Below are 56,506 nucleotides of genomic sequence, written 5' to 3'. Positions count from 1 at the left end.
AAAGGTAAAAGAGAATCCAAAGCGAGTAGTCGTATTAGAGTTAGGCTTTATTGATGCATTGTTAGATGCTGGTATCAAACCTGTAGGAGTAGCTGATGATGATAAAGCAGAACAGCTTATTGATAAAGATGTACTAAAAGAAATCAAAGGATACAAATCAGTTGGCACGCGAGCGCAGCCAAGCTTGGAATCGATTAAACTGCTGAAGCCCGATTTGATTATCGCCGATTCAGAACGTCATAAAAATGTATACAAAGAGTTATCGAAAATTGCGCCAACTATTGAGTTAAAAAACTTAAATGCTAATTACGATGATTTACTAAATACAGAGTTAAAAGTAGGAGAAGCAGTTGGCAAGAAAGCAAAAGTTGAAAAAGTGGTAGAAGAGCATAAGCAAAAAATGAAGGATTTAAAAGCAAAAGCACCAAAAAATCCGGGCAACGTACTTGTTATCGCTGATGCAAATGGTAATATTAATGCTAGAACTTCAAATTTCTTTACAACGGGTGTTCTTGAGCAATTAGGCTTCAAAAATGCATTAACAGATCCTACAAAAGAGTACAGTGTAAAAATGACAATGGAACAGCTTGTAAAAGCAGATCCGGACAAACTCATTGTTATGCGAAATAAAAAAGGTCATACGCCTTTAGCAAAACAGCCATTATGGAAAGAGCTAAAAGCGGTTAAAAATAATCAAGTGTATGAAGTTGATGTATTTAAATGGTCTCTTCGCCGAAGTGTACAAGGTGCAAATGGTATTGCAGATGAAGCAGAAAAGTTATTATTTGAAGGCAAATAATAACGAAGAAAAGAACAATCCAGCGGGATTGTTTTTTTTCTTTTTAATGAACTTTCAAATGGAAGGAGGCGCATTCTACTATGAAAGCTGTTCACGGCTTATCCAAAAGAAACAAATCTCCGCTTCGTATAATAGCTATTTTTTTTGCGGTTATTATTCTTTTACTGATTTCAATGTTTTTATCTATTTCCATCGGTTCTATACATATTTCTTTTGGAACGATTAAGCAAGCTATACTAAATTTTGACGGATCAAAAGAACAGTCTATTATTCAAACTGTCCGTCTGCCTCGCTTACTGGTAACGGCATTTGTTGGCGCTAATTTGGCTGTCGCTGGAGCGTTGATGCAAGCATTAACTAGAAATCCATTAGCTTCTCCTGGTATTTTTGGTATTAATGCCGGCGCATCAGCGGCAATGGTATTTTTAACGGTTTTAGTGCCTAGTGTAAGCATGATTGGCGGGGTATTTGGTGCATTTTTAGGAGGCGCATTTGCTGCTGTTATTGTTTATGTCATGAGTTCGTTGATTAAAGGAGGCGACAGTGATGTAAAGCTTGCTTTAACAGGTGTTGCTATACAAGGTATGCTTATGTCTCTCACGCAAACGCTGCTGATTTTTAATGAAAGCAAAACAGAAGGCGTTATGTTCTGGCTCACTGGTTCAGTTATTGGGCGAGATTGGGGACATGTTCATGTATTGGTTCCTTTTAGCATCGCGGGCCTGCTTATTGCGTTTGGTCTGGGAAGAGCGTCTTCTTTATTGTCTTTAGGAGATGACGTAGCTAGAGGACTGGGGCAGCGAGTCTTTGCCATTAGAGCGTTCACTGCAGTTGTTGTGATTGTATTAGCAGGTGTTTCGGTGGCAATTGCGGGTCCCATTGGCTTTGTAGGGCTTGTTGTTCCTCATATGGTACGCTATTTAATAGGTGTAGATTACCGGTTCGTTTTGCCAATGAGCGCGCTGCTTGGTGCATCTTTATTGCTGCTAGCAGACGTATTATCACGATTTATTACATACCCGTATGAGACTCCTGTAGGTGCAGTAACAGCGTTGCTCGGAACGCCGTACTTTATTTACTTAGCGAGACGCAAAAAAACAGAAAGGAAGGCATGAGTTATATGCAGACTGTCAATAAAACAAAAAAGCAGCCATCTCGATTCAAGTCTGTCGGCCTGTTTATCATTCTTTCTGTCTTAATTATAGCGCTGAGTGTGATAAGCCTTAGCTTAGGAGACATTAACATACCTCCTCTAGACATTATTACGTCTTTTATTGGTATTGGCGATCCTGACTTGACGTCCATTTTAGTAGAATTTCGTCTGCCTCGTATTTTGCTGGCTATTTTAACAGGAGTCGGCCTAGCTGTGTCCGGAGTCGTCGTACAGTCCATTATGAGAAATCCGCTCGCTAGTCCAGATACATTAGGTCTATCAAGCGGATCAGGATTAGCAGCTGTTGCAGTCACTATTTTACTGCCTTTAGCAAGCCCATCTGTTTTATCTGTCGCTGCGTTTGCAGGAGGCTCGCTTGTCTTTGTAATCGTCTATTTGCTTGCTTATAAAAAAGGAGTAGAACCTATTCGATTTGCATTAATAGGTGTAGCAGTCAGCGCTTTTTGTTCATCCGGTATTCACTTGTTAATTTCAAAAGCAAATCCAAACGTAAATGCGGCACTGATTTGGCTGAGCGGCAGCTTATGGGGAAGAACATGGGATCAATTAATTGGTTTACTTCCCTGGGTCGTTATATTAGTACCGTTGATTTGGCTGTTAGCTGCTCGGTTAGATTTAATTCATTTAGGTGATGAAGTGGCTCGAGGACTAGGGGCTAGAGTAGAGTTAATTCGTCTAGTATTGCTGGCAAGCGCAGTGGCAATGACGGCTGCGGTTGTATCGGTGGTTGGCACAATTGGCTTTGTAGGGCTTATTATTCCTCATGTGGCCAAACGGTTAGTGGGACCGAGACACAAAAAATTGATTCCTACAGCCGCTTTGCTTGGCGCTTTGTTTGTATTAGCAGCAGATTTAATTGGGAGAGGAATTGCTCCTCCGATTGAAATTCCCGCTGGATTAATCATTGGCATTATCGGCGCTCCGTATTTTCTTTATTTACTGTGGAGAGAATCTAAAAAATGAGGCTGTGACAAAAGTAGTGTAGTTAAAGTTAAACACGAACTATTCATCAAAAATGGATGAATAGTTCGTGTTTTTTTGTAATCATGGTGAACGTAGGTTTCATATATGCAGGTGCTTCTAGCTGTTGTTTGTAGAGCAAGGCGAAGACTCCTGCGGGAAAAGCGCAACAGGTGAGACCCCGCAGGAGCGCAAGCGACGAGGAGGCTCAGCGGGCGCCCGCGGAAAGCGAAGCCTTTCACGGAAATCAACAGCGGTGTCACAAGCAGTCCAACTCATTGCTCGTCTTTAGATTGGGTTCATTTCGTTATGTCCCAATCTCATTTTTATTCCAAATGAATTTTTGGGAATGGAATATGCGGAGGCTCTTCTAGCCATCCTTGTTCAATGCTTATTCTTGATACTTCTTTGGCGTATTCCAAAATTTCATTCGTGAAGTTTGTATAGTTTAAAGCGAGATCTAAACGCGGGCTCGTTGACATCGCCAGCCCGTATCCACGTACATTTTCAGTAATCATCGCAGCCAGGTGAAACATCATGAGTTTTTCTGAAAATGGAGGAACGGAAGACTTTTCTACTCCGTAATCCCACTTCATTGTGACCGGTATGTTTTCTACCATTAGCGGTTGTGACAGGGATTCAATGTGCTGCTGTACCTGCTCTCTACCTTTTAACAAAAAAGCTTGAATTTCCTGAGAAGGAGCTGTTTGAGCAAACCCTAAAATTAAATCCTTTGCAATTAAGTTCGTCTGTATGCTTGACACGATATGAGAAATTTCAATGACCGTTAACGGCCGCTTTTCATCAAAATAGCTTCCTAAGAAGAGTTCTTTATCGTTCATATCAGACGCATCTGCAATAGGAATAGGAGGAAGCTCTATAAAAATTTGTTTTTCTAACAGCAAATCTGTAATCGTTTGATTAAGCTTTTCTGCTTTTAATAGCAAGCTGCGAAAAAAAGATCGTACATCACTTCTTGCGGCAACATCGACGCCCGTAGTTGCTGATAGCAGAAGGACATTTGAAATATGCTTCAAATAAAGCAAATAAAAAGAATCCGAAAATAATTTTGGAGCTTCAATATTAAGGTCTTCTTCGCCGAAACCTAGCGGGATTGGCATATTTTCTTTTAAAAAGATAGCAGTGAGCGCATCACTGTTTTTTGTTGTGATATGCAGTGTACCTTGAATCGCTTTTTGAATATCTAAATCGTCTACATGACACAGAAAATGTTTAAGCATACAAGAAATTGCTTTATCGTTCATATATTGCTTCCAAATAACAGCCATCTCGGCGGCTGATAGTGGAGAAAATGATTGATTGTTCATAATAAACTCCTCATATATAGATAAATAACAAGTTTCTAAAAGGTTATCAACTAGTATAAGTCAAAGGAAGTAAGATAAACACTATAGAAAGTAAAAAAGGTATCAACATTTTACTATAAGAGTAACCGTCATGCATAATTTAAAGGTTCTTTTAGGAAAAGAAGAGTTCAACCGCTTCTTTCTTGCAAAGCAGAAATAAAACCGAAATAATAAATGAAGAAAGTTAGGCAAGAAAGGAGTTTCATTATATGCCAGAAGGTCCAGAAATTAGACGAGCAGCCGATGAAGTGGAAAAAGCGATTATTAGTCTTCCCGTTAGAGAGATATGGTTTGCTTTTCCATCTTTACAGCATTACGAAGAAGTATTAACGGGTGCTCGTATTAAAAGGGTAGATACAAAAGGGAAGGCTATGCTTATTCGTTTTGACAATGGCTATACCATTTATTCACATAATCAGCTTTATGGAAAATGGTATGTACGTTCATCTTACAATTATCCATCTACAAACAGACAGCTGCGTCTTGCTATTCATAATGAAAAAAAATCAGCGCTGCTCTATAGCGCTTCTGATATTGAAGTATTGCGTGATGAAGAAGTTTCTGCTCATCCTTTTGTATCAAGAGTAGGTCCGGATATTTTAAGTGAAGAAGTAACGGCAGAAGAGCTTTTAGATCGCTTTTACTCTAAGTCATTTTACCGCAGAAAATGGGCGTCACTGCTGCTAGACCAAAGCTTTATAGCGGGGATTGGAAATTATTTGCGCAGTGAAATCTTATTTGTAGCGGGAATTAATCCTGCAGCTCGTCCGGTAGACTGCACGGAAGAACAGCTTAAAAAGGCAGCTGAAGCAACCATTTCTCTTGTCAAACGGTCCTATGAAACAGGTGGCATTACAAATGATGTAAAGCTTGCTGAAACGTTAAAAAAGAAAGGCCAAAAGCGCTCTGAATACCGCCACTGGGTTTTTAACCGTGAAGGAGAAGCTTGCCGAATTGACGGCACGCCTATCTTAAAAGTGCAAGCTGCTTCTAGAAGGCTTTATTACTGTCCTACTTGTCAAAAATAGCAGGATATATTTATTCTGCTATTTTTTTGATGTAGGAATGAATGACTGTTCATTTTTTGTGATATAGTTAAAAAGTAAAGTCATAATCTTAAGGGGAGGGATAAGATGGAATGTAAAACAGGAGATACATTTACGTGGCAAAGAACGTTTCAAGAGGAAGAAATCATGCAGTTTGCGGAGATGACTGGAGACCGGGGCAAACATCATATAGAACGTGACGAAAAAGGGCGGATAATGGTGCATGGACTTATGACTGCTAGTATTGGAACAAAAATAGGAGGAGACTTAAACTACATTGCAAGAGAAATGGTGAGTGAATTTCTTCGTCCAGTTTTTGCAGGAGATACAGTTACCTGTGAATGCATATTAACTGAAGTAGAAAAAGCAGATGGTTTTAAAAAAGTGAAAATCAAATCAGTGTATCGAAATCAACAAGGTAAAGAAGTACTGATAGGGACAAGTAATGGAGTTATTAGAGATTAAAATGAAAACGCTAACAAAAAATAAGTTATGAATGTTGTTAGAAAAGTCACGGATTCGTGACTTTTTTATTATGCAATTTCCTTCTTTTGTTGGTTACCATTTAAATGTAAATATGGTAATTTAGTAAAGTTGAGTTTCGCAAATGGTAAAAATGTGTATTTACTAAGTACATAGATTCTTATTTTTGGAAAAATATTTAAAAAAGGAGTTTCTTATATGAAAAAAATAATGAATACAGGCTTAGCACTATCATTCGCTCTATTGCTTTCGGCATGTGGGATGCCGTCTTCAGAGGAATTAACGGGTGACGTGAAAGAAGCACAAGAAAAGGTGAAAAATGTTCAAGTGAAAGTCACTGGAAAAGCAGAAGGATCCTCTGATTACCAAGTAAACGGAGTACAAGAGTTTGATTTTAAAAGTAAAGCAGGTTACATTAACACAAAAATGAACGGCGAAGAATTGAAGATGTATCATGATGGTGATGAAACGCTAGCTGTGGCTGGAGAAGAAAGCACAAAAGTACAGGGAGAAGAAAAAAAGTACGTTGCGGCTTTAATTAATAACGCTATGGAGCTTCAACAAAATCCAATACGCTACTATCAAAAATATGATAAAAATCTTCCAAATGAATTTGGCGTCACCGAAAAAGACAAAGAGTATGTATTAACATTTAACGGAGACAAAGACAAAAAGCAAAAAATTGTAGCAGGTGATGCTAAAGCTTATTATAAAATAACAAATCAAGGCAGCGATACCGCTGTAGACCTTGACCAAATTAAGGGAAAAGATTTTTCGCTTGTTGTGACAATTGATAAAGAAACGAAGCAAATAAAGAAAGTAGTAAAAAATCAGTCGTATTCAGTTAAAGTAGACGGGAAAACAGAAAACTCAAAGTCTAAGCAAACGTATACGTATACATATAACCAATTAGACAATGTAACAAAACCAAAAGTGGAAGCAAAAGCCGCTGCTGCTTCTAAAGATAGCAGCACCGAAACGCCAAGTAAGGAAAAGCAAGCTGCCTATGCCAAGGAAGCAGGACAATACGTGGATGCTTTAATTCAAGCAACTGTTTATCAAAATACAGATCAATTTGTTGCTAAACATCCGAATCAGCAAGATAAGAAACAGGTGAAAGAAAAAGGGGAGTTCCAAAAGAGTTCGTTTGTAGAGTTTTTTGAAACGAATTTTAAAGGTGCTTTATCATCATTGAGCTCAAATATAACCGACGAGCAGTTAAACGAAGTAAGCAGCGCTTTTCTAAAAGCTCTTTCATCTACAAAATATAAAATTAAAGATGCAGCGTATAGTGATGAAGATGATGCGTACGTCGTACAAGTCGAAATTCAAGGATTTAACGATGCAAGTGTATTAGCGGAAGTCATGACACCACTTGCAGAAAAATATCAGGCGGGTGAGCTGAGTAACGAGCAGTTAGTAAACGAACTTATTAACGGAGTGGCAAAACGCTATCGTGAGCCAGTTGAATTACTTCCTGCAAAAACAGTCCCTGTACACGTCGTAAGAAATGGTGAACAAGATTACGAAGTTTTAATGCAAGATGAGTATCTGTTAACATTTGCTCAACAATCATAAATAGACATAAAAAAAGATTTTAGCTATATGCCTGAAGTCTTTTTTTGTGTTTTTTAAAATATAATTTTAAAAAATAAAATAAATTATTGAAATTATATTTCAAACGAATTATAATAGCCATAACTTCACTATATGATGAAAAAGGAGCCCAAAAGATGAATGAACAGCTTACGTTATTAACAACAGAGTCCCAAAACGAACACACAATGAAGATAGATACAGCTAGTACAAAGGAAATTTTAAACATAATGAATAATGAAGATCAAAAAGTGGCGCTGGCTGTACAAAAAGTACTTCCAGACGTAGAGGTGGCAGTTGAATTTGTAAGTGAATCGTTTCAAAAGGAAGGCCGGCTTATTTATGCCGGAGCAGGAACAAGCGGGAGGCTGGGAGTATTGGATGCTGTTGAATGCCCGCCTACTTTCAGTACCAATCCCAATCAGGTACAGGGATTGATGGCTGGAGGAGAAAAAGCATTTGTTAAAGCAGTTGAAGGTGCTGAAGATAACGAAGAATTGGGAGCAGCAGATTTACAAAAAATTCATTTGAATGAACGAGACACAGTCATTGGAATTGCTGCAAGCGGACGCACTCCTTATGTGATTGGTGCATTAAGATATGCAAAATCTGTAAAAGCTAAAACGGTGGCGCTGTCTTGCAATGGTAATTCTCTTATTGGAAAAGAAGCGGACCATAGTATTGAGGTGATAGTAGGTCCGGAAGTGCTAACAGGTTCCACAAGGTTAAAAGCAGCAAGCGCTCATAAAATGATTCTCAACATGATTTCTACAGCGGCTATGATCAAAGTAGGAAAAGCGTATGAAAACTTAATGATAGATGTTCATGTGAGTAATGAAAAGCTTAAAGAACGAGCAATAGGTATTATTTGTAAAATTACGGGTGTTTCTTATGAGCAAGCAAGTCGAACGCTTGAAGAAGCAAATAATGAGGTAAAAACAGCAGTGGTTATGATCAAAACAAATGAAAATTATGACACCGCGAAGATGTTACTGAATAATGCGGACGGTTATGTGAGAAAAGCGATTGAACATTACGTATAAAGGAGAGAAACGATGTCAACAGGCGGATTAACAATGATTAAAAACACGGTGGCTAAGCTTCCTGATTCGGAGAGGAAAATTGCTGAATATATTTTAAACAACCCGCATACTGTGGTAAACAGTACGGCTGGGGAACTAGGTAGACTAGCGAATGCGAGCAGTGCTGCTGTTATTCGTTTGTGTAAATCTATCGGGGTTAGCGGGTTTCAAGAATTAAAGGTAAGAGTAGCCGGTGATTTAGCTAGAGATACGGAGCAAGGATACCGCGATATTGAAACAAATGAAACGATTCAATCTATTGTCAAAAAAACGGCAAGCAACAGCATTCAAAGTCTAAGTGATACGGCCGAGCTTGTGAATTACAAAGAAGCAGAGCGGGCTGTTTTGGCGCTGATTGAAGCTAAAAACATTCATTTTTTTGGAATCGGTGCTTCACATATTATTGCTATGGATGCGCAGCAAAAATTTCTTCGAATTAATAAAAATGCGACTGCTTTTGCAGATAGCCATCTAGCAGCTACACTTATCGCAAATGCAAGTAAAGACGATGTAGTTGTGGGCATCTCTTTTTCAGGGGAGACTCCTGAAGTAAGCAATGTCTTATCTTTAGCTAAAAATCGCGGAGTAAAGACGATTAGCTTAACCAAGTACGGACAGTCTACCGTTTCGTCTTTAGCTGATATTTGTTTGTATACGTCTTATTCTCAAGAAGCGCCGTTTCGAAGCGCAGCTACATCGTCTCGTTTAGCCCAGCTTTATGTGATTGATGTGTTATTTTTAAGTATTGCAGCGCAGCAGTATGACCAGACGATTGAGTATATTGATAAAACAAGGGATGCCATTCAGTTTTTGAAAACTAAGAAATAAAAAAAGAAAACGATTACAAAAGAGGGTTTTGTGGTCTGTTTCCTCAGTACCGTGTCCATCTAAGAGGAAAATACAAAGGGGGATTAACATGTCTGTAGATAATCATCAATTAGCAAAGGTTATTTTGGAGATGCTTGGGGGAGCATCAAATATTGAAGCGTATACGCATTGTATGACTCGGCTGCGCGTGACTGTAAAAGATGATTCAATTGTAAAAAAGGCAGATATACGAAAGCTTGAAGGCGTACTTGGATTAGTTGAAGAAGAAACGCTGCAAATCATTATTGGTCCTGGAAAAGTAAACAAAGTAACAGAGGAATTTGGAAAGTTAATTGATGAATCTGGCGGTATTAATTTAGAAAATCGTGCGGCTCAGCGGAAATCGGAGCTGAAAGAAAAAAATGCAACGCCGTTTAAGCTCTTGCTTCGCCGAATTGCGAGTATTTTTATTCCGTTAATACCTGCTCTTGTAGCATCTGGACTTATCACCGGAGTGACAAAAGCAGCTGTTCAAGCGAAGTGGCTTCCGGCAGATTCACAGATTGCTATTCTTTTAACCGTTATCGGAAGCGGCTTATTTGCTTATCTTGGTATTTTAGTAGGTATTAATGCGGCAAAAGAATTTGGTGGTTCGCCGGCTCTAGGAGGCTTAGCCGGTATTTTAGTCATTAATCCTACCGTAGCTGATATTAAACTTTTTGGTGAAGCACTTTTGCCGGGACGGGGCGGCTTAATAGGCGTATTGCTTGCAGCAATCTTTATGGCCGTAGTGGAAAAACGAGTGCGTAAATTTGTCCCTCAGTCACTGGATATTATTATTACACCGACCGTTACGGTGTTAATTACAGGCATTATTACGTATGTAGTGTTCATGCCAATCGGAGGTTTGATTTCAGATGGAATCACAAAAGGCCTTTTAGGAGTTTTAGAGGTTGGAGGAGTTGTAGCAGGCTTTGTTTTAGGAGCAACGTTCTTGCCGCTTGTCATTACAGGACTGCATCAAGGTCTTACTCCTGTTCATTTAGAGCTTATCAATTCAATTGGAGATGATCCGCTTCTTCCTATACTAGCAATGGGCGGAGCCGGTCAGGTAGGTGCTGCTTTTGCTATTTATATCAAAACGAAGAAAAAACGTTTAAAGCGAGCAATTGGAGGCGCTCTTCCTTCAGGGCTGCTTGGAATCGGAGAGCCGCTTATTTTTGGAGTCACACTTCCTTTAGGGCGTCCATTCTTAACCGCTTGTCTCGGAGCTGGAATCGGCGGAGCGTTTCAGGCGCACTTTCATATTGCAACTGTAGCGGTGGGGGTATCAGGTTTACCGCTTACGTTTTTAGTTCATGCGCATCAAATTCTTCTTTATTTACTTGGATTAGTTGTTGCTTATGCAGCAGGCTTTGTTTGTACCTATTTCTTTGGATTTAACGATGAAATGGCGAGGGAGTTTGAATGATCGGTATTTCGTTTTATTTAAATGATAGTGATGCCCCCGAAAAATTAATAGAAGCGAGTGAGTGCGGGGTTACACGTGCATTCACTTCGCTTCACATTCCAGAAGAAAAAGGGGATTTGGCTGAACGGGCAAAAGAATTGCTTCATGTGGCTAGAGATTGTGGAATAAGCGTGTATGCAGACGTATCTAAGCATACGCCAGTTCATTTAGGTATTGAAAGCCTTATGTCGCTATCTTCACTTGGCGTATCTGGTATTAGACTAGACGATGGCTTTAGCGCAGAAGAAACTCTTTCGCTTGCGAATGAATTTTATATTGCTGTTAATGCAAGTACGTTATCCAAACAAGAAATTGAAGCACTCTTATCTGCAGGTCTTCATCATCATCAGCTACTTGCATGGCATAATTTTTATCCGCGGCCTGAAACAGGGCTTGAAGAAACGTTTTTTCAACAGCAGACAGATTTATTTAATGAACTTCGTATTCCAATCTGCGCTTATATTCCTGGAGAAGACGAAAAAAGAGGCCCTATTTATCAAGGTCTTCCTACTAGAGAAAAAGACCGTAATAGATGTCCTTTTACCTCTGCAGTAGATTTATACGGATGCGGAGTAGCAGAGGTTTATATTGGAGATCCATGCGCCGGTTCAAGTTTATTAAAGCGTTTGGTTCAATATCAAGAAAGCCGTATTATTCCGCTGCGCATTCGTTCACCTCATATAGAGGGAACGTACAGCGTGCGTCCGGATGTATCAAAAGACGTTCTGCGTTTAGTTGATACTCGATCTGTAAAACCAGTACCGCCATTTCATACAGTAGAGCGCAGAATGGGAGCAATTACAATGGACAATGATGGCTACGGACGTTACAGAGGAGAGGTTCAAATAGCTAAAACGAATTTGCCTGCAAATGCTAATGTGAATGTGATTGGGTATGTAATAGAAGAAGATCATGAGCTGCTTTCGTTAGTGAGACCGGGGCAAAAACTTGAGCTTATTCCTGTCTAAATAGATGAATATAGGATAAAAATATTTTAGTTGAAGTTAAATGCGAGCTATTAATTGGTAGTTCGTATTTTTTATGGTAAACATAGATTTCATGTGTTTAGTTCCTTCTAGCTGTTGATTGGAGAGAGAGGCGAAGACTCCTGCGGTAAAAGCGGAAGAGATAAGACACCGCAGAAGCGCAAGCGACGAGGAGGCTCATCGACCTCCTGCGGAAAGCGAAGTTTTGCACGGAAATCAATAGCAGTGTAAGAAGCAGTCCAACTCATTAATCCCCTTTGTTCGCCTTTAGCCTAGATTGGTTGCGTTATGTCCCAGCCTCTTTTATGTAAGATGAAAATAAAAAAAGAATTGTCAAACTAAAATGAAAGCGTTATACTGAGTTTAGTAAAACGTTAAACTAAAAATGGAGATGGTCATCTGGTTACCATTAAAGATATTGCAAAAGCAGCAGATGTTTCAATTACGACTGCCTCCCTCATTTTAAATAACAAGCCGGGAGCAAGCAGAATTTCTGAAGCTACTAAACTGCGTGTAATTGCAGCTTCGAAAAAATTAGGCTATATTCCCAACATGTCTGCGCGTAACTTACGTGGACAAGACAAATCAGCGCAGCTAACAATTGCTCTTATTTGGCCAATTGATACGCGCGTCTCGTTAGTGGGACGTATTCTTACAGGTATTCAAAGCTACATAGCTTCATTAAAAAGCGGTCCTACTATTAAATTATTAGTCGAAACGTTTCAAAATGAAGAAGGTATTTCCTCTGTAAAAGGTCTTCAAACATCTTCATATTTTAACGGGGCGATCATTGCAAATACAACGGAAGTTGATGAGGCGTATATTCACCGATCAAAACCTGGTGTTCCGATTGTTTTATTTAATCGTGTATCATCTATATACTCTGTTATACAATCCAAAAATTATGAAGCAGGTCAAGCAGTAGCAGATCATTTTATTCATAATCATCATCAGCACATTAGTATTTTAGTTCCAGACGTGTCTTCACAGGCTTTAGAAGCAGGAGTAAAAGGTGTGACAGATAGAATTGAACAGACTGATGTTACGTATTGTCACCATTACTGTTCATACACAGAACAAGGTGGCTATGACAGCATCAAACAGCTTATTGAACAAGGACAAGTTCCAACCGCTGTGATTTGTTTGAGTGACCATGTTGCATTAGGAGCTCTTTCTGCTCTTAATGACTACGGCATCTCTGTACCAGCTGATTGTGAAGTGATGGGATTTGATAACCAAGAGTTCTCTAAATTTACTAACCCAAAACTTTCGACTGTCAATTTGCCGGTAGAGAAAATGGCTTATTGTGCAGGGGAGCTTTTAGTTAAAACAATTTCTGATCCATATGGGGATGTGGACCAACAGATATTTGATCTGGAAATTATTCACCGTAATACCACGAGAATCAAATAAAAAGCAATGCCATTCACAAGGTCTCTTTAAAAAGAGACCGATTTAGAAAAATATAAGAGCAAGCTTTTTATTTTTTTATTAGTAAAACGTTGTACTAAAACGTTTTACTAACTATAGAGTAATTCACTACTAACAAAGGGGAGAAGAAAATGAAACATTTATACGGAGTTACAACAGCAATGGTTACACCGTTTGCTAAAACGGGTGAAGTAGATTTAGAGAAAGTAGTAAGTTTAACAGAGTTTTTAATTTCAAAAGGAGTGCACTGCCTGTATCCGCTTGGTACAACAGGAGAGATGCTTCGTCTATCTGTCAAAGAAAGAAAGCAAGTGGCAGAAACAGTAGTGAAACAAGCGGCTAATCGTGTAACCGTATTCATACACGTGGGAGCTATGAACGAAGAAGATACCATTGAGCTTGCAAGACATGCCTATGAAGTTGGCGCCGACGGTATCGGAGTGGTTACGCCTATGTTTTTTGGGGCCAATGATAATGAGCTAGAAACGTATTTTACGAAAGTAGCACATAGTGTCCCAGAGGATTTCCCCGTATATTTATATAATATACCTCAGTGTTCAAGCAATGATTTGACGGCAGAGGTAGCTCAAAAAGTAGCAGAGACATGTAAAAATGTAATTGGTATTAAATATAGCTATCCTGACTATTTACGCGTAAATGATTATTTAAATATTAACGATGGAAACTTCTCCGTTCTTCCCGGAACCGATCGTTTATTTTTAGCGGCTCTGGCCATGGGATGTGAAGGAGTTGTATCCGGTGTATCCGGTGTTTATCCCGAACCGTTTGTAGAGACTTATAATGCATTTAAAGCGAATGATTTAGAAAAGGCGAGAAAGATGCAAAAAGTCGCTATTCAATATTGTGAAGCTCTTTTGAACGGAAGCAACATGTCTTATTTTAAAGAAGCATTAAAATTAAGAGGCATTGACGTTGGTGGCATGAGATCTCCTCAAATAGATTTAACAGAAGAAGAAGTCAAAAAATTAGATAATAAACTAAATAGCATTCGTCCAAAGAGCAGTGTTTAATCATTGATTCATGTTCTAAATAAGCTCACGCAATTCTAGTGAATAGGGCTGTTTGAGTACAAGCACGCAGCTCGTTCACTCTAACTATTAAAGTTATGGAGGGATATTCTATGGCGATTACATCTAAAATAAATGAAAGCGTTAACAATAATTTCGATCCTGTAAAAAAGGATGTAAAAAAGACGAATATACGCTGGTGGCTCATTACTGTATTGTTAATCGGAGCAGTTGTTAACTATTTGGACCGCTCCAATTTAAGTATTGCTAATACTACAATTGCCAAAGAGTTTGGGCTGTCTTCTACACAAATGGGTCTTTTGCTTTCAGCTTTTCTATGGCCATACGCCTTAGCAAATCTACCTGCCGGCTGGTTGGTTGATAAATATGGACCCAAAAAAATGTTTGCATGGGCATCCGGACTATGGTCTGTGGCAACGGTAGCAAGTGCCTTTACTAACACGTATTCAGCTCTTTATGCTATGAGAATGCTTCTAGGTGTATCGGAATCTCCTTTTTTTACATCGGGAATTAAAGTGACGGAAAGGTGGTTTAAAAAAGAAGAGCGCGGCTTGCCTACGTCTATTATTAACACAGGGTCTCAAATTGCTAATGCAATTGCTCCGCCGCTGTTAACAGTATTGCTTTTAACAATGAGTTGGAGAGGAATGTTTATTGTTATAGGAGCAGCCGGCTTTATTGTGATGTTTGTTTGGCTAAAGATCTATCGTGATCCAGATCATATCGCCAATAAAGTGAAAACTGCCCCTAAAGAAGAAACGGAAATCAGTCCTATCTCACAAGCAAAATGGTCACAGCTTTTTAAATATAAAAGCACATGGTTTATGATTATCGGGAATTTCGGAATTATGTTTACGATTTGGGTTTATTTAACTTGGCTTCCAAGCTATTTAGAAACAGAGCGCGGTTTTAGCCTAAAACAAACGGGCTGGATTGCTGCTATTCCGTTTCTAGCTGGAATTATAGGAGTTTTACTTGGCGGTGCAATTTCTGATCGATTTATTCGAAAAGGAGTTCCTGCAGTAACAGCAAGAAAAATTCCAATTGTAGGCGGGGCGATCTTAGCAGCAGCATCGGTGGCACCCGTTCCTTTCATTGATAATGCAGCTTTGAGTATTGTCTTATTATCCATTGGCTACTTCGCGTCACAGCTGCCATCAGGTGTCATTTGGACTCTAGCGGCGGATGTTGCACCGAAGGAACAAGTTGCTTCACTCGGCGCTATTCAGAACTTTGGAGGGTTTTTAGGAGCAGCAATGGCTCCTATCGTAACGGGATTTATATTAGATGCAACCGGAACTTTTACAGCGGTGTTCCTATTAGGCGCAGGACTGCTTTTAATTGGCGCTATTAGTTACGGTGTATTTTTAAAGAAGCCGATAGCTAACTAGTAAGCTTATAAAAGTAAAGAGCACACACTGCTTAAAAAAGGTGTGTGCTTTTTATTTTACTAAAAAGGAAACTATTTTCATTGCTGAATCATGAACCTTTCTATTGAATAAAACGCTTTACTATGATAAAACTATTACAGGTAAACATATGATAATCGTTTAATTTTATAGAGATACAACGCCACTAGGGGTGCTTTCTAAGCTGAGAGAGACGAGAAGTCTTAACCCTTATAACCTGAACTAGGTAATACTAGCGTAGGAAAGAGGTATTGTAATGGATGTTTTGTATGGTATTTCCTTACGAACTCGTTATAATAATTTTTTGTATATAAACAAAAACACTTCTTTCCTGCGAAAGAAGTGTTTTTTTATGCGTAAAGGAAGGTGTCATACATGGAAGAAACAATTGATTTGATTGTCAAACAGGTAGAGGAGCGCAAAGGGGAGCTAATCCAGTTAGTAAAAACGCTTGTTTCATATAAAACGCCGGCGCCTCCTGCACGAAATTCTCATGAAGCGCAGCGTTACGTAGCAGATTTCCTTAAAAACTGCGGTTTTTCCATCGATATGTGGGATTTATATTGCAACGATCCTATTGTAGTGGGCACGTTAAAAGGGAAAAAATCAGCTGACTATCAAAGCTTAATTATTAACGGGCATATGGATGTAGCTGAGGTACAAGAAAATGAAAAGTGGGAGACAAATCCGTTTGAAGCTGTGGTAAAAGACAACATGATAATCGGACGCGGAGTTGCTGATATGAAAGGCGGCTTGGCAGGAGCATTATTTGCAGTCCAGCTTTTAACAGAAGCAGGAATCGAACTGCCGGGAGACTTGATTTTTGAATCCGTTGTAGGAGAAGAAGTGGGAGAGGCAGGTACGCTGCAATGCTGTCAGAAAGGATATACAGCTGACTTTGCGCTTGTTGCTGATACGAGTGATTTACATATTCAAGGTCAAGGCGGAGTGATCACGGGATGGATTACGATAAAAAGCAGTAAAACCTATCATGACGGTACACGCCGAAGTATGATTCATGCTGGAGGAGGTCTGTTAGCTGCGAGTGCTATTGAGAAGATGGCAAAAGTGATCGGAGGGCTGCAAGAATTGGAGCGCCACTGGGCTGTTACAAAAAGCTATCCAGGATTTTTGCCGGGAACAAATACGATTAATCCAGCAGTAATCGAAGGGGGAAGGCATGCTGCGTTTATTGCAGATGAATGCAGGCTGTGGATCACCGTTCACTATTATCCCAATGAATCATACGACCAAGTATCAAAAGAAGTGGAAGAATACATTTTAGCTATTGCAAAAGCAGATCCATGGTTAAAAGATAACCTGCCAACCTTTGAATGGGGAGGCACATCAATGATTGAAGACAGAGGAGAAATCTTCCCGTCATTAGAAATTGATGAAAATCACGCTGGAGTACAGCTGCTTGCAAATACTCATGAACAAATTGAAGGGAAAAAGCCCCCAATCGATGTGTCAACTAGCGTAACAGATGGCGGTTGGCTAGCTGATGCGGGAATTCCGGCAGCTATTTATGGTCCGGGAAATTTAGCAAATGCACATGCTGTGAATGAACAATTAGATATGAATCAGCTTATTCAATATACAAAAGTGATGGTGCAGTTCATTTATACGTGGCTGCATACGCATAAGGAGTGATCATCATGAAATTTAGTGAACGATTATACGAAAAGCTGCAGCCTATTTGGCGTCAAAATCATAATCATCCCTTTGTACAGGGAATGGGAGACGGAACGCTTGAAAAGGAGAAGTTTCGCTTTTACATGATTCAAGATTACCTTTACCTAATTGATTATGCTAAATTATTTGCGATTGGAGCCATGAAAGCTACCGATGTTCAAACGATGGGGAAATTTGCTGCACTTTTGGATTCTACATTAAACGAAGAAATGAGCCTGCACCGTGAGTATGCCAAGAAATTTGAAATCAGCGAAAAAGAATTAGAAAAAGCGCAGCCATCTCCTACAACGCTTGCATACACACACTATATGCTGCACGTTGGTCAAAGCGGAACATTAGCTGAATTAGTGGCGGCTCTTTTGCCTTGTATGTGGAGCTATTGGGAAATAGGAAAAGAACTCAGTGAAAAGCCTGGAGCTAACAATGAGTTTTATCGTGAGTGGATTGAAATGTATAGCTCAGAAGAATTTGGAGAACTAGCGACATGGTGTATTAATTTATTCGACTCACTTACTGAAGACAAATCAGAAGCGGAGTTAGAAAAGCTCGAAGAAATTTTCTTAAATACAACGCGTTTTGAGTATATGTTCTGGGATATGGCTTATAACGAAGCGATGTGGCCAATTCATGAATAAGTCTGTGTTATCTTTTCAAAACGTCAGTTTTACGTACAAAAATGGTGATCAACCGATTTTAACATCATTAAACTTAGACGTGAAAGAAGGCGAGTTTGTCAGTATAGTTGGAGCGAGCGGTTCTGGGAAAAGTACGTTGTTTCGTCTCATTACAGGTCTTGAACAGCAGAGTGAAGGCGATATCGTGATTAACGGACAGTCTTATGAAAAGCGGCTTGGAAAAGTAGGCTACATGCCGCAGCAAGATTTGCTTCTTCCGTGGCGCACGATTTTAGACAATGCAGCGCTGCCGCTTGAGCTTCACAATGTGTCAAAAGCAAGTGCTCATAGGCAAGTATCTCAGCTGCTCGAAGAGTTTGGTTTAAAAGGGTATGAAAATCGTTTTCCAAGTGATTTATCTGGAGGGATGAAGCAGCGTGTTTCTTTTCTGCGAACTGTATTAAGCGGTTCTAACGTACTGCTTTTAGATGAGCCTTTCAGTGCGCTTGATGCCATTACGCGTTTGTCGATGCAAGAATGGCTGCTTGAACAATGGCAAAAGCGTAAGCACACCATCTTATTTATCACTCATGACGTAAACGAAGCGCTTTTTTTATCAGATCGTATTTTTATCTTTTCAGACAAGCCGGTAAGTCATCTTGAAGAGATTCAAGTGCCGCTTAGCAGACCTCGAACGCAAAAAGATTTGAATCAACAGCGTGTGCTTGACGTAAAAGATTATTTAATTGAACAGCTTAGATCGAAGGTGAACACATGAAAAAGTACGGAGCTTCAGTGATATTAGTAGTCATTTTACTGGTTGCTTGGGAAATTGGAGCACGCATTGTAAACTATCCGTTTATTTTACCAACGCCCACCGGTATTTTAACGAAGCTTTGGGATTTGCGAATGGATTTATTGTTTAAGCATTTACCAGCTACGTTATCTATTGTCGTAATTGGGCTGGTTATATCCGTTGTGCTAGGGGTTCTGCTGGCCGTGTGGATGAATTGGAGCTCGCTTATTGAGCGTGCTTTCTATCCGCTTATTATTGCGTCACAAATGATTCCGACCATTGCCATTGCTCCTGTATTTGTTCTCTGGTTTGGCTACTCCATTTGGAGCAAAGTGATTGTGACCGTATTAATTACGTTTTTTCCCATTACCGTTAGCACGTTTGACGGGCTTCGTTCCACAAACAAAGAGTTAAAAGAACTCATGTTAACGATGGGAGCAACAAAAAAAGATATTTTCTTTAAGTTGAACATTCCTTCTGCACTGCCTCATTTTTATTCAGGGCTCAAAGTAGCGGTTACCTTTAGTATAATAGGTGCTGCCATTGGCGAATGGTTAGGTGCACAAGCAGGCTTAGGATATTTCAGTCGTCGTATGATGACACAGTTTGATGCAGCTGGTGTATTTGCACCAATTGTAATTTTATCTGCGCTTGGTATTTTATTCTTTATTATTGTAGTAGGTTTTGAAAAACGTTCATTAAAGTGGAGGAAAACAGAATGAAAAAATGGTTTGTAATTGGCTTAAGCCTGATGCTTGTTTTGATGCTCGCTGCTTGTGGTCAGAACAAGGAAAATAAAGCTGGTGACAGTAAAAAATTAAAAGACGTTACAATTATGCTTGATTGGTATCCAAATGCAGTGCACAGCTTCATTTACGCTGCACAAGAAAAAGGATATTTCAAAAAAGAAGGGCTGAATGTAAAAGTACAGTTTCCTGCTAATCCAACAGACTCGCTTAATTTAGCAGCTGCGGGGAAAGTTACGCTCGGCCTTTATTATCAGCCTGATGTAGCAATGGCACGAGCAAATGAAGATGTGCCGGTAAAGTCGGTAGGAGCAATCGTAAGGTCTCCGTTGAACCGAGTTGTGGCGCTGAAAGATAGCGGTATTAAGCGTCCTAAAGATTTAGAAGGAAAAGTAGTAGGCTACAGCGGAACACCATTAAGTGAATCTGTTCTAAAGAAAATGGTGAAAAGCGATGGAGGAGATCCGAATAAAGTCAAACTAGTAGACGTAGGATTTGAGTTAAATTCATCGCTGATTAGTAAAAAAGTAGATGCCGTAATAGGGGCATATATTAATCATGAAGTACCATTGCTTCACAAAAAAGGATACAAAACGGTTGACATTGATCCTTCGGATTACGGCGTACCATCTTACTATGAGCTAGTGGCAGTTACTGGGGATCAAACATGGGCAAAAGATTCTGATACGATTAAAGCGTTTTGGCGTGCTGCGACAAAAGGATATGAGTACACAGAGAAGCATCCAAAAGAATCACTTCAAATTCTATTAGATAACCAAGATAAATCAAACTTCCCTCTTGAAAAAGACGTGGAAACAAAAAGTTTAAATATTTTACTTCCGAAAATGAAGTCTGAACACGGATTTGGCAGTCAAACGAAAGAATCATGGCAGTCAAATGTGGACTGGTTAAAAGAGTCAGGATTAATTAAGAAAAAGCCAAATGTAGATGAAATGTTTGAGAATATCGGAGAATCTAAGTAAATAATTTAAGACGAATTTAAAAAAACCTTCTTATACTGAACGTAACTTTCTGAAAGAGAAAGTGAAAAGGTAAAGGAGGTTTTTTTATGGCTTTTACGATGGTAGATAAGGAAACATGTATTGCTTGCGGAGCATGTGGAGGGAGCGCACCAGATCTTTATGATTATGATTCAGAAGGTCTTGCTTATGCGGTGTTAGATAACAACGAAGGAATAAAAGAGGTTCCTGAACATCAGCAAGATGAGATGATGGAAGCGTACGAAGGATGCCCAACAGACTCGATTAAGGTTGCAGAGCAGCCCTTTTATGGAGATGCAACAAAATTCGAATAGGGTTTTTGAAAAAAGTTAACGATAAAGTACATTTAGTTATGCGATAAATAAATATTTGGTGAAATAGAAAGTTTCAAAACAAAAAAGGTCTTGCCTAGAGCAAGACCTTTTTTTATTCTAAATTTGCATGCTTTCCGTACATTGTATGGGTATCAAGTTCTTTCTTCTCCATGAAGCGAAGAATCAGCGCATCGTAAAAGAGAAGAAGCGTTTGTTCAAACAATGATGCCATAGGCTGTACTGTTTGATAACTGCTTTGTTCTTGATCCTTAGGAGCACCAGGCAGCTTCACGATAAAGTCAGCCAGCTTGCCAAGCGTGGAGTCGGGAGAAATTGTGACTACTCCAACTTTTCCTCCAAGTTCTTTTGCTTTTTGAGCGATAGGAATCAAGCTCTTCGTCTCCCCAGAACCTGATCCGATGATTAATAAATCATCCTGCGTGAAAGTGGACGTCACGGTTTCTCCAATGACATAAGCATCAATGCCCATATGCATCATACGCATAGCAAACGACTTGCCCATAAGACCTGAACGGCCTGCTCCAGTGACAAACACTTTTTTAGATGAGATGATGCCATTTACAAGCTGCTCAGCTTCATCATCAGCGATTAGAGCTGTTGTTTGTAAAAGCTCATTCATAACTGTTTTTAAATGTTCGCTCGTCTGCATAGAAAACTCCTTAATTTGTAATAAGCTCTTTCATTTGAGAAGCAACTGATTTTTTATCGTCTTGGCTCGTGATTCCTCCGCCAACGATAACAAGATCAGGCTGTGCTTTTACTACTTCAGGTAAAGATTCTAATTTAATTCCGCCAGCAACGGCTGTTTTTGCATTTTTTACAACGCTTTTAATTGTTACTAAATCTTCAAAAGAGTTTTGACCAACAGCTTGAAGATCGTATCCTGTGTGTACACAGATATAGTCAACGCCAAATTCGTCTAGCTCTTTTGCGCGTCCTTTAATATCTTTTACCCCAATCATATCGACAAGAATTTTTTTACCTTGTTTTTTGGCTTCTTCAACTGCACCTTTGATTGACATATCTTCAGCAACACCTAAGATGGTAATGATGTCTGCTCCAGCTTGAGAAGCTTGCTGTACTTCATAGCCAGCTGCATCCATAATTTTTAGGTCAGCTAATACTTTTAAATTAGGAAATGCTTCTTTAATTTCTTTAACGGCGCGAAGCCCTTCATTGATTACAACGGGCGTACCGATTTCCACGATATCAATATGTTCTTCAACTTCTTTTACTACCTCTTTTGCTTGAGAGATATTAACAAGATCTAATGCTAATTGTAATTCCATTCTACTCCACTCCTTACAGAAATGTATAAATACCTTTTGTGCTTTTTTATATATAAAGCAGCTGGTGTAGTTATTGTACCCCCAGTTTGAGGTTCTTAAAAGTACGCACTTTTCCCACAAATAGTGTGGGGAATGATAGTATACAGAAGTATACTAATGGACATATCAGTCTTGTAACCGCTTAATCTTCATTAAAAATGCGGATGATGTTGAGTAACATCATCCGCATAAAAAAATAAAAACTATGGAATAGAAGGAGTAGTTTCCATCATTTAATCAACGTTTCCGCCTTTTGTTCTTGATTGATCAGCACTGTATCACGGTAATTTTTACCCCAATCATACATGGCTGTCAAAATGGGCATTAAACTTTCTCCTTCTTTTGTAAGTGAGTATTCGACTTTAGGTGGTACGACAGGATAAACTTTACGGTTAACAATTAGATCTTCTTCCAGTTCCCGCAGTTGGTTAACCAGCATACGCGGCGTAATATCAGGAATAAGCGATTTTAGTTCCCCGAACCGTTTTGTTCCTTCACGTCCTAAGTGCCATAGTATCAGCATCTTCCATTTCCCACCGATAATAGCAAGCGTTAATTCTTTTTCACAGTTAAATTCCTTATTAAGCTGGCTCAATTGCTTCACCCCTATGACCAATAGTATAAAATTTATTTTAAAGTACTTCTTATTATACCGGTGCTGACAATCCTTTTACAAAAATCCGGCTTGCGCTTTTCCGTTAAAAAAGGGGAGCTTTTTTAATACATAGTTATTCTTGACTAGTGGGAGCAAAAAGGTGGCCTTTAGTCATGTTTTTTGTGTTCAATTGTTTAAATATAAAAAAAGATGGGAAATCACTCAATAACAATGCTAAAGGAGGCAGTAAAAATGGAAAGAAGCCGATCTGAATTACAAAACCCTGCTTTAAGCAACAGCGCAGGCATTAATAACGACGTAGGAATCAATAACAATCCACAGACAGCTAATAGCACTACTGCTGTTAGCACTGGAAAAAGCTGCAGCAGCAAGCTAGTAAAAGGTGTTGTTGTCGGGGCAGTTGTGGGTGGATGTATAACATTACTTGATAATAAAACTCGCTCATCTGTTAAAAGAAGAGCCGTTACATTAAAGGACTCTTCTGCAAACATGATTAATCAAGTAAAAGAGAACCCTCAAGAAACAAAAGAAAAAATGGTGCAGCAAATGAAAAACGCATCGAATCTTTTAAAAGATGCAATTAATGATGCTAAACATTTGTACGAGCGTGTAAATGAAGATTTCTTTAAGCAAGCAGAAGATGTGAAAAGCGTTACGCATGATGCAAAATCGACGGTAGAAGATGCTAAAAGTGATTTACAGCAAATTGGTGAAAAAGTGAAAGATGCAACTTCTGAAATAAGTAAGGAAAAGATGACGCCAGACGAAAAACCAGAAGCTGAGCGTGAAAGAACATACCAGTCTATTCACTAAAAGGGAGATGTTAACTGTGAGTCAAATGAATGAAGGAACTACAAAAGACATGAATAAAATTGAAGAAACGGCAGATAATTTAGGGACGGAGAAAAAAGAAGCAATTTTGCAGAACTTTGATACGTTTACCGATTATTTAAGTCAAAAAGTTCATGTCGGTAAAAAGCTCGGGTTAAGTGAGGAACAATTAACGGCCGCTACAAAAAAAGTGGCTAGCTATTTAGCCAAAAATGAGGAGCCTCGAAACCGAGAAGAAAAAGTCCTTCATGAGTTATGGAAAGTCAGCAGTGAAGAGGAAAAGGAAGTCCTTTCTCATCTCATTTTAAAACTAGTTGCGTAACATTAAAAAAGCATCCCATCTATCAGGATGCTTTTTTAATGTATTAAGATGATTGATTTTGAGCCTCTTGAATCGTTTTATCCCAGTCAATACCGCAATCATCCGTTGCACAAGAAGATTGCTGTGCGCAGCTTGCACATTTTCCCTGAGTACTCTTGCGGAAGAATTTTGTCATATGATAAAGAGCATATCCAAATATCAAAACCCCAATTAAAATGTTAATAATCAATGTTATTCACTCCTTTTAAGAAAAACCAAGTACTTTTCCAATAGTGTGTACAAGCAAAGCTACGAGATAAGCGACAACCAAAGGGTAGGCCACAGCAAATGCTGTCCATTTCAATGAGCCGGTTTCTCGTCGAATAACAGCGACGGTTGCTAGACACGGAACATAAAGAAGAACAAACACCATAAACGTATAGGCTGTTAGCGGTGTAAAGAATGTCTTCATTGTGTCGCCAAGCTGTCCTTCTTGTACTTTATAAATGATGCTCATAGTCGAAACAACCACTTCTTTTGCTAGGAAGCCTGTAATCAGTGATGCTACAGCTTGCCATGTCGCAAAACCTAAAGGGATAAATAGCGGAGCGATAGCACCTCCAATAATAGCCATAAAGCTATTTTCCATATCTACTCCAAAACCGCCAGGGCCAGCGTAAGATGATAGCCAGATAAATACAGAGCCAGCTAAAATAACCGTACCTGCTTTTCGGACGAAATTTCGGCCTTTTTCCCACGTGCTTCTCCAAAGAGTCTTGGCTTGAGGTACGCGGTAAGGAGGAAGTTCAACAATAAAAGTTGATTGTTCGTCTTTAAGAAGCGTTACTGATAAAATTTTCGTTACAACAAGTGCTAAAATAATGCCAAGCAAGTACATAGAAAACACCACAGCTGCTCCGTTTTGTACAAAAAACGCACCTACAAACAAAGCGTATACAGGAAGGCGTGCTGAGCAGCTCATAAATGGATTTACTAAAATGGTCATAAGGCGCTCTTTTCGCTGTTCAATTGTACGCGCGGCCATGATCCCTGGTACGTTACATCCAAAGCTAATAATCATCGGAATAAATGCTTTTCCGTTCAAACCGAAAAATTCCATGATACGATCCATTACTACAGCAATTCGAGCCATGTATCCTGAATCTTCAAGCAGTGAAATGAAAAAGAACAGGACAAAAATTTGTGGTACAAATACTAGTACGCCGCCTACGCCTGCGATGATGCCGTCCACAATTAAATCATGAATAAATGGAGCGGCACCAGCTGCAGTTAGAAGAGAATCAGCGCCTTTACTAAGCGTTCCGCCAAAAAAACCGTCCAGTTTATCAGAAAGAGGAACGCCAATCCAAGTAAACGTAATATTAAAAATCAAATACATTAAGCCAAGAAAAATAGGGAGACCAAGCCACTTATGCGTCACAATTCGATCGATTCGATCTGTGAAGGTTAGAGGTGTTTCGCTGCCCTTTATGATACACTCGCTGGAAATGCGTTCAATAAATGCTGTACGCACGTCGAAGAAATGCTCGCTAAGCGGCTTGGTTAATTTTTGTGCAGCCGCTTTTCGAAGCTCAAGCAGCTCTGAGTAACTCGTTTTTTCTTTTAATGTTGATTCGATTACGCTATTTTCCGCTAAAAATTGAATGGCAATCCATCTGCTGACATCCGCTTTTGTTTGAATCATATGAATTGCTTGTTCAGCGGTTTCCCCGTAATTTAATTGAAATGAAGGGGCTTTTAAATCTTGCTTCAAAGTGGAGAGAAGCTCATTAATTCCTTTTCCATTGCGGGCAATAATTGCAGAAACCGGAATATGTAATGATTTGCTAAGCTTTTCCAAATGAAAAGTTAATCCACGTTTTTCCGCTACATCAATCATATTTAAGCCGATTACTAATGGCTTTCCATATTCCAATGCTTGAATAGTGAGGTGCATGCTTCTTTCAAACTGAGAAGCGTCTACAATATTCAGCATACTGTTAAATTCTCCGGTTAACAAAAAGTTAGTTACCACTGCTTCATCTGAAGAAAGAGGAGTAAAATCATACACACCCGGCAAATCAACCAGCTGGCTGTTTTGCTTTTTAATAGACCCAACTTTCTTTTCAACGGTTACACCGCTCCAATTTCCTACGTATTCATAGGAATCTGTTAATATATTGAATAAAGAAGTTTTTCCTGTGTTTGGATTTCCTAAAAGTGCAATTGTACTCATGCTGTCTCAACCTCAATTTTAGCCGCATCGCGTTTTCGGATGCTAATCATTTGACCTTGACATTCAATAATACAAGGTCCCCCTAAGATGGTTTTTTGCTTCATGCATAGTTCGCAGCCTTTTTTTACTCCAAAAGAAAGAAGGCGGCGTTCTAATGATCTATCTAAAAATTCAATGTTTTTAACTTTTACTTTGTCGCCAATACTCACGGTAGTTAAATTCATCATTCAGCACTCCTGTTAATGATAATCATTTTCAATTTGTATCTATCTCGATTATACATAAGGTTCTAAAATCAATCAATGCTTCTAGAGCGTTACAATTAAAAATATATATTTATAACTATATTTTTCAGGTGAAATTATGTACGATTTTAGCAGCAAATTGTCAGGAGGGATGTGAGTGGAGGTAATCATTCGCAAAATGAGAAAAGAAGATATTACGTCTGTTCAATACGTCGCAAAGATGAGCTGGTATGATACATATGAAGGGATTATTCCTAGAAGCGTTCAGAATCGGTTTCTTTCAGAAGCATACTCCAATAAAAGGCTGCTGTGGCGCTTGCGCAATTCGTTCATTTATGTAGCAACTATTGATGAGAAAATCGTAGGGTACGCTAACTTTTTCCGACTACAAAACAGAGGGGAAATAGAACTAGGATCTATCTATATACTTCCTGCTTATCAAGGAAAAGGAATCGGTTCGCAATTGTTAGAAAAAGGAATGAAGCGCTCGAAGGAATTAAAAATCGTTTACATTAACGTAGAAAGGGAAAACGGAATAGGCCGTGCTTTTTATCAATCAAAAGGTTTCCAGCTCGTGGATGAATTTGATGATGAATTTGAAGGGCACTTGTTAAAAACGATGCGGATGAAGTTAATGATTTAAGCCTATAGCATGAACGTTATCTTAAAAAAGCTGATTTTAAACTTTCTGCTAAAATCAGCTTTTAATTACAGAATAACGATTGACCTTATTCTTGTGAATATGGTAACATTAATCAGAACTTAATGACCGAAAATGTTTTTCGGTCAAACAGTCAGGCGGAAGTAAGGATTATTGGAGGCTAAAAAACATGAATATGATTAAAGGAGAATGGAAAAAAATCTTTTCCAAACCAATGACTATTGTTGTGATTTGCGGATTGTTATTTGTTCCATTACTTTATAATGTCATCTTTTTATCTGCTTACTGGGATCCATATGGAAAAACAGATCAAATTCCAGTTGCAGTGGTAAATGAAGATAAAGGTGCTACGTTAGATGGAAAGAAATTGAATGTCGGTCGTGATTTTGTTGATGATTTAAAGAAAAATGATAAATTTGACTGGAAATTTACGAACAAAGAAAAAGCGTTAGAAGGCCTAAAAAATGAGGACTACTATTTAGTTTTAGAAATTCCAAAGAATTTCTCCAAAAATGCAACAACATTAATGGATAAAGATCCTAAAAAAATGAAATTTATCTATCATACAAATGCCGGAAAGAACTATTCAGGCGCTCAAATTAGCTCAAATGCAGTGGCTAAAATCAATGATCAGATTAAAGAAGCAGTCACAAAGCAGTATGCTGAAACGGTATTTGACAGCTTTAAGCAAGTAGCGGACGGTCTTCAAAAAGCAAGTGACGGTGCAGGAGAGCTCGAAAATGGTTCAAAAACGCTGCGGGATAACATGAAGAAATTAGCAGACAGCACGGTTACATTCGAAGACGGTACAGCTAAATTGGCAAGTGGGTTAACGGATGCACGAAAAGGAGCGACAGATTTAAATGCAGGTGCAGCTAAGCTCCTAAACGGTGCGGATAAGATTAATGAAAACTTAGGCAGTCTAAACAGCGGTTTAGGAAAGTTAGAAAGTGGGAGCGGACAGCTTTATGCGGCTTCTAAAGAACTTGAAACAGGTGCGGGGAAGCTTAGTAATGGATTAGGACAACTACAAGACGGAACTGCAAAACTGCAAGGAGCAACACAGCAGCTCAATGAAGGAACAAAGACACTTCAAGGGAAACTACCACAGTTTACAAGCGGCTTAAATCAAGTGGACGCTGAAGTGAGCAGCGTTACGCAGCAAATTAATCAAGCGGAACAGGAAATTACACAGATTAAACAGCAGGTTGATTCAAAAAAAGCAGAGTTTGAACAGCAGCAGCAAGCCCTCATTGACAGCATTAACAGCAACGAGTCCATTCCTGATGAGCAAAAACAAACGCTGATTGCAGGAATTAAAAAACTCACGTCTCAGCAGTTTATGGATGAACAGCAGCAAAAAGCAGAGCAGCTAAAAGCAAAAGTAGATAAAGTGCAAGAGTTATCAGCAGCGCTTCAAAAGCTCTCTAAAGGCGGAGAAGATATTCAAAGCGCTATTAATAAAATTGCTGATGGACAAAGTCAGCTGTACAATGGCCAGACAAAATTATATAATGCCCAAACTCAATTATACAACGGTGCTGTTAAACTAGCAGACGGAGAAAAGCAGTTCAACAGCAAATTTGCAGAATTAAACAGCGGTATTACTGACGCTCATACAGGAGCTGGAAAGCTTGCTGACGGGCAGCAGCAAATTGTGGATGGACTTAAGAAGTCTGAACAAGGAAGCGCAGCGCTAGCAAATGGTTTAACACAGCTAGAAAACGGGGCAACCAAATTAGCAAATGGTTCTAAAGAGTTAACAAATGGTTCGTCCAAACTATATGATGGTTCATCTAAATTATCAGATGGAACAAGCGAGCTTCATTCATCTTTAGCAGATGGTGCAAAAGATGCAAAAGATGTTAAAGCGGATGATAAAACATATAGCATGTTTTCAAATCCAACGGATTTAAAATCAGATAAACAAAACAACGTAGATAAGTACGGTGTCGGATTAGCTCCATACATCTTATGTATTGGCTTGTTTGCGGGAACGTTAATGTTCTCAGCGGTATATCCAATGAAAGAGCCATCAATTCGACCGACATCAGGCATTTCGTGGTTCTTAAGTAAGTTTAGTGTCATCACTATTGTAGGTATGCTGCAGGCAGCGATTGCTGTTACAGCTCTTCTATGGGGCTTGCATTTAAACGTAACAAGCATTTGGCACTTCTATATCTTTACCATGATTACAGGTGTGACGTTCTTTACACTTATCTTGTTCTTAACAACAGGGTTAGGAAAAGTAGGGCAGTATTTAGCCTTCATTATTTTGCTGCTTCAAATTGGCGGCAGTGCAGGTACATTCCCTAAAGCACTTGTGCCGGAATTCTTCCAGGCAATTAATCCGTACTTGCCTATGACCTATGCAATTCGCGGTTTCCGTGAAATCATCTCAATTGGTGATGATTTCGGCTATGTATGGCATCAGGCTGGCGTACTTGGAATCTTTGCAGCAATCTTCATCACTCTTTCATTGATAATGTTTTATATCAATGCCAGAAAAGAGAAGCATCACACAGAGGAAGAGGCAGCAGCATAATTTAACTAATATAAAAAGAGAGTTCCAGTTTAAAAAGGAACTCTCTTTTTCTTTATGATAGTATAGGTTTACGTATAAAAGAGGGGAACGTGAATGCATGCAGCTTACAAAATTTTCGGTATATGAAAGTGATCGTGTAAAAAAGTGGCAGGAAGGGCTGAAAGAATGGGACGGTTCAATATCGGAACGGATGATAAACGACCGAGCTGAAGATGAATTTTGGCAGCAGTATTTAGAGAAAATGTCTTTTAATTCAGTAAATGACCCTGTAGTAAAACAGCTTCAACAAGAACTTCTTGCTTTTTTGAATCCAAATGACTCTGTTATGGAAATTGGCCCTGGCTGGGGAAATTATACGTTTTCGATTGCTGATTATGTAAAAGAACTTACGTGTATGGATTGTTCGCCAAGCATTATTCGCTACTTACAAACGCAATCAGATGCCCGCTCTAATCTAAAGTTCATAGAAGGTAAATGGGAGTATGAGCGTCTAACAGATAACTACGATGCCGTAGTAGGAATAAACTGTTTTTACCGTATGCATAATATTGTCGATGGTCTCTTAAATATGAACGATTCGGCTAATCGTTTGGCGGTTATAGGCATGTCAACGGGTCCAGAAAAGCCTCACTACGTAGAGTTACATAGAAAGCTTGGGTACGAGATTAAATGGCGCCGTAAGGAATATATTGACTTACTAAATATTTTATATGAACTGGGTATTTACGCAGATTGTAAGCTGGTTCCTATAACCAAAACGGTAACTTATGAGACGTACGAAGATCTCATCAAGAAGAACTCGACAAAGGTGCTTTCTAAAGATATTGACAAGTTAGAAACTGAGAAGATTATTTTACAGCATGTAAAGAAAATAAATGGCACATATGAATATACGTATCAATATCATATGGCTTTTATTTATTGGAAACCGATAAAAAGAACCCGTTGAGTAAAATCAACGGGTTCTTTTTAGTAGGGATAAAGCTGTAATTTAGAATAAGCAATATTAAAATCGTCGCCGCTTAGAAGAACTTTCAATTCCTGCTTCTTCACGGTATTTAGCTACTGTTCTTCTTGAAATCTGAATTCCTTCGCTGGAAAGAAGAGACATGAGCTTTTGATCTGAAAGAGGTTTTAATTTATTTTCTTCGGCAATTAATGTTTTGATTTTTTCTTTTATAAAGGCAGTAGAATTGCTTTGTTCGCCATCAGTTCGCTCTAAGGAATTGGTGAAAAAGTATTTTAACTCAAACAGCCCGCGTGGCGTTTGAATATACTTTCCGTTAGTCGCACGACTTACCGTTGATTCGTGACAGTCTATTTTTTGAGCAATATCTTTTAAGTTAAGCGGCTTTAGCCCCGAAATACCCATTTCAAAAAAATCTTGCTGATGTTCCACAATGGCTTTGGACACGTTGTAAATCGTCGCATTACGCTGCTCAATACTATTGATTAGCCAAGTAGCTTCATGAATTTTTTCCTGTACGTATCGATCGGTTGTTACGCATGCAGAGCGATGAACCAGCTTTTGATAGGTGCCGTTAATTTCGATGGGCGGAAGCAGCTCGCTATGAAGAATAACATGATAGCGGCCGTCAACTTTTTGTACCGTTACATCAGGCGAGATGTACTTTGTAAGCGGGACGTGGAAATCTCCTGCTGGACGAGGATTTAATGTCCGCAAGCAGTCAACAATTTCTTGTACTTCACGCATCGAAATAGAGTATTTTTTTGAAATGTTCCGATATTTTTTGTTAGCAATATCTTCAATATCGTGTTTTACCACGTCGTATAAAAGAGGAGGCTTTGACTTTTTGGCCTTAATTTGAATAAGCAGTGAATCGACAAAATTTTGAGCGCCCACGCCAATCGGATCAAAGCTTTGCAAAACGTGAATCATATCGTTGACTTCGTTAATTGAAACATTCAGCAGTTCGGCTGCCAATTTTGGCTCAATTGCTAAAAAGCCGTTTTTATTTAAGTTTCCAATTAGAAATTGAACGATGTGTTTTTGGTGTGAGTGTAAATGATTTAGCATAGACAGCTGCTCTAATAAATGACTCTCTAAAGTCACAGTTTGATCAGATATATAATTAAACGGATTATAATCGTCATCGGTATAACCTTTTGAATATGAACGCTGTTCTCGAGTATCAAATGAATCTTTTTGCTGAGAGTCGCCAGCAGACAGTTTAATTACAGGATTTTCATTGACTTGCTGATGAAGATAATGAACTAAATCGGCCGTAGAATAATTTAAAATGTTGATAGACTGACGTAATTCAGGTGTCATGGCCAATTTTAATAGTTGTTTTTGGGATAAATCTAAACCTAATTGCATCATTGAATCACCTATCATTCTTGAGTTTTATTTCGACAATTCTGGCTGCATCGTTCGACATCATCATAGCTGAAAATGCGAAAGAATTCTATAGTGTTGTCAGATGTTCTTACACAGGGGCTAATCGCAAGAAAGAGTAGGAGAATAGATAAAACAAAAACGAATAGCTCCTGGCAATAGCTATTCGTTTGTTTTAACAAAGCCGCTAGGAGAACTTAGCTGCAATTTGGGGTGTTTCCCATTCTTCTATCTCCCCATGCGCACATCATATTTAAAATTTCTCGTAAGGTTTCGCCTTCTTCACTGAGTGAGTACTCTACTTTAGGAGGAACTTCATTGTATACTTTTCTATTAACCACACCGTCTTTTTCTAATTCTTTTAGCTGTTGAGACAGCATTTTTTTGGTAATAGCAGGCATAGCTCGCTGAAGTTCACTAAAACGTTTTTCACCTTCTTTTAATAGGCATAAAATAACGACTTTCCATTTCCCGCCGATTACTTCAAGCGTTGCTTCAACAGGTACATTATAGTGGGGTGCTTTCACCGTTAATCCTCCATTCATAAACAGATATGAAATATGGATATAATAATTTAATATCCATAGACCTAGGTTACCGGGAAGGTACCTGGTTACATGAAAGTGCCGTCTTTTGTAAACAACATGTATTTATTATACTGAAAAAGAACTTTTAATTGAAGGAAGAAATGTAAAAGGGGAGATCTTGATGAAAGCTTTACTGCTAGAAGGCAAAGGGAAAGTAAGTGAGATGAAAGTCGGAAATATCCAAAAGCCACATCCAGCTAAAGGTGAAATTTTAGTTAAAATTAAAGCTACTGCTTTGAACCCTGTAGATTATAAAACAGGAAACGGCGGTAATCCTAGTTGGACATATCCTCACGTATTAGGACTTGATTCAGCGGGCGTTGTCGAGGAAGTGGGAGAAGAAGTCACAGCTGTCAAAGTCGGAGACCGCGTTGTATATCATAGCGATTTATCAAAAAAAGGCGGGTTTGCACAATACGGAGTGACAACAGCCCACACAGTTTCTCTTATTCCGCAAGGGGTTTCATTCGAAGACGCTGCGGCTATTCCATGTGCGGGATATACAGCATATCAAGCATTGTTTCACAAAATGAACGCTTCAAAAGGACAAACGATTTTAATTCACGCAGGTGCTGGAGGGGTTGGAGGATTTGCCATTCAGCTTGCCCAAAATGCAGGTCTTACAGTGCTCACAACCGCATCTTCTGCCAATCATGAGTTTGTAAAAAGTTTAGGTGCTGATTATGTAATCGACTACCGTAAAGAAGACTTTGTGAAAAAAGTGCTGGAGCTTACCGATGGAATCGGTGTAGATTTAGTCTTGGATACCGTTGGACGAGACAATGCAGACGAGTCGGTAAAGGCTCTTGCTTTTAATGGTCAAATTGCATTCATCGCAGGACCGCCTAATGTAAACGATGCGATTTCGTTTGCGCACCCACTATCGTTTCATCAAGTTGCATTAGGGAGTGTACATCAGTCTAATAACGTAAAAGAACAGCAAAAACTTGCTGAGATGGGAAATAAAATGCTTTTGCTTTTACAAGAAAATACGCTAAGTGCACTCGTGGAAAAAGTCATTTCACTAGAAGAAGTGCCAGCAGCATTAGATGAACTGGCGACTCGTCGAGTAAAAGGGAAAATTGTAGCTGTAATAGATAAATGATAGAACGAAAAAGAGATTGAGACATAACTACATCAATTCAATCTAAAGACAAACAAATGGAATAAAGGAGCTCGTATCGACCATTTATTACACCGCTGTTGATTTCCGTGCAAGGCTTCGCTTTCCGCGGCCGGCTGATGAGCCTCCTCGTTGCTTGCGCTCCTGGGGGTCTCATCCCTTCCGCTGTTCCCGCAAGAGTCTTCGCTTTGCCCTCCAATCAACAGCTAGAAGTAGCTAACTGGATGAACCCTACGTTTACCAGCACAATGAAAAGGTCCGAACGATTACTCGTTCGGACCTTCTTTAAACTAACATACTTTTTATTTTACCTCTTTTAAATTGTAAACTGCTGCGTATAGAGTTGGTGATAAAACCCTTGTTTTTCTAGCAGCTCGCGATGATTTCCTTCTTCAATAATTTGTCCGTCTTTTAAGACAAGAATTTGATCTGCATTTTCAATCGTTTTAAGGCGGTGGGCAATGACAAAGCTTGTTTTTCCTTTTAATAGATTACTCATTCCTCGTTGAATATCAATTTCTGTTTTTGTATCAATGTTGGAAGTAGCTTCGTCTAAAATTAAAATATCACAGTCAGAAAGCATGGCTCGAGCAATCGATAAAAGCTGCTTTTGACCTTCACTTAAATTTCCTCCGCCAGCTGAAATCGCGGTATTGTATTGCTGCGGCAAATGTTTGATAAACGAATGAGCATTGGCCATTTTAGCTGCGCTTTTCACTTCTTCATCGCTGGCATCTAACCGGCCAAATCGAATGTTATCCGCAATCGTACCGGAAAATAAATAGGTATCTTGAAGAACAATGCCGATTCGGTTTCGTAAATCATGGATGTTATAGTCACTGATGGAACGTCCGTCAATTTTAATGTCTCCGTTTGAGATGTCATAAAATCGTGTGAGCAAGTTAATGATGGTTGTTTTACCAGAACCTGTGGGACCGACCAAGGCAACTATTTCACCTTTTTTTGCTGTCAGTGTAACATTTTTTAAAATCATTTTTTCATCGTTATAGCCAAATGATACGTTCTCAAAAGCAACGTCTCCTGCAAATTTTGTAACAGAAAGAGCGTTTGGCTTGTTTGTGACGTCCGGCTGCTCATCCATAATCGCAAACACGCGCTCTGCGCCGGCAATAGCCGAAAGAATGGTGTTTACTAAGTTTGCCATTTGACTGATTGGGCGAGAGAACTGACGTGAGTAGTTAACAAATGAAGCGATCATCCCAACTGTAACGCTACCTTGAACAGCCATAAATGCTCCCGCTCCGATCACTAGTGCTAAGCCTAAGTTGTTAATAAAGTTTGTGACAGGACCTAAAAAGCCTGAAAATGTTTCCGCTTTTGTTGCTGAACTTCTCAGCTGTTCATTTCGTTCATTAAAAACAGTTAAAAAGTCTTTTTCCTTACTAAAAAGCGTAACAACTTCTCCTCCAGAGATTGCTTCTTCTACAAAGCCGTTTAGCTCACCTAAGTCTTTTTGACGTTTGACAAAATTTTCACTGCTGCGTTTTAATATTTGTCGAACGATTATAACCATCAAGGGAATAACAATCAGCGTGATAATGGCAAGAATCCAGTTGAGCGAGAACATCGCAATGGTAATGCCGACTAAAGACAAAATAGAGGACAGAGCCTGAATAACGCTTTGACTCAGAGCGCTGTTTAGATTATCAATATCATTTGTGACTCTGCTCATTAACTCTCCGTGAGCTCGTTTGTCAAAAAAGCGAAGGGAGAGAGTCTGAAGCTTTGCAAATAAATCTTGTCGAAGCATTCCAATAGTCGTAAACGAAACGTTCACCATTAAATAGGTTTGCAGCCATGTTAACAAAGATGTCGTAATATAAATTCCTGCAAGAATAAGGGACATTCGTATCGTTCCGCTGATATCTTTAGGAATAATATGCTCATCAATAATAACTCCAATTAAATAAGGGCCTAATAAATTAAGCAGGGAAGTCACAATAACTAAGATTATCGCAGCCGCAAGCGGAGGTTTTCGTTTCCCCATATATGACCAGATTCTGTACAGTGTTTTTTTCGCATTTTTTGGCTTAACTACAGGGCCTTTCATCATTCCTCTAGGGCCGCGAATAGAGCTCATTTGATTTTTACCTTGGTTATTCACTAGGCAACACCTCTTTTCCGCCTTGTGCAAGGTAAATGTCGTAATAAAGAGAGCGATAACGAAGCAATTCTTCATGAGTCCCTTGTTCAGCAATTTTGCCTTCATCCATGACGATAATATGATCAGCGTGGAGAAGAGACGAAATTTTAGAAGCAATAATGATAACGGTCGCATCAGCAAACTCTTCTTTTAAATGTTTTAGTACCTGCGCTTCTGAGACAGCGTCTAATGCCGAAGTTGCATCATCGATGACCAGGATAGCGGGCTTTCTAACAAATGCACGCGCAATTGAAAGACGCTGCTTTTGCCCTCCTGATAAATTGGTTGCTCCTCGCGTTAAAGGATACTCATATCTTTCTGGAAGTTTTTCAATAAACTCCGTTGCGCATGCAAAATCCGCAGCATCTTCAATTTCTGAGGAAGAAGCCTGATCTTTTCCCATTCGAATATTCATATCAATCGTGCCGGTAAACAGCGTAGCTTTTTGAGGAATAAATCCAATGGATGAGCGAAGCACTTTTACGTCATAGTTCGTAAGGTTTTTTCCATCTACGAAGATTTCGCCATCATCAGGATCATATAAGCGGGAAATAAGTTTTGCAAGCGTCGACTTCCCGCTTCCAGTAGAGCCGATAATGCCAATGGTTTCCCCGTGTCTAGCAGTGAACGAAATATCTTTTAATACGTTTTCGCCATTTTTACTATAGCTGTATGTAACGTTTTGAAACGATAGATCACCTTTAAGTCTGTTGATTTGAGCAGCAGAGTTTGGTGGAGGGATGTCTATTTTTGTTTTTAAAACAGAATCGATTCGTTCAGCTGAAGGGAATGCGCGTGTAATTTGCATCAGCACCATGCTGCTTGACATAAGTCCGTTTAAAATAATCGTTAAGTAATTAATAAAAGCTAAAATCACACCTGCTTCAATTTTTCCTGCTTCGACTTGAAGTCCTCCCAGCCATAGAGTAGCTACCATTCCGATATTTACGACAAATAAAATAACGGGCATTAAAAGCGAAATAAGCTGAACAGCACTCATATTAGCTCGCGTCAAGGAACTGTTTGCTTCTTTAAACTGATTGATTTCATACGATTCTCTTACATAAGCTTTTACTACACGCATCCCTGATAAATTTTCTTGGACTTTTGTATTTACACGATCAACGCTTTGCTGAACTTTTTTAAAAAGTTTTCCAGCTTTCGTGATCACAAACCAAATGCATAAAAATAAAATAGGGACGACCACAACGATAATAGGAAACAAAGAACGAGCGGTTAATAACACGATCACAATACTTCCTGCAAAAAGTAAAGGACCTCTAACTAATACTTTTAGCGTCATATTCAATGCGTTTTGAACACTCGTTACATCATTTGTTATGACGGTAATTAAGTGACCAGTCCCTAGTTTGTCTCTGTTGCTGTTTGAGAGGTTTTCAATTTTTTTAAAAAGCGATTTCCGAATATCGGTAGAAAAATTTACTGCCGCTTTTGTGCTAAGGATGGCGCAGACGATACCGGCAGCTAAGCCAATGACTGCTAACATAAGCATAAGGATACTTCGAGTGATAACATATGTTTGATCGTTGTTTGCAATGCCATAATCAATGATATGCTGCATAATAGTAGGCTGAAGAAGGTCAGCTAACACTTCAATTACCATCAATAGCGGGGCAAACAGCGCGAGCCATTTGTAAGGTTTTAAGTAAGGGTACAAAGATTTAATTGTATTCACACATTGTGGCACTCCTTTCTGTAAAAAATATGGTAACATAGAATAAGTTTAGAAGTTTGTTTCAAGCACCATTTATTATACGCCAATGCAAGCAGAAATCCACTTTTTGAGAGGGTCAGGTATGCAATGAATCAAACATTACGAGTACATCATCCGCTTTTTGGATCTTTGTTATATGACTCGGCCTGGGTTGGAGAAAAACAGGTCACTTTCTTTGGACAAAAACAACAGGTGTTGCTGACAATTGATGGAGATAAAGAGAAGCCATTTCAAAAACGACAAGAAGAGGCCTTTCAAGCATTTTGGCTTCAAGGTGAATTATTGTTAAAGAGGACGGAAAAAGCTCTTTTTGATTATTATCAACAGGTGCGAGATGAATACAGAACTCAAGTTGAAAAAGACGTGGTAGACTTATTAGTTCCGAATGTAAAAAAGCGAAAAGACATCGGGTTTTTAGTTGAGTGTATTCAAATCTTTGTTCCTGAAGCACCTCATGATACAAGAGAACTTGGTTTGTTTTTTGAATGTACGTGGGAAGAAGAGCATATGTTAGCTGTAAAGTTTAGAAATGAACAAATTTCCGCTATTGGTTTACAAGAAGATTTATTCTAGTAAAAAGCCTTGAAGCAACCTGCTTCAAGGCTTTTTTGGCATTAATGCTTGACGGGCTCTTCGATTCCCATACCTGTATTTGCTTTTACTAAAATCTCATCAAATTTCTTTTCGTCTGCTTTTTTAGACGAAAGAAGTGTTCCTATAAAAGCAGCTAAGAAGCCTAGAGGAATAGAGATAATACCAGGGTTTGTTAGCGTAATGAGCGGTTCACCTACAAAGATAGCAGCTCCCGGCTCAGGTGCCCATACGTTAGGACTAATGGCAACTAAAAACAGGGAGCTGAACAGTCCAACCAGCATGCCAGTGACTGCTCCTGCTGTATTAAAACGTTTCCAAAAAATAGTGAGAAGAATAATTGGCAAGTTAGCGCTCGCTGCTACCGCAAACGCAAGTGCCACTAAAAATGCCACGTTCATGTTTTGAGCAAATAATGCAAGAATAATAGATAAAATGGATACCCCAATAGAAGCCCATCGTGCAGCCACTACCTGTTCTTTTTCAGTAGCAGCTCCTTTACGCAGAATATGACTATAGAAGTCGTGCGCGAATGCTGAAGCTGCTGAGAGCACCAGTCCAGCTACAACAGCTAAAATTGTAGCAAATGCTACAGCTGAAACGAACGCAAAAAGAAAGTCTCCGCCAAGAACTTGAGCGAGCAGAGGAGCCGCCATATTTCCTGCTGCATTTGCTTTGATAATATCATCATATCCTACAAAAGCAGCAGCACCGAATCCTAAAAAGATTGTCATAATGTAAAAAACGCCAATGATCCACGTTGCATAAATAACAGACTTTCTTGCGGTGATGGCATCTTTTACTGTGAAGAAACGAATAAGGATATGAGGCAGGCCTGCTGTACCAAGAACAAGAGCTAAATTCAACGAAATCATGTCCAGCGGATTTTTGAATTTATTTCCTGGATTTAAAAAGCCGTCACCAAGAGGAGTTGCAGTTTTCATCTCGGAAAACATTTTAGCTAAGCTAAAATCAAATTTTGAAAATACGATAATGGAAATAATGAACGTACCAATCATCAGAAGCAAGGCTTTGACAATCTGCACCCAGCTAGTCGCTGTCATTCCTCCAAATACAACGTAAACCGTCATCAAGACGCCGACAATCAAGACAGAGTACACGTAATCTAGACCAAGTAATAAATGAATTAATGCTCCTGCTCCAACAAGCTGCGCAATCATATAAAAAATGGAAATGGTGATCGTGTTTAACGCAGCAACTCCCCGCACTTTCTTTTCGTTAAAACGAGCTGCTATCATATCTGCCATCGTGTACTTTCCTAAGTTGCGAAGGGGTTCAGCTACAATGTATAACACAACCAGGTAGGCAACTAAAAAGCCGATGCTGTAAAAAAAACCGTCAAATCCAGAAAGCGCTACCATCCCAGCTATGCCTAAAAATGATGCAGCAGACATATAATCTCCGGCAATTGCCATACCGTTTTGCCAGCCGGTTAAACTTCCATCTGCTGTATAAAAGTCACTGGTCGTTTTTGTCCGCTTGGATGCCGCATACGTAATGATTAGCGTAAGACCTACAATGGCTAAAAAAAGTGAAAAAGCTAGTACGTTCATTCATTTAACCCCCTATTTAATTTGCAGCTTCTTTTTTAATCGTGTCAACAAGTTCATCGAATTTCGAGGCTCTTTTTGTGTATAGAATGCATAGGGTCCAGGTCATCACAAACTGTGAAAAAGCAAATACCCACGCCCAGGTCATAGAAGCAAAAGCTGGTTTGTTTAGGACGGTTGTGTAAGCCGTTAAGATAGGCAAGGTAAAATAAAAAGCAAGAAAAAACAGAGAGAGCGGTAAAATAAAATTGCGTTTTTGTTTCAAAAGCTTTTGAAATGAAGCAGACTGTACAATTTCTGTGTAATCAGGAGAGGAAGAAGCATTGTTTACCTTCTTTAAAGAATTTTCATTCATCGCCAAGCGGAATTCCCCCTTTGATAATAAATAGATGAAGCGAAAAGCTTCATATCACTTGAATTATATTATTTTCGGAATAAAAAGTAAATTCTGTCTTTTTGTGAGAATGGTAACTGTGTAGGTTTTTTAATATACTGAAGGTTCGTAATAAATGCATACTGACATAATAAAAAAAGAACAACATTTAATACAAAGGAAAAATCATTCGCAAAAGAAATGTTGAAATTAATCCTTAGTTTCTTATATATATAAGGCTTTTCTTTATTATTTAAACGTTATTTGTTTGTTTGATCTTTTGAAAAATAAGAGAAGATGATGATAGAATCATAAGCACACGATAATGCTTAGAGAGGAAACAGGTTGAGAAAATAAGCTATTATTTAGAGATGGTTATAAGTAGACAAGATATTATGAAAGATTTCTATATGAATGATATTTTTTCTTTATAGCAAACAAATAATGTGACTACTTATATAAAAGAGAAAAGGTGAAAGAATGGCATTTGGAATTAAACGCCCGGAACTAAACGCATGGAAAGCAGCTGTTAAGCGAGGAGAGATCGCGTTTTTAACTCATTATTGGCTTGATGAGCGTTTTCCACATGCAACTACCGTAACAAAAGTAGGTTGCAGTGACTTAAATAAGCTGATTAAGTGGGGAAAAAAGTACGGTATTCCCGCTAAGTATATTGATAATCGATCAGGCTATCCTCATTTCGATTTACTAGGTGAGCGTCAGAAAGAAATTATGAAAAAGGAAAATCAGCTGGAGCAGCTGAAGCGATTTGAAGAAGTTAACGAGTGAAAAGCAAAACTAATTTCAAAAAATGTAAAAAAATTCTATTGTTAAGACTTTTTTTATGTTTAAATAGAAAAAACAGTGGAATAGATTAAGAAGAACAATTACGTTATGTATTCTCTTATATAGGGAAAATAATTTAGTGCAGTTTCCTTATTTGATACGATAAAGAGCTTTGTTTTATAATAAAATTGTTGTTCGGATAAAAGGAGGAAGAAGGGCATGTCCGAGGTTGGAACTTTAAAAAAAGGATTAGATATCTTCTCTTTGCTTTTAAACCGTCCGAATATGACTATTCCAGAAATGATGGAAGCGCTCGGTTTTAATAAGAGTACGATGTATCGTCTTGTGAGCACGCTTGAGCAAAACGGATTTATTGTAAGAAACCCGTCTAACCGCTATACGGTTTCACCGCAACTGGTGCTGGCACTCGTGCAAAATACGATGCATACGAACTATGAAATGAATTGGCTCTCTGTTCCTGCTATGCAGAAGCTGAGTGAAGAGACCAAAGAGACCATTTATGCGGGAATTCTCCATCATAAACAAATGGTTACAACTCAGGTGGTTAACGGGCAATATAGCACTCGTACGCATTCTGAAGTAGGAAATAAAAAGCCGCTTCATGCAAATGCTATTGGAAAGTGTATTCTTGCTTATCAAGAGGACAGCGTACAAAAATCTATTCTTCATGAACTTTCGCTTGAAGCTTATACAGATCGAACGATCACCGAGCTGGACAAGCTTGAAGCTGATTTAGCTTTAAGTAAGGAAAGAGGATATGCTGTCGACGATGAAGAACGGGAGCCGGGCGTTCGCTGTATTGCAGCCCCTATTTTCAGAAAAGGAAAAATAATGGCGGCTATTGCTTTATCAGGTCCATCCTTTCGTATTTCACAAGAGAAAGACGAAGAACATGCTGCACTTGTTAAACAGTGCGCAGAACAAATTTCACAAGCAATTACTCTTTACGAATAATTTAATAGTAAAAAAGGGGATGAACAGCAACATGGAAAACTTACAGTCAACGACGACCTTAGCAAACGGCGTTAAAATGCCTTGGTTAGGTTTAGGTGTTTATAAAGTAGAAGATGGTCAAGAAGTTGTAGATTCAGTTAAATATGCAATCAAAGCTGGATATAAAAGCATTGATACGGCTAAAATTTATGAAAATGAAGAAGGCGTGGGACAAGCGATCAAAGAATCAGGTGTTTCTCGCGAAGAACTGTTTGTTACATCAAAAGTGTGGAATGCAGATCAAGGATATGACACAACTATTCAAGCGTTTGAAACAAGCTTAAACAAGCTAGGTCTTGAATATTTAGATTTATACTTAATTCACTGGCCAGTTGAAGGTAAGTATAAAGATACGTGGAAAGCACTTGAAAAGCTTTATAAAGACGGGAAAATTCGTGCAATCGGCGTATCGAATTTCCAAGTACATCATTTAGAAGACTTGATTGCAGATGCAGAAGTCAAGCCGATGGTAAACCAAATCGAATTTCATCCACTTTTAACACAAACAGAAGTGCGTGAATACTGCAAAAAACAAGGAATCCAAGTGGAAGCATGGTCACCGCTTGCACAAGGTGAGCTGCTTGATAACGAAGTGTTAACTCAAATTGCTGAAAAGCATGGAAAATCAACTGCTCAAGTTATCTTACGTTGGGACTTGCAAAACGAAGTAGTAACTATTCCTAAGTCAACAAAAGAACATCGTATTATCCAAAATGCAGACGTATTTGATTTTGAATTAAATGCAGATGAAGTTGAAAAAATTAACGCATTAAATCAAAATCATCGCGTAGGTCCCGATCCGGATAACTTTGACTTTTAATTTTAAAGCAAGACTAAAACGTCTTTTAAGATAAATAATAAACAAAGCGCTATTGTCATTCATGCAGTAGCGCTTTGTTTATTAAAGAGTAAATGCGATGGTTGAACGAGGAGGAAAAGTAATGAAGATGTCAGAAAACACTATTTTAATTACGGGCGGAGCATCAGGAATTGGGTTGGCGCTTGCAGAACGGTTTTTAAATGAAGGAAATGAAGTTATTATTTGTGGAAGAAGGGAGTCAAAGCTGCAAGAAGCAAAAGAAAGATTCCCTTCATTACATACAAAAGTGTGCGATGTATCAATAGAAGAAAGCAGAGTAGAGCTAGTAAAATGGGCGACTGAAAGATTCCCGAAATTAAATGTTATTGTGAATAATGCAGGCATTCAGCAGCGCGTAAATCTTTTACACATGCACAAAGAGTGGCAGTATTACGAAAAAGAACTAATGAGTAATGTAAGTGCTCCTATTCATTTAACGTCGTTATTGATTCCTCATTTCGTTCAACAAGAACGTGCTGCGGTTATTAACGTTACTTCCGGGCTGTCTTTAACACCTGGAGCATGGGTGCCAATCTACAGCGCAACAAAAGCGGCATTAAGGTCGTTTACGATTAGTCTAAGACATCAATTAGAAGAAACAAATACCGAAGTGATAGAAATTCTTCCTCCAGCCGTGAACACGGATTTAGGAGGACCGGGACTTCATACATTTGGAGCACCGCTTGATGACTTTGCCGATTCGATATTTGAAGAATTGAAAAAAGGTAAAATCGAAATTGGCTATGGAGACAGCGCTAAGAGGCTTCATGCTTCCAAAGAAGAAATTGAGAAAGCTACAGCACAGGCTTGGAGTGGATTTTTGAAAAATAATCCTGAATTTTAAAGACAGCAAACAAAAAGCTTCCTAAACTCGTCAATAGTAGCGGGTCATAAAAAGCGTGTGTCCATAAAATAAATGAACACACGCTTTTTAGCATTAACGATCTACAGTTTGTCTAATTCGTTTTTCCATTTTTTCAAGCATGCGGAGGTACTCATCCTGTTCTTCAGGAGTTAGAGCAAAAAGCATGTCTTGCCAAAATAAATTCCGCTGCTCAATTACATAGTTCACTAATGTTTCGCCAGCCTCTGTTAAGGATATCCATACAATTCGGCGGTCTTTTTGGTCACGTACGCGCTTAATGAGTGCATCAGCTTCTAATTGATTTAATAAAATGGTAGTAGCCCCGGAGGTTAGCTTTAGATTTGAAGAAATTTCGGCTACCATACGTTTAGAGCTGACTCCAATGAATTTTAGAATTAAAAATTTCGTAATGGTCAAATTATAGGGCTGCTCACTGATTTTATCTTCCAAGAGCTTTCGCTTGAGTTCAAATAATGAGGTTTTAACTTGGTCAAGTTTTTCTAGTTTATCTATTAACTGCTGATCCATTATAATCACCTTTTCTTTATCATTATAGGTGTTAAACAATTGCTGCTAGTTACCTATTGTGGTTTATGTATATAGGGAGTTTGTTCCAAAAAAAGAAGCTGTTTTTGTGTATAACCCTATGCTTATATATCTAACTTTAAAGTAAAGTAAAGTACTTGTAAAGAAACCAAAACTTTTAAGTTGTATTTCAGTTAAAGATGTAGTAAAGTATTCAGTCGGGAAAACTTTATGAAACATAAATGTTTAGTTTCAAAAATAAATTAAAATCAAAGTTATTTACAACTAAATATCTTTGTGATAAAGTTATATAGCGTAATACTTAACTGAATGAAATATTAAGGAGGTAAAATAAATGTCAAGAGGGCGTTTAATTTTAATGAACTTTATCGGAATTATTGTAGTATTAGCTTTAATTATTGGTGGGGGATACTATTATATTCAAAAATCTAATTATGTATCCACAGACAATGCAAAAGTGTCCGGCGACCTTTATACAGTAGTAGCGCCAGCGGCAGGTAAAGTAGCAAGCTGGAACGTTGAAGAAGGTAAAGATGTTTCAAAAGATGATGAGGTAGCTAAAATCCAATCAGAAGATGGAGAAAAAACAGTTACAGTACCAGAAGACGGTAAAATCATCAAAACACAGGTAAAAGAAAATCAAATGGTTCAAGCTGGTCAACAAATTGCTAGCGAAGTAGATATGAATAACTTATTCATCATTGCAAACATTAAAGAAGACAAATTAAAAGATATTGAAGCTGGCGATGACGTTGATGTAACAGTTGACGGAGATACTAAAACAACAATCGATGGAAAAGTAGAAGAAATCGGTTATGCAACAAACTCAATTTTCTCATTAATGCCAAGTTCTAATTCAGACGGCAACTATACGAAAGTATCACAAACAGTTCCTGTTAAAATCTCTATTTCTAACTACTCTGAAAACGTACTTCCAGGTATGAACGCAGAAGTTAAAATCTCTAAAAACTAAGAACGTACATGATTAAGAAGAGAAGAAAGGAGGAAGGAACTGATGTCAGCAAACACGATACAACCAGAGGAAAGCTCAGTTAAAAAGCATATTCCGCTGCTAGTCGTACTTATGCTTGGATTGTTCTTAGCAATTTTAAACCAAACGCTGCTAAATGTTGCGATCCCGCATCTGATTACAGAGTTTGGAGTTACGGCTAATACGGCACAGTGGTTGCTTACAGGATATATGCTTGTAAATGGTGCACTTATTCCATTATCAGCCTATTTAATTGAACGTTTTGGAGTTCGTCGCTTATTTTTATTTGCAATGGCCTGCTTTACAATAGGGGCACTTGTCTGCGGAATTGCGCCGACTTTCTCGATTATGCTAATCGGACGTCTGGTTCAAGCAGTCGGAGGCGGAGTGCTAGCACCTCTAGTTATGACCATTATCGTATTTATTTTCCCTCCTCATATGCGCGGAAAAGGAATGGGTATCTTTGGTTTAGCCATGATGTTCGCTCCGGCAATTGGACCGACGCTTTCAGGATGGGTTATTCAAAACTATGACTGGCACATTTTATTTACGGGAATGGTGCCACTAGGTGCGCTCGTACTTATTATTGCAGCTTTTAAATTAAAAGATATTAAACCACCTCAAAATGTAAAAGTAGATCTAATCTCTGTGTTTACATCTCTTGCAGGTATGGCTTTACTTCTATACGGCTTCAGTGAAGCTGGAAACGATGGCTGGACGGATTCAGTTGTATTGTCAACGATGATTGGCGGTATTGTCTTATTAATCATCTTTGTCATGCAGCAGCTTCGACTTAAGAGTCCATTACTTGATGTGAGAGTATTTAAATACAGTATTTTCTCATTATCTAATATCATTAGTATTGCCATCACAATTAGCATGTATGCTGGTATGTTCTTATTGCCAATTTACTTGCAAAACATTCGTGGCTATTCAGCATTTGATTCAGGTTTATTAATCTTGCCTGGTGCACTTGTTATGTTAGTTATGTCACCAATTTCTGGTACGCTGTTTGATAAATTAGGACCGCGTCCACTAGGGATTGTCGGAATGTTGATTACGGTTGTGACAACATTTGAATTTACAAAATTAACGCTTGAAACACCGTTTAGTCATATTGTTATTATTTATATGATCCGTGCATTCGGTATGTCATTATTGATGATGCCAATTATGACGGCTGGTTTAAATCAGCTGCCGGCAAAATTAAGCAGCCATGGTACATCAATGGCGAACACGCTTCGTCAGGTGAGTGGTTCAATCGGTATCAGTTTAATGACTACAATCTTTACAAATCGCACAACATATCATGTGAATGAAATGAGCAGTTCAATGACTACATCCGATCCATTCTTTATGAATAACTTCCAGGCATTTGTGCAAAAGATTGCTCAAACGCTTCACCTTTCTCAAACAGAGGCGCAAAAACAAGCTTTAACAACATTAGCTGGAAAAGTTCAAGCGCAAGCAACTGTACAAGGAATTAACGACGCGTTTTATTGGACAGTTATTATTGCCATTATTGGATTGATTTTAAGTTTCTTCCTACGTGATGTTCGTAAAGATGCAGTAGTAGAAGTAGAAGAGACAGAAAAAGAAACAACAGACGATATTCGTATGTTACCGGCACCAAAAGATATGAACTCATAAGCAACGGAGGGATAAAGGATGAAAATTTGTATCGTATATGATAGTGAAGGCGGACATACAGAGGCATTAGCAAAAGCGATTGCTTCTGGCGCCGAGCTGTCTGGAGAAGCAACTGTATATGTAAAGCATGTAGAAGAAGCAGATGTACGTGAACTGCCTGAAATGGATGCTATTATTTGGGGCTGCCCAGGGCATTTTGGAACAATCAGTTCAGGGTTAAAAACGTGGATTGATAAATTAGGTTATTTATGGGCAGAAGGTAAATTAATTGATAAAGTAGGTGCGGTGTTCTGTACAACAGCTACAACGCACGGTGGCTTAGAAGCAACGCTTTTAAATTTAATTACACCTATGCTTCATCAAGGAATGGTTATCGCTGGCTTACCAGGTAACATTCCAGAAAATGCGCTGTACGGTACTTATTACGGTGTGGGAATTACTTGTCCAATCGAAGGTGACGAATTATTAACAGAGAACGACCAAGCGCTAGGTAAAGCGTTAGGAGAACGTGTTGTTCAAGTGACTAAACGAATGACACAAGGACAGTAGGTGACAGTATGTTAGGTATTTTACTGATCGTTGTAGCTGTGATTCTGGTTGTACTAATTATTACAATGAATGCTAAAGCATCATCTTCTAAGCGCCAGCGTACAGTTCCACCTAAAAAAGAAGCGGCTGCTTCAAATGCTCCTAAAGAGCCAAAAGTAGAAGAGAAAAAAGTGGCAGAAAAAAAACCTGCAGCACCAAAAGAAGAGCCAAAAGAGCCGCAGGCCAAGACGGAAACAAGAACATCTAGATATAAGAAAGAAAAAGATGTCATGAACGATGATATGTATCGTCAAGTGCTGCAAAAGTTTAGAGAAGGCGAAAAAGACAACACGGTTTTTACAAAAGAAGAACGTGACGTTATGAATGATGACGCTTTTCGTAAGGCTTTAAGATCGTTTAAGAAAAACGATAGTGAATGAGTTTCTTCTATTATAATAGTACGGAATAAAATAGATAGAAAATAGGTTATAAGCATTCTGCGAAACCAGCCGCTCTCCCCAGGCTAGGTTTCGCTTGGAGTGCAGCAGGGGGCTGACATGTTAACATCGACTCCCTGATTATAAGAAAGGGGACGTCAAAACATGGAACAGCTCACATTTATTGAAGAGGTCCAGAGAATTTCGATATCCCTTAACAAAAAGGTAATGACAGAGATAAAAGAAAGGTTACTTTCACAAGGGATTACACCTTTTCAATATCATATCTTATTAATTATCGGTAAGTGCAGTCACATTGGGGTAACCAAGCTGGCAGAAGAGATGCGCGTCAAGCCTAGTGCGATTACTCCTGTTATTAATCGTTTAATAGACTTAGAGTTAGTTTCACGTTATCACTCTAAAGAGGATCGCCGCAAAGTAAACATTGAGTTAACAGCTAAAGGTGAACAAGTGATTGAAGAAGCAAATGAAATTGTGCAAAAGATGATTGCTCATTTCTTTTCTTGCTATGAACCGAAAGATCAAGAGCAATTTTTGAAATTATTTAAGAAACTAGACGCTAATATCTAATGAAAGAAAAATCACTTCTTAATGAAGTGATTTTTTTTAATAAAAAGATTGTCAACTTCACTTTTCCATGTTATCATTTGTGTAAACGGTTACATATATGAAGGGAGGGAAATAAAGTGGTAACAATTCGTGATGTAGCAAAAGAAGCAGGCGTGTCCGTTGCGACCGTTTCGCGCGTTTTAAACAGTACAGGATATGTAAAAGAAGACACGCGTGTGCGAGTAATGAATACAATTCAAAAATTAAACTACAGCCCTAACGAGGTAGCCCGTTCGCTTTATACACGTGAATCTCGTTTGATTGGTCTCTTGCTTCCAGACATTACAAACCCTTTTTTCCCTCAGCTTGCACGAGGAATAGAAGATGAAGTACATAGCCATGGATTTCGTTTAATTCTTGGCAATAGTGATGAGCAGTTAGAGAAAGAATTAACCTATCTCCAAACGTTTACGCAAAACCATGTAGTAGGGATGATCACGGCAACAACAAGTCTAGCTCAGAAACTATATGAAGGTCTTACATTTCCCGTCGTGTTTTTAGATAGAAGTTCTGAACAGTATCCATCCGTTTATGCTGATGGTTTTGAGGGTGGAAAACTTGCTGCAGAAGAAATAATCAAAAGAGGAAGTAAAAGAATTACACTTATCAAAGGTCCAGTAAATGTAAAGCCTGCCCAGGAACGCTTTCAAGGCTCTCTGTCTGTTTTGAGTCAGTCTGATGTAGACTTTTACGTATTAAATACAAATTCTCTAGCGTTTGACGATGCGCAGAAATGGGCAAAGGAAATCTTTCAAAAGTACCCTGAAACGGACGGGATTATTGCAAGTAATGACATTGTAGCCACAGCCGTTTTACACGAGGCGTTTCGATTAGAAAAAAGCGTGCCTGATGATCTACAAGTAATTGGTTTTGATGATATTCCGCAAAGCCGCTTTTCGTTTCCAGCGCTGTCTACAATTCGTCAGCCTGCTTATGAAATGGGCAAGCAAGCAGCAGGTCTGTTAATAAAATGCATTAAGAAAGAACCTTTAATTCAAAAGCAAGTACAACTACCCGTTACGTTTATTGAACGAAATACGACACGAAAGGTTGAGGAACATGGCTAAAGTAACTGTGATTGGAAGTTCATCAATGGATTTAGTAGTAACATCAAATATTCGTCCTGGAGCTGGAGAAACAGTGTTAGGAGAATCATTCAAAACTGTTCCCGGAGGAAAAGGAGCGAACCAAGCTGTTGCAGCAGCCCGTCTTGGAGCTGATGTGAGTATGATTGGGTGTGTGGGCGAAGATCATTACGGAAAAGCAATTCTGGAGAATTTCAAATCAAACGGTGTATCCGTGAAAAATGTGAAACCGGTTACAGATTCAGATAGCGGAACAGCGCACATTATACTCGCTGAAGGAGATAACAGCATTGTAGTTGTCAAAGGAGCAAATGATTATATTACTCCAGACTACGTGGAAAAAGCAAAAGAAAAAATTAAAGAAGCGGATATCGTACTTATTCAGCAAGAGATTCCAGAAGAAACGGTTGAATATGTTGCTGAGCTTTGTCAGGAACTTAAAGTACCGCTTTTGTTAAATCCGGCGCCTGCAAGACCATTAAAAGCAGAAGTGATTGAACAAGTTTCTTACATCACTCCAAATGAACATGAAGCAGAGCTTTTATTTGAAGGAAAAGAAAAAGAAGAAGTATTAAAACAGTATCCAAATAAATTGTTTATTACAGAAGGAAAACAAGGTGTGCGCTATTTTAACGGCAAGAAAGAAGTATTGGTTCCTTCTTATCAAGTAGAAACGATTGATACAACAGGAGCAGGAGATACATTTAACGCAGCGCTTGCTGTGGCACTTGCCGAAGGAATGGGTTTTGAAAAAGGAATTCAGTTTGCTAATCGCGCAGCTTCGCTATCCGTCACTAAATTTGGTGCGCAAGGCGGTATGCCGACTCGCAAAGAAGTGGAGGAGAGTCTGTAAATGAAACGTCACGGAATGATTAACAGTCATATTACGAAAATACTAACAGATCTAGGTCATACAGACACTATTGTCATTGCAGATGCAGGGTTACCTGTTCCGAGTGACGTGCCTAAAATTGATTTATCTTTAAAGCTAGGGGTGCCTAGCTTTAAAGATGTAGTAGTAGCTGTGTTAGAAGATATGGCTACAGAAAAAATAGTGATTGCTTCTGAAATGAAAGAAAGAAATCAAAAGGCTTACGAGTTGATGGAGAAGCAAAACATCTTAGTAGAAGAAGTATCGCATGAACAATTAAAAATGCTGACAAGCAAAGCGAAAGTTGTGATTCGTACAGGAGAAGCAACTCCTTATGCAAACTGCATTTTACAAGCGGGAGTTATTTTTTAAAAGAGGTGAACAGCATGCATATTGCAATGAGAGGGATTCATAAAGCCTTTGGAGCAAACCGTGTACTAAGGGGCGTGGATTTTGAATTACATGAAGGTGAAGTTCACGCACTAATGGGGGAAAATGGAGCGGGGAAATCTACGCTGATGAATATTTTAACCGGCCTTCATAAAAAAGATGAAGGGCAGATTCTGATTGATGGCAAAGAGACGTATTTTCAAAACCCAAAAGAAGCAGAACAAAACGGAGTTACCTTTATTCATCAAGAGCTGAACGTTTGGCCTGAAATGACGGTGCTTGAGAACTTATTTATCGGCAAAGAATTAAAAACGCCTTTAGGTTTTTTAAAAACAAAAGAAATGAAAGCGTTAGCAAAGAAGCAGTTTGAAAAATTAGCTGTGACCATTCCTCTTGATCAAGAAGCGGGACTTTGTTCTGTCGGACAGCAGCAAATGATTGAGATAGCCAAAGCGCTGATGACGAATGCAAAGGTCATTATCATGGATGAGCCAACCGCAGCGCTTACTGAAAGAGAAATTCAAAAGTTATTTGACGTAATTAATGCGCTGCGAAAACAAGGTGTATCGATTGTCTATATTTCACATCGTATGGAAGAGATTTTCGCTATTTGTGATTCCATTACGGTCATGCGTGACGGACAGACGGTAGACAAAAAGCCGATTCCAGAAACCAGCTTCGATGATGTTGTTCGCAAAATGGTAGGAAGAGAGCTAACGGATCGATTTCCTGCTAGGACATCTCCTAAGGGAGACGTTGTATTTGAAGCAAAAGGCTTGGAGAGAAAAGGTGTATTTCAAGACGTTCATTTTTCAGTGCGATCAGGAGAAATTGTCGGTGTTGCGGGGCTAATGGGAGCTGGCAGAACCGAAATTATGCGCGCTATCTTCGGGCTTGATCCGTTAGAAAAAGGCGAAATTATATTAAATGGCAAACGGGTCAGTATCACAAAGCCCGACCAAGCCATTAAATTAGGTCTCGGGTTCATTACAGAAGATCGTAAAACAGAAGGGCTCGTCCTGGATTTTTCTATTCGAGAAAATATTGCGCTTCCAAGTCTATTCAGCTTTTCGCCAAAAGGCTTTATTGAACAAAAAAGCGAGCAGCAATTTGTAGATTTACTTATTAAACGTTTAACGATCAAAACTGAGTCGTCTGAGACGAGTGCGGGTAACTTATCGGGAGGAAATCAGCAAAAAGTAGTTATTGCCAAGTGGATTGGCATTGGACCAAAAGTGCTGATTTTAGATGAACCAACTCGAGGAGTTGACGTCGGGGCAAAGCGTGAAATTTATCAGCTTATGAATGAACTGACAGACAGAGGCGTGGCTATTATCATGGTGTCTTCAGAGCTTCCAGAGGTACTGGGCATGAGCGATCGCATTTTGGTTGTACATGAAGGAAAAATAACAGGTGAACTGACAAGTGAAGAAGCAACTCAAGAAAAAATTATGACATTTGCAACAGGAGGTCAGTAAAATGAAAGCAAACACAGCGATAAAAGAAAATCGCGTTGATAACGTGATGCAAAAGCTAGGTCCGTTACTAGGTCTATTTATTCTTATTGTCATTGTATCGATTTTAAATCCAAGCTTTTTAGAACCTTTAAATATTTTAAACTTGCTGCGTCAAGTAGCCATTAATGCCTTAATTGCATTCGGTATGACGTTTGTCATTTTAACAGGCGGAATTGATTTATCGGTTGGCTCTATACTTGCTTTATCAAGTGCGTTAATGGCAGGTATGATTGTGTCAGGTGTAGATCCTATTTTAGCTATTTTAATAGGATGTGTGTTAGGAGCTGTAATGGGTATGATTAACGGCTTGCTTATTACAAAAGGAAAAATGGCGCCGTTTATTGCAACGCTAGCGACGATGACAATTTTTAGAGGGTTAACGCTTGTTTATACAGATGGAAATCCGATTACGGGGTTAGGCGAAAACTATTACTTCCAGTTATTTGGCCGCGGCTATTTTCTAGGTATTCCTGTTCCGGCAATTACGATGGTACTAGCATTTGCTGTCCTATGGGTGATTTTGCATAAAACGCCGTTTGGCCGTAGAACATATGCAATCGGAGGAAATGAAAAAGCAGCATTTATTTCAGGAATTAAAGTACCAAAAGTTAAGGTTATGATCTACTCGCTAGCAGGATTATTGGCAGCGCTAGCAGGAGCGATTTTGACTTCTCGTTTGAACTCTGCTCAGCCAACGGCAGGTACGTCTTACGAGTTAGATGCTATCGCTGCAGTAGTACTGGGTGGAACAAGCCTTTCTGGAGGACGTGGACGCATTGTTGGAACGTTAATTGGTGCGCTGATTATCGGAACGTTAAACAACGGCTTAAACTTACTCGGCGTTTCGTCCTTTTACCAAATGGTCGTAAAAGGAATTGTTATTTTAATCGCGGTATTAATTGATCGCAAAAAGTCAGCTTAGGAGGGAAAAACATGAAGAAAATTTGGCTCGTGCTATTATCATTTTCATTATTACTGTTAGGGGCTTGTTCACTTCAGCCTCCTGAGTGGGCGAAACCATCTGAAAGTAAAAATTTAAAAGATATTAAAATTGGTTTATCCGTTTCTACATTAAACAATCCGTTCTTTGTTTCGCTAAAAGAAGGGGTACAAAAAGAAGCAAAAAAACTGGGCATGGAAGTAGTTGTAGTAGATGCTCAAAATGATTCAGCAAAACAAATTAACGATGTAGAAGATTTAATGCAGCAAGGTGTTAACATTCTACTTATTAACCCAACGGATTCAGCTGCTATTTCAACAGCTGTACAATCGGCTAATAATGTAGGTATTCCAGTTATTACACTAGATCGTTCAGCAGAAAAAGGAAAAGTAGAAACCCTAGTAGCTTCAGATAATGTAAAAGGTGGTCAAATGGCTGCTGATTACATTGTGAAAAAAGTAGGGGAAAAAGCTCAAGTAGCAGAACTTGAAGGCGTGCCGGGAGCTTCAGCAACTCGTGAGCGAGGAAAAGGGTTCCACAACGTTGCGGATCAAAAGCTAGATATTACGGCTAAACAGTCGGCTGATTTTGACCGTACAAAAGGCTTAAACGTTATGGAGAATGTTCTTCAAGGAAATCCTGGTATCAAAGCCGTATTTGCTCATAATGATGAAATGGCATTAGGAGCTATTCAAGCGATTAACAGCTCAGGAAAAGATGTGCTAGTAGTAGGGTTTGATGGAAACGACGATGCAATTAAAGCGGTAAAAGAAGGGAAGCTAGGAGCAACTGTAGCCCAGCAGCCTGTTTTAATCGGTAAACTTGCCGTAAAGTCTGCTAAAAATGTTCTTCAAGGCAAAAAGGTAGATAAGCAAATTCCAGTGCCTTTAAAACTAGTAACCTCTGACAAATAATGGTTTTATACGTGTGTAGAAAAAAGACGCTCATTTGATTTATGGGCGTCTTTTTATGTATATAAAGTGTAAAAAAGAAGTGAAAAAGTCACAACTTTATAAATAGTGTAGGAATTATGTAGGTGGAATTTATGTAATAAAAAGTAAAAAACACCGAAAAAAGACGCTAAAACACATAATTTTCTGTGAAAAATTTGTAATATACCTGTAATAATAAGCGTTTATTTCTATTTTTAAAGAGTGATTTTGCCCTGTTTATGACAAAAATATATCTTTTTTAATAAACAGTAAACCTCTCTATCAAGGGATTTTGGTGATGAATTCCCAGAAAGAGATTCTTGGTTATACAGATTATGGGAAACTTTTAACTGTATTGTAACATAAACAGATAGTTTTTTATGGTATAACTATGTCTATGAGGAAAGGGGACTATTACTTTATGAAAATTTTTAAGCGTATGACTCTTGCAGCAGTCACAGGAATTTTCTTCATGACCGGCATCACAGAGACTCACGCCCAATCGAATGAAGAAGCGCTCCAGAGTACTGAAAATAAAATTAAAGAAACAGAAAAGGCTGTTCAGCAAAAAGAGAAAGAGAAACAGTCTATCAATTCAGATGTTCAAAACATTCAATCACAATTAAATTCATTACATACAGTAATCTCTAGCAATAAAAAAGAGTTAGCATCGACTGAAAAGCAGATTTCAGAAGCGAACAAAATGATTGAGAAAAAGAAAAAAGAAATCGTTTTGCTTCAGGAAAAAGTGTTAAGTCGTAAAGATATTATTGAAAATCGATTAGTTGCTTTACAGCAAGACGATAAAACAAGCGTTGTTATTGATACATTAATGAATGCTGATAACTTTGGAGATTTTGTTGCACGTATGGGTGCTGTCACAACGTTATTGTCAGCAGATAATGATATTTTAAAGCAGCATCAAAATGATTTAGATCAAATTGAAAAAGATAAAAAAGAAATTGATAAGCAAGAAAAAGTATTAGAAGCAGCAAAAGGTAGCTTAGCGGTTAAACAAGCTGAATTAGATAAAAACGTTGCCAAACAAACAGCAACGTTAACAACTATGCAAGAAAAGTACAGCACGGTCGTAAATGAAATTGATGCAGCTTCTTCAGAAAAAGCAAACCTTCAGTCTGAATTAACAGGCATTCAAGATAAGATTGCAAAAGAAAAAGAAGCAGCTCAAAAGCAAGCTGAGCAAGTGGCAAAACAGCAGGCAGCTGAAAAGGCTGAGGCTGATGCAGAAGCAAAGCGTCAAGCTGAACTGGCAACAGCTAAAAAAGAAGTAAAAACAGAGCCAAAACAAGAAGTAAAAACAGCTGCAGCTACAGAGAAGAAAGCAACCGTTTCTTCAGAAGCAAAAGAAACGAAAAAAGAAGAAAGCACCCAAAAGCATTCTGGAAAAGAAATGTATGTAGAAGCAACAGCTTATACAGCTAATTGTGCAGGGTGTAGCGGCGTAACAGCCACTGGACAAAATGTGAGTTCAGGCACTCATAAAATTATTGCGGTAGATCCATCCGTTATTCCATTAGGTTCAAAAGTATACGTAGAAGGATACGGAGTGGCAACAGCAGGTGATACGGGCGGTGCGATTAAAGGATATCGAATTGACGTATTAGTACCTTCCGAGTCAGCTGCAAAAGCATTTGGACGTCGTACAGTGAAAATTACGGTGTTAAATTAAAGAAATAGGCTGAAAATATTTTAGTTGCAGGAAAATCCGAACGATGAATCGTTCGGATTTTTTCATTGTTGTAGTGAACGTAGGTTTCATCTAGTTAGTTGCTTCTAGCTGTTGATTGGAGAGGAAGGCGAAGACTCCTGAGGGAAAAGAGGAAGTGATGAGACCCCGCAGGCCCGTAATCGATGAGGAGGCTCATCGGTCGCCCGCGGAAAGCGAAGCCTTACATGGAAATCAACAGCGGTGTCACAAGTGATCGATACCAGCTCATTACTCCCATTTGTTCGTCTTCGGATTAGATGGATGTAGTTATGTCTCAATCTCTTTTTTGCATATTTAGTGAGCAAGTTGCTAGCTAATCTATACTCTTTTCGTTACCATACAATAAAGTAAATGGAAGAAAAGGAGTAGGTAAAATGAAGATAGTCGATCCAGCGGTACAAAGTGTAAAAGACAATTATCATTTGTTAACAGGGGTCGTCATTCCCCGGCCGATTGCGTTTGTTACAAGTCAAAATGATGACGGTGTAGTGAATGCCGCACCGTTTAGTTTCTTTAATGTAGTTGCGGCAGAGCCTCCGCTGATTGCCATTTCAGTTTCGAGAAGTGAAGGTCAAATGACGAAA

59 protein-coding genes, 1 pseudogene and 1 riboswitch (2 of these 61 running past the window's edge) are annotated in these 56,506 nt (G+C 38.8%); of the genes and pseudogenes, 45 read left to right on the top strand and 15 right to left on the bottom strand.

Features of this window, described 5'->3' with window-relative positions; all coding sequences use genetic code 11:
- From ACFX4G_RS13450 to ACFX4G_RS13435, 4 genes are all read left to right on the top strand, one after another.
- Nucleotides 1–799: the 3' portion of an ABC transporter substrate-binding protein gene (locus ACFX4G_RS13450; protein ID WP_377575252.1), read on the top strand. 146 nt of this gene lie to the left of the window's left edge; the window shows 799 of its 945 coding nt (coding positions 147–945); its start codon lies off the left edge, out of view; it ends in the stop codon at nt 797–799.
- Between the two features lie 80 nt (nt 800–879).
- Nucleotides 880–1,914: a FecCD family ABC transporter permease gene (locus ACFX4G_RS13445; RefSeq protein ID WP_097824245.1), complete on the top strand. Its 1,035-nt coding sequence runs from the start codon at nt 880–882 to the stop codon at nt 1,912–1,914.
- Between the two features lie 5 nt (nt 1,915–1,919).
- The gene (locus ACFX4G_RS13440; protein ID WP_013081899.1) at nt 1,920–2,936 is read left to right on the top strand and encodes a FecCD family ABC transporter permease; all 1,017 of its coding nucleotides are present in this window, start codon (nt 1,920–1,922) and stop codon (nt 2,934–2,936) included.
- A 124-nt stretch (nt 2,937–3,060) separates the two neighbouring features.
- The gene (locus tag ACFX4G_RS13435; RefSeq protein ID WP_176521264.1) at nt 3,061–3,225 is read left to right on the top strand and encodes a hypothetical protein; all 165 of its coding nucleotides are present in this window, start codon (nt 3,061–3,063) and stop codon (nt 3,223–3,225) included.
- Between the two features lie 34 nt (nt 3,226–3,259).
- Here ACFX4G_RS13435 and ACFX4G_RS13430 read toward each other — a convergent pair whose 3' ends face one another.
- Nucleotides 3,260–4,261 (bottom strand): DUF3231 family protein, encoded by a 1,002-nt coding sequence (locus ACFX4G_RS13430; RefSeq protein ID WP_097824244.1) that lies wholly within the window; start codon nt 4,259–4,261, stop codon nt 3,260–3,262.
- A 248-nt stretch (nt 4,262–4,509) separates the two neighbouring features.
- Here ACFX4G_RS13430 and nei point away from each other — a divergent pair, with 248 nt between their 5' ends.
- From nei to ACFX4G_RS13395, 7 genes are all read left to right on the top strand, one after another.
- Complete coding sequence (gene nei / locus ACFX4G_RS13425) at nt 4,510–5,328, top strand: endonuclease VIII (protein ID WP_318331006.1); 819 nt, start codon at nt 4,510–4,512, stop codon at nt 5,326–5,328.
- Between the two features lie 105 nt (nt 5,329–5,433).
- A complete protein-coding gene (locus ACFX4G_RS13420; RefSeq protein WP_043980224.1) occupies nt 5,434–5,811 on the top strand; it encodes an FAS1-like dehydratase domain-containing protein in 378 nt (125 codons plus the stop codon).
- A gap of 216 nt (nt 5,812–6,027) precedes the next feature.
- Nucleotides 6,028–7,407, top strand: a complete 1,380-nt coding sequence (locus ACFX4G_RS13415) for a DUF6612 family protein (RefSeq protein WP_097824242.1) — start codon at nt 6,028–6,030, stop codon at nt 7,405–7,407.
- A gap of 155 nt (nt 7,408–7,562) precedes the next feature.
- Nucleotides 7,563–8,468, top strand: coding sequence for an N-acetylmuramic acid 6-phosphate etherase (gene murQ / locus ACFX4G_RS13410; RefSeq protein WP_377575244.1), 906 nt, complete (start codon nt 7,563–7,565; stop codon nt 8,466–8,468).
- 12 nt (nt 8,469–8,480) lie between these two features.
- Nucleotides 8,481–9,335: a MurR/RpiR family transcriptional regulator gene (locus ACFX4G_RS13405; protein WP_013081906.1), complete on the top strand. Its 855-nt coding sequence runs from the start codon at nt 8,481–8,483 to the stop codon at nt 9,333–9,335.
- 88 nt (nt 9,336–9,423) lie between these two features.
- Nucleotides 9,424–10,785 carry a PTS transporter subunit EIIC gene (locus tag ACFX4G_RS13400; protein WP_097824240.1) on the top strand — a complete coding sequence of 454 codons (1,362 nt, stop codon included), beginning with the start codon at nt 9,424–9,426 and terminating at the stop codon, nt 10,783–10,785.
- A complete protein-coding gene (locus ACFX4G_RS13395) occupies nt 10,782–11,792 on the top strand; it encodes a MupG family TIM beta-alpha barrel fold protein (protein ID WP_377575239.1) in 1,011 nt (336 codons plus the stop codon). The genes ACFX4G_RS13400 and ACFX4G_RS13395 overlap by 4 nt, the downstream gene beginning before the upstream one ends.
- Before the next feature lie 107 nt (nt 11,793–11,899).
- Here ACFX4G_RS13395 and ACFX4G_RS13390 read toward each other — a convergent pair whose 3' ends face one another.
- A complete protein-coding gene (locus tag ACFX4G_RS13390) occupies nt 11,900–12,058 on the bottom strand; it encodes a hypothetical protein (protein WP_377575236.1) in 159 nt (52 codons plus the stop codon).
- Between the two features lie 151 nt (nt 12,059–12,209).
- Here ACFX4G_RS13390 and ACFX4G_RS13385 point away from each other — a divergent pair.
- The 10 genes and pseudogenes from ACFX4G_RS13385 to ACFX4G_RS13340 all read left to right on the top strand — a co-directional run.
- A pseudogene (locus ACFX4G_RS13385) lies at nt 12,210–12,350 on the top strand (LacI family DNA-binding transcriptional regulator); the annotation flags it as partial.
- 12 nt (nt 12,351–12,362) lie between these two features.
- Nucleotides 12,363–13,223 carry a LacI family DNA-binding transcriptional regulator gene (locus tag ACFX4G_RS13380; RefSeq protein WP_230183645.1) on the top strand — a complete coding sequence of 287 codons (861 nt, stop codon included), beginning with the start codon at nt 12,363–12,365 and terminating at the stop codon, nt 13,221–13,223.
- A gap of 149 nt (nt 13,224–13,372) precedes the next feature.
- Nucleotides 13,373–14,272 carry a dihydrodipicolinate synthase family protein gene (locus ACFX4G_RS13375; RefSeq protein ID WP_377575233.1) on the top strand — a complete coding sequence of 300 codons (900 nt, stop codon included), beginning with the start codon at nt 13,373–13,375 and terminating at the stop codon, nt 14,270–14,272.
- A gap of 110 nt (nt 14,273–14,382) precedes the next feature.
- The gene (locus ACFX4G_RS13370; protein WP_377575230.1) at nt 14,383–15,681 is read left to right on the top strand and encodes an MFS transporter; all 1,299 of its coding nucleotides are present in this window, start codon (nt 14,383–14,385) and stop codon (nt 15,679–15,681) included.
- 176 nt (nt 15,682–15,857) lie between these two features.
- A riboswitch (TPP riboswitch) is annotated at nt 15,858–15,960 on the top strand.
- Nucleotides 15,961–16,074: 114 nt separating this feature from the next.
- Nucleotides 16,075–17,352: an acetylornithine deacetylase gene (locus tag ACFX4G_RS13365; RefSeq protein ID WP_318331008.1), complete on the top strand. Its 1,278-nt coding sequence runs from the start codon at nt 16,075–16,077 to the stop codon at nt 17,350–17,352.
- A gap of 5 nt (nt 17,353–17,357) precedes the next feature.
- Nucleotides 17,358–18,029, top strand: coding sequence for a thiaminase II (tenA, locus tag ACFX4G_RS13360; RefSeq protein WP_060744898.1), 672 nt, complete (start codon nt 17,358–17,360; stop codon nt 18,027–18,029).
- Entirely contained in the window at nt 18,022–18,786 is a 765-nt protein-coding gene (locus ACFX4G_RS13355) for an ABC transporter ATP-binding protein (protein WP_013081911.1), read from the top strand. Before tenA ends, ACFX4G_RS13355 begins: the two co-directional genes overlap by 8 nt.
- Nucleotides 18,783–19,526, top strand: a complete 744-nt coding sequence (locus ACFX4G_RS13350; protein WP_097824237.1) for an ABC transporter permease — start codon at nt 18,783–18,785, stop codon at nt 19,524–19,526. Before ACFX4G_RS13355 ends, ACFX4G_RS13350 begins: the two co-directional genes overlap by 4 nt.
- Nucleotides 19,523–20,533 carry an ABC transporter substrate-binding protein gene (locus tag ACFX4G_RS13345; protein ID WP_016763180.1) on the top strand — a complete coding sequence of 337 codons (1,011 nt, stop codon included), beginning with the start codon at nt 19,523–19,525 and terminating at the stop codon, nt 20,531–20,533. The genes ACFX4G_RS13350 and ACFX4G_RS13345 overlap by 4 nt, the downstream gene beginning before the upstream one ends.
- A gap of 86 nt (nt 20,534–20,619) precedes the next feature.
- Complete coding sequence (locus ACFX4G_RS13340) at nt 20,620–20,865, top strand: ferredoxin (RefSeq protein WP_043980201.1); 246 nt, start codon at nt 20,620–20,622, stop codon at nt 20,863–20,865.
- A gap of 112 nt (nt 20,866–20,977) precedes the next feature.
- Here the strand turns inward: ACFX4G_RS13340 and hxlB are convergent, their stop codons facing one another.
- The 3 genes from hxlB to hxlR form a co-directional block, all read right to left on the bottom strand.
- Nucleotides 20,978–21,535 carry a 6-phospho-3-hexuloisomerase gene (hxlB, locus tag ACFX4G_RS13335; protein WP_013055598.1) on the bottom strand — a complete coding sequence of 186 codons (558 nt, stop codon included), beginning with the start codon at nt 21,533–21,535 and terminating at the stop codon, nt 20,978–20,980.
- A 10-nt stretch (nt 21,536–21,545) separates the two neighbouring features.
- Nucleotides 21,546–22,175: a 3-hexulose-6-phosphate synthase gene (gene hxlA, locus ACFX4G_RS13330; protein ID WP_013055599.1), complete on the bottom strand. Its 630-nt coding sequence runs from the start codon at nt 22,173–22,175 to the stop codon at nt 21,546–21,548.
- A 268-nt stretch (nt 22,176–22,443) separates the two neighbouring features.
- On the bottom strand, nt 22,444–22,809 hold the full coding sequence (gene hxlR, locus ACFX4G_RS13325) for a transcriptional activator HxlR (protein ID WP_013055600.1): 366 nt from the start codon (nt 22,807–22,809) through the stop codon (nt 22,444–22,446).
- A gap of 252 nt (nt 22,810–23,061) precedes the next feature.
- On the opposite strand from hxlR, the gene ACFX4G_RS13320 reads away from it, so the two are divergent.
- Nucleotides 23,062–23,643, top strand: coding sequence for a hypothetical protein (locus tag ACFX4G_RS13320; RefSeq protein ID WP_043980198.1), 582 nt, complete (start codon nt 23,062–23,064; stop codon nt 23,641–23,643).
- A gap of 16 nt (nt 23,644–23,659) precedes the next feature.
- Complete coding sequence (locus ACFX4G_RS13315) at nt 23,660–23,983, top strand: DUF3243 domain-containing protein (RefSeq protein ID WP_013055602.1); 324 nt, start codon at nt 23,660–23,662, stop codon at nt 23,981–23,983.
- A gap of 43 nt (nt 23,984–24,026) precedes the next feature.
- On the opposite strand, the gene ACFX4G_RS13310 is transcribed toward ACFX4G_RS13315, so the two are convergent.
- Genes ACFX4G_RS13310 through ACFX4G_RS13300 form a run of 3 tightly spaced genes read right to left on the bottom strand, consistent with a single transcriptional unit; the run spans nt 24,027 to nt 26,422 of the window.
- Nucleotides 24,027–24,212, bottom strand: a complete 186-nt coding sequence (locus tag ACFX4G_RS13310; protein WP_013081918.1) for a FeoB-associated Cys-rich membrane protein — start codon at nt 24,210–24,212, stop codon at nt 24,027–24,029.
- Between the two features lie 15 nt (nt 24,213–24,227).
- A complete protein-coding gene (gene feoB, locus ACFX4G_RS13305; protein ID WP_043980190.1) occupies nt 24,228–26,198 on the bottom strand; it encodes a ferrous iron transport protein B in 1,971 nt (656 codons plus the stop codon).
- Nucleotides 26,195–26,422, bottom strand: coding sequence for a FeoA family protein (locus ACFX4G_RS13300; RefSeq protein ID WP_025749730.1), 228 nt, complete (start codon nt 26,420–26,422; stop codon nt 26,195–26,197). Before ACFX4G_RS13300 ends, feoB begins: the two co-directional genes overlap by 4 nt.
- Nucleotides 26,423–26,600: 178 nt before the next feature.
- On the opposite strand from ACFX4G_RS13300, the gene ACFX4G_RS13295 reads away from it, so the two are divergent.
- The 3 genes from ACFX4G_RS13295 to ACFX4G_RS13285 all read left to right on the top strand — a co-directional run bounded on the left by ACFX4G_RS13295 (nt 26,601) and on the right by ACFX4G_RS13285 (nt 30,598).
- Nucleotides 26,601–27,086 (top strand): GNAT family N-acetyltransferase, encoded by a 486-nt coding sequence (locus tag ACFX4G_RS13295; RefSeq protein WP_078081507.1) that lies wholly within the window; start codon nt 26,601–26,603, stop codon nt 27,084–27,086.
- Between the two features lie 187 nt (nt 27,087–27,273).
- Nucleotides 27,274–29,649 (top strand): YhgE/Pip domain-containing protein, encoded by a 2,376-nt coding sequence (locus tag ACFX4G_RS13290; protein WP_097824234.1) that lies wholly within the window; start codon nt 27,274–27,276, stop codon nt 29,647–29,649.
- A gap of 97 nt (nt 29,650–29,746) precedes the next feature.
- A complete protein-coding gene (locus ACFX4G_RS13285) occupies nt 29,747–30,598 on the top strand; it encodes a class I SAM-dependent methyltransferase (protein ID WP_043980186.1) in 852 nt (283 codons plus the stop codon).
- A 57-nt stretch (nt 30,599–30,655) separates the two neighbouring features.
- On the opposite strand, the gene rpoN is transcribed toward ACFX4G_RS13285, so the two are convergent.
- Both rpoN and ACFX4G_RS13275 read right to left on the bottom strand, forming a co-directional pair.
- A complete protein-coding gene (gene rpoN, locus ACFX4G_RS13280) occupies nt 30,656–31,990 on the bottom strand; it encodes an RNA polymerase factor sigma-54 (protein ID WP_043980184.1) in 1,335 nt (444 codons plus the stop codon).
- Nucleotides 31,991–32,205: 215 nt separating this feature from the next.
- Nucleotides 32,206–32,553 (bottom strand): winged helix-turn-helix transcriptional regulator, encoded by a 348-nt coding sequence (locus tag ACFX4G_RS13275; protein WP_034668472.1) that lies wholly within the window; start codon nt 32,551–32,553, stop codon nt 32,206–32,208.
- Between the two features lie 163 nt (nt 32,554–32,716).
- Between ACFX4G_RS13275 and ACFX4G_RS13270 the strand changes: the two genes are divergently transcribed.
- Nucleotides 32,717–33,700: a zinc-binding dehydrogenase gene (locus ACFX4G_RS13270; RefSeq protein ID WP_377575223.1), complete on the top strand. Its 984-nt coding sequence runs from the start codon at nt 32,717–32,719 to the stop codon at nt 33,698–33,700.
- Nucleotides 33,701–34,034: 334 nt separating this feature from the next.
- On the opposite strand, the gene ACFX4G_RS13265 is transcribed toward ACFX4G_RS13270, so the two are convergent.
- The gene (locus tag ACFX4G_RS13265) at nt 34,035–35,819 is read right to left on the bottom strand and encodes an ABC transporter ATP-binding protein (RefSeq protein ID WP_097824384.1); all 1,785 of its coding nucleotides are present in this window, start codon (nt 35,817–35,819) and stop codon (nt 34,035–34,037) included.
- 16 nt (nt 35,820–35,835) lie between these two features.
- A complete protein-coding gene (locus ACFX4G_RS13260) occupies nt 35,836–37,578 on the bottom strand; it encodes an ABC transporter ATP-binding protein (RefSeq protein WP_377575220.1) in 1,743 nt (580 codons plus the stop codon).
- Between the two features lie 126 nt (nt 37,579–37,704).
- Here ACFX4G_RS13260 and ACFX4G_RS13255 point away from each other — a divergent pair, with 126 nt between their 5' ends.
- Nucleotides 37,705–38,190: a DUF6985 domain-containing protein gene (locus ACFX4G_RS13255; RefSeq protein WP_013055615.1), complete on the top strand. Its 486-nt coding sequence runs from the start codon at nt 37,705–37,707 to the stop codon at nt 38,188–38,190.
- 41 nt (nt 38,191–38,231) lie between these two features.
- Here the strand turns inward: ACFX4G_RS13255 and ACFX4G_RS13250 are convergent, their stop codons facing one another.
- Both ACFX4G_RS13250 and ACFX4G_RS13245 read right to left on the bottom strand, forming a co-directional pair.
- A complete protein-coding gene (locus ACFX4G_RS13250) occupies nt 38,232–39,782 on the bottom strand; it encodes a solute symporter family protein (protein ID WP_013081928.1) in 1,551 nt (516 codons plus the stop codon).
- 16 nt (nt 39,783–39,798) lie between these two features.
- Nucleotides 39,799–40,134, bottom strand: coding sequence for a DUF485 domain-containing protein (locus ACFX4G_RS13245; protein WP_176521295.1), 336 nt, complete (start codon nt 40,132–40,134; stop codon nt 39,799–39,801).
- A gap of 498 nt (nt 40,135–40,632) precedes the next feature.
- On the opposite strand from ACFX4G_RS13245, the gene ACFX4G_RS13240 reads away from it, so the two are divergent.
- From ACFX4G_RS13240 to ACFX4G_RS13225, 4 genes are all read left to right on the top strand, one after another.
- Complete coding sequence (locus ACFX4G_RS13240) at nt 40,633–40,941, top strand: hypothetical protein (protein ID WP_013055618.1); 309 nt, start codon at nt 40,633–40,635, stop codon at nt 40,939–40,941.
- Nucleotides 40,942–41,157: 216 nt separating this feature from the next.
- Nucleotides 41,158–41,913 (top strand): IclR family transcriptional regulator, encoded by a 756-nt coding sequence (locus ACFX4G_RS13235; protein WP_043980166.1) that lies wholly within the window; start codon nt 41,158–41,160, stop codon nt 41,911–41,913.
- 31 nt (nt 41,914–41,944) lie between these two features.
- Nucleotides 41,945–42,772 carry an aldo/keto reductase gene (locus tag ACFX4G_RS13230; RefSeq protein WP_075421316.1) on the top strand — a complete coding sequence of 276 codons (828 nt, stop codon included), beginning with the start codon at nt 41,945–41,947 and terminating at the stop codon, nt 42,770–42,772.
- A gap of 121 nt (nt 42,773–42,893) precedes the next feature.
- Nucleotides 42,894–43,655, top strand: coding sequence for an SDR family oxidoreductase (locus tag ACFX4G_RS13225; RefSeq protein ID WP_097824228.1), 762 nt, complete (start codon nt 42,894–42,896; stop codon nt 43,653–43,655).
- A gap of 93 nt (nt 43,656–43,748) precedes the next feature.
- On the opposite strand, the gene ACFX4G_RS13220 is transcribed toward ACFX4G_RS13225, so the two are convergent.
- The gene (locus ACFX4G_RS13220; RefSeq protein ID WP_043980161.1) at nt 43,749–44,204 is read right to left on the bottom strand and encodes a MarR family winged helix-turn-helix transcriptional regulator; all 456 of its coding nucleotides are present in this window, start codon (nt 44,202–44,204) and stop codon (nt 43,749–43,751) included.
- A gap of 352 nt (nt 44,205–44,556) precedes the next feature.
- On the opposite strand from ACFX4G_RS13220, the gene ACFX4G_RS13215 reads away from it, so the two are divergent.
- From ACFX4G_RS13215 to ACFX4G_RS13155, 13 genes are all read left to right on the top strand, one after another.
- Nucleotides 44,557–45,195, top strand: a complete 639-nt coding sequence (locus tag ACFX4G_RS13215; RefSeq protein ID WP_013055624.1) for a biotin/lipoyl-containing protein — start codon at nt 44,557–44,559, stop codon at nt 45,193–45,195.
- A 42-nt stretch (nt 45,196–45,237) separates the two neighbouring features.
- On the top strand, nt 45,238–46,863 hold the full coding sequence (locus tag ACFX4G_RS13210) for a DHA2 family efflux MFS transporter permease subunit (RefSeq protein ID WP_377575217.1): 1,626 nt from the start codon (nt 45,238–45,240) through the stop codon (nt 46,861–46,863).
- Between the two features lie 18 nt (nt 46,864–46,881).
- Nucleotides 46,882–47,412, top strand: a complete 531-nt coding sequence (locus ACFX4G_RS13205; RefSeq protein ID WP_014461382.1) for an NAD(P)H-dependent oxidoreductase — start codon at nt 46,882–46,884, stop codon at nt 47,410–47,412.
- An 8-nt stretch (nt 47,413–47,420) separates the two neighbouring features.
- Nucleotides 47,421–47,831 carry a hypothetical protein gene (locus ACFX4G_RS13200; RefSeq protein ID WP_097824226.1) on the top strand — a complete coding sequence of 137 codons (411 nt, stop codon included), beginning with the start codon at nt 47,421–47,423 and terminating at the stop codon, nt 47,829–47,831.
- A 162-nt stretch (nt 47,832–47,993) separates the two neighbouring features.
- On the top strand, nt 47,994–48,419 hold the full coding sequence (locus ACFX4G_RS13195) for a MarR family winged helix-turn-helix transcriptional regulator (RefSeq protein ID WP_013055628.1): 426 nt from the start codon (nt 47,994–47,996) through the stop codon (nt 48,417–48,419).
- Between the two features lie 116 nt (nt 48,420–48,535).
- Nucleotides 48,536–49,525 carry a LacI family DNA-binding transcriptional regulator gene (locus ACFX4G_RS13190; protein ID WP_043980156.1) on the top strand — a complete coding sequence of 330 codons (990 nt, stop codon included), beginning with the start codon at nt 48,536–48,538 and terminating at the stop codon, nt 49,523–49,525.
- Nucleotides 49,518–50,396: a ribokinase gene (rbsK, locus tag ACFX4G_RS13185; protein WP_043980153.1), complete on the top strand. Its 879-nt coding sequence runs from the start codon at nt 49,518–49,520 to the stop codon at nt 50,394–50,396. Before ACFX4G_RS13190 ends, rbsK begins: the two co-directional genes overlap by 8 nt.
- The gene (rbsD, locus tag ACFX4G_RS13180) at nt 50,397–50,786 is read left to right on the top strand and encodes a D-ribose pyranase (protein ID WP_097824224.1); all 390 of its coding nucleotides are present in this window, start codon (nt 50,397–50,399) and stop codon (nt 50,784–50,786) included. It begins immediately after the preceding gene.
- A 14-nt stretch (nt 50,787–50,800) separates the two neighbouring features.
- Nucleotides 50,801–52,282: a sugar ABC transporter ATP-binding protein gene (locus ACFX4G_RS13175; RefSeq protein WP_013081941.1), complete on the top strand. Its 1,482-nt coding sequence runs from the start codon at nt 50,801–50,803 to the stop codon at nt 52,280–52,282.
- A gap of 1 nt (nt 52,283) precedes the next feature.
- Nucleotides 52,284–53,243 carry a ribose ABC transporter permease RbsC gene (gene rbsC, locus ACFX4G_RS13170; protein ID WP_097824222.1) on the top strand — a complete coding sequence of 320 codons (960 nt, stop codon included), beginning with the start codon at nt 52,284–52,286 and terminating at the stop codon, nt 53,241–53,243.
- An 11-nt stretch (nt 53,244–53,254) separates the two neighbouring features.
- Complete coding sequence (gene rbsB / locus ACFX4G_RS13165; RefSeq protein WP_013055634.1) at nt 53,255–54,175, top strand: ribose ABC transporter substrate-binding protein RbsB; 921 nt, start codon at nt 53,255–53,257, stop codon at nt 54,173–54,175.
- Nucleotides 54,176–54,614: 439 nt separating this feature from the next.
- On the top strand, nt 54,615–55,883 hold the full coding sequence (locus ACFX4G_RS13160; RefSeq protein WP_097824220.1) for a 3D domain-containing protein: 1,269 nt from the start codon (nt 54,615–54,617) through the stop codon (nt 55,881–55,883).
- Between the two features lie 413 nt (nt 55,884–56,296).
- Nucleotides 56,297–56,506: the start of a flavin reductase family protein gene (locus ACFX4G_RS13155; protein WP_043980143.1), read on the top strand. Its footprint extends 402 nt past the window's final position; 210 of the gene's 612 nt are visible here — the first part of the coding sequence; the start codon lies at nt 56,297–56,299; its stop codon lies off the right edge, out of view.

The organism is Priestia sp. YIM B13486, from assembly GCF_042787865.1.
In the GTDB taxonomy this organism is placed as follows: domain Bacteria; phylum Bacillota; class Bacilli; order Bacillales; family Bacillaceae_H; genus Priestia; species Priestia megaterium.
The sequence above is the reverse complement of the archived record's forward strand: the minus strand, read 5'-3'. Positions and strand labels throughout refer to the sequence as shown.

What these genes read in the sequence shown, in the direction of transcription:
- ACFX4G_RS13445 (WP_097824245.1), top strand. Translation starts at nt 880, where the DNA reads ATGAAAGCTGTTCACGGCTTATCCAAAAGAAACAAATCTCCGCTTCGT.
- ACFX4G_RS13440 (WP_013081899.1), top strand. Translation starts at nt 1,920, where the DNA reads ATGCAGACTGTCAATAAAACAAAAAAGCAGCCATCTCGATTCAAGTCT.
- ACFX4G_RS13430 (WP_097824244.1), bottom strand. Translation starts at nt 4,261, where the DNA reads ATGAACAATCAATCATTTTCTCCACTATCAGCCGCCGAGATGGCTGTT.
- nei (WP_318331006.1), top strand. Translation starts at nt 4,510, where the DNA reads ATGCCAGAAGGTCCAGAAATTAGACGAGCAGCCGATGAAGTGGAAAAA.
- ACFX4G_RS13420 (WP_043980224.1), top strand. Translation starts at nt 5,434, where the DNA reads ATGGAATGTAAAACAGGAGATACATTTACGTGGCAAAGAACGTTTCAA.
- ACFX4G_RS13415 (WP_097824242.1), top strand. Translation starts at nt 6,028, where the DNA reads ATGAAAAAAATAATGAATACAGGCTTAGCACTATCATTCGCTCTATTG.
- murQ (WP_377575244.1), top strand. Translation starts at nt 7,563, where the DNA reads ATGAATGAACAGCTTACGTTATTAACAACAGAGTCCCAAAACGAACAC.
- ACFX4G_RS13405 (WP_013081906.1), top strand. Translation starts at nt 8,481, where the DNA reads ATGTCAACAGGCGGATTAACAATGATTAAAAACACGGTGGCTAAGCTT.
- ACFX4G_RS13400 (WP_097824240.1), top strand. Translation starts at nt 9,424, where the DNA reads ATGTCTGTAGATAATCATCAATTAGCAAAGGTTATTTTGGAGATGCTT.
- ACFX4G_RS13395 (WP_377575239.1), top strand. Translation starts at nt 10,782, where the DNA reads ATGATCGGTATTTCGTTTTATTTAAATGATAGTGATGCCCCCGAAAAA.
- ACFX4G_RS13390 (WP_377575236.1), bottom strand. Translation starts at nt 12,058, where the DNA reads ATGAGTTGGACTGCTTCTTACACTGCTATTGATTTCCGTGCAAAACTT.
- ACFX4G_RS13380 (WP_230183645.1), top strand. Translation starts at nt 12,363, where the DNA reads ATGTCTGCGCGTAACTTACGTGGACAAGACAAATCAGCGCAGCTAACA.
- ACFX4G_RS13375 (WP_377575233.1), top strand. Translation starts at nt 13,373, where the DNA reads ATGAAACATTTATACGGAGTTACAACAGCAATGGTTACACCGTTTGCT.
- ACFX4G_RS13370 (WP_377575230.1), top strand. Translation starts at nt 14,383, where the DNA reads ATGGCGATTACATCTAAAATAAATGAAAGCGTTAACAATAATTTCGAT.
- ACFX4G_RS13365 (WP_318331008.1), top strand. Translation starts at nt 16,075, where the DNA reads ATGGAAGAAACAATTGATTTGATTGTCAAACAGGTAGAGGAGCGCAAA.
- tenA (WP_060744898.1), top strand. Translation starts at nt 17,358, where the DNA reads ATGAAATTTAGTGAACGATTATACGAAAAGCTGCAGCCTATTTGGCGT.
- ACFX4G_RS13355 (WP_013081911.1), top strand. Translation starts at nt 18,022, where the DNA reads ATGAATAAGTCTGTGTTATCTTTTCAAAACGTCAGTTTTACGTACAAA.
- ACFX4G_RS13350 (WP_097824237.1), top strand. Translation starts at nt 18,783, where the DNA reads ATGAAAAAGTACGGAGCTTCAGTGATATTAGTAGTCATTTTACTGGTT.
- ACFX4G_RS13345 (WP_016763180.1), top strand. Translation starts at nt 19,523, where the DNA reads ATGAAAAAATGGTTTGTAATTGGCTTAAGCCTGATGCTTGTTTTGATG.
- ACFX4G_RS13340 (WP_043980201.1), top strand. Translation starts at nt 20,620, where the DNA reads ATGGCTTTTACGATGGTAGATAAGGAAACATGTATTGCTTGCGGAGCA.
- hxlB (WP_013055598.1), bottom strand. Translation starts at nt 21,535, where the DNA reads ATGCAGACGAGCGAACATTTAAAAACAGTTATGAATGAGCTTTTACAA.
- hxlA (WP_013055599.1), bottom strand. Translation starts at nt 22,175, where the DNA reads ATGGAATTACAATTAGCATTAGATCTTGTTAATATCTCTCAAGCAAAA.
- ACFX4G_RS13320 (WP_043980198.1), top strand. Translation starts at nt 23,062, where the DNA reads ATGGAAAGAAGCCGATCTGAATTACAAAACCCTGCTTTAAGCAACAGC.
- feoB (WP_043980190.1), bottom strand. Translation starts at nt 26,198, where the DNA reads ATGAGTACAATTGCACTTTTAGGAAATCCAAACACAGGAAAAACTTCT.
- ACFX4G_RS13300 (WP_025749730.1), bottom strand. Translation starts at nt 26,422, where the DNA reads ATGAATTTAACTACCGTGAGTATTGGCGACAAAGTAAAAGTTAAAAAC.
- ACFX4G_RS13290 (WP_097824234.1), top strand. Translation starts at nt 27,274, where the DNA reads ATGAATATGATTAAAGGAGAATGGAAAAAAATCTTTTCCAAACCAATG.
- ACFX4G_RS13285 (WP_043980186.1), top strand. Translation starts at nt 29,747, where the DNA reads ATGCAGCTTACAAAATTTTCGGTATATGAAAGTGATCGTGTAAAAAAG.
- rpoN (WP_043980184.1), bottom strand. Translation starts at nt 31,990, where the DNA reads ATGCAATTAGGTTTAGATTTATCCCAAAAACAACTATTAAAATTGGCC.
- ACFX4G_RS13275 (WP_034668472.1), bottom strand. Translation starts at nt 32,553, where the DNA reads ATGAATGGAGGATTAACGGTGAAAGCACCCCACTATAATGTACCTGTT.
- ACFX4G_RS13270 (WP_377575223.1), top strand. Translation starts at nt 32,717, where the DNA reads ATGAAAGCTTTACTGCTAGAAGGCAAAGGGAAAGTAAGTGAGATGAAA.
- ACFX4G_RS13265 (WP_097824384.1), bottom strand. Translation starts at nt 35,819, where the DNA reads ATGAGCTCTATTCGCGGCCCTAGAGGAATGATGAAAGGCCCTGTAGTT.
- ACFX4G_RS13255 (WP_013055615.1), top strand. Translation starts at nt 37,705, where the DNA reads ATGAATCAAACATTACGAGTACATCATCCGCTTTTTGGATCTTTGTTA.
- ACFX4G_RS13250 (WP_013081928.1), bottom strand. Translation starts at nt 39,782, where the DNA reads ATGAACGTACTAGCTTTTTCACTTTTTTTAGCCATTGTAGGTCTTACG.
- ACFX4G_RS13245 (WP_176521295.1), bottom strand. Translation starts at nt 40,134, where the DNA reads ATGAATGAAAATTCTTTAAAGAAGGTAAACAATGCTTCTTCCTCTCCT.
- ACFX4G_RS13240 (WP_013055618.1), top strand. Translation starts at nt 40,633, where the DNA reads ATGGCATTTGGAATTAAACGCCCGGAACTAAACGCATGGAAAGCAGCT.
- ACFX4G_RS13235 (WP_043980166.1), top strand. Translation starts at nt 41,158, where the DNA reads ATGTCCGAGGTTGGAACTTTAAAAAAAGGATTAGATATCTTCTCTTTG.
- ACFX4G_RS13230 (WP_075421316.1), top strand. Translation starts at nt 41,945, where the DNA reads ATGGAAAACTTACAGTCAACGACGACCTTAGCAAACGGCGTTAAAATG.
- ACFX4G_RS13225 (WP_097824228.1), top strand. Translation starts at nt 42,894, where the DNA reads ATGAAGATGTCAGAAAACACTATTTTAATTACGGGCGGAGCATCAGGA.
- ACFX4G_RS13220 (WP_043980161.1), bottom strand. Translation starts at nt 44,204, where the DNA reads ATGGATCAGCAGTTAATAGATAAACTAGAAAAACTTGACCAAGTTAAA.
- ACFX4G_RS13215 (WP_013055624.1), top strand. Translation starts at nt 44,557, where the DNA reads ATGTCAAGAGGGCGTTTAATTTTAATGAACTTTATCGGAATTATTGTA.
- ACFX4G_RS13210 (WP_377575217.1), top strand. Translation starts at nt 45,238, where the DNA reads ATGTCAGCAAACACGATACAACCAGAGGAAAGCTCAGTTAAAAAGCAT.
- ACFX4G_RS13205 (WP_014461382.1), top strand. Translation starts at nt 46,882, where the DNA reads ATGAAAATTTGTATCGTATATGATAGTGAAGGCGGACATACAGAGGCA.
- ACFX4G_RS13200 (WP_097824226.1), top strand. Translation starts at nt 47,421, where the DNA reads ATGTTAGGTATTTTACTGATCGTTGTAGCTGTGATTCTGGTTGTACTA.
- ACFX4G_RS13195 (WP_013055628.1), top strand. Translation starts at nt 47,994, where the DNA reads ATGGAACAGCTCACATTTATTGAAGAGGTCCAGAGAATTTCGATATCC.
- rbsK (WP_043980153.1), top strand. Translation starts at nt 49,518, where the DNA reads ATGGCTAAAGTAACTGTGATTGGAAGTTCATCAATGGATTTAGTAGTA.
- rbsD (WP_097824224.1), top strand. Translation starts at nt 50,397, where the DNA reads ATGAAACGTCACGGAATGATTAACAGTCATATTACGAAAATACTAACA.
- ACFX4G_RS13175 (WP_013081941.1), top strand. Translation starts at nt 50,801, where the DNA reads ATGCATATTGCAATGAGAGGGATTCATAAAGCCTTTGGAGCAAACCGT.
- rbsC (WP_097824222.1), top strand. Translation starts at nt 52,284, where the DNA reads ATGAAAGCAAACACAGCGATAAAAGAAAATCGCGTTGATAACGTGATG.
- rbsB (WP_013055634.1), top strand. Translation starts at nt 53,255, where the DNA reads ATGAAGAAAATTTGGCTCGTGCTATTATCATTTTCATTATTACTGTTA.
- ACFX4G_RS13160 (WP_097824220.1), top strand. Translation starts at nt 54,615, where the DNA reads ATGAAAATTTTTAAGCGTATGACTCTTGCAGCAGTCACAGGAATTTTC.